Below are 55,944 nucleotides of genomic sequence, written 5' to 3' on the forward strand. Positions count from 1 at the left end.
ACGACAGCAGCACCTCGTAGGGCAGCACGGCCGTGCCGCCGCTGCAGGTGTACGACACCGGCCCGGCCACGGGGCCCATGACGCGGTTGTACTTGATGGTGAAGTCCATCAGGTCGGCATGCGTGGGGCTGCTCAGCAGCCCGTAGCCGTACATGCCGTAGGCCGTGAGGTGCATGCGGATGCCCGCGCGAAAGGCGATGCTGGGACCGGGCGCGAGACGCACCGCGTTGCGGAAGACCACGGCCGCCTGCTCGTAGGAAATCCGCGTCGCCGGTGCGCGCAGCTGGTCTTCCGTCAGGCCACTTCCGCTCAGGGTTTGTTCCGGTGCGATGCCTTCTTCGACCAGGGTGGCGACGATGGCTGCGACGCGCTGGGGTCCGTAGACGCGTGACGCGAAGTCGGGTGGCGAACGATGCACGACGATTCAATCCCTTCAGAACACATGCCTTCGATGGCGAGGCCGCCACTGGCCTCGCACTCCAAGGTCGTCGCAGGATATCGAAGCGTTCTGCACGCGCAGACTCGGAGTTTCCCGATAGCGCCAAATTGTCCCGAAGTCACTCCCGGTTGGTCTGAACGAACCTTTCTCGCGCTGGTGCCCCACGGAAAGATCGTCCACGAAACACCGTCCCGGCCGCAGGCCACAAAGCGCAACGCGCGACGGTTGCCTTTCGCTTCTCTTCCTTTCTCTCCCCTTCCTTTTCACCGCCACGCCCCATGCAACGCGACCCCTCTTCCCCTTCGTTCGCTTCGTCCAACGGCATCGAGCTGGCCTACGACTGCTTCGGCGATCCGGCGGCGCCACCGCTGCTGCTCATCATGGGCCTGGGCACGCAGATGATTGCGTGGGACGAAGCTTTTTGCGAGCGCCTGGCCGGTCGCGGCTACCGCGTCATCCGCTTCGACAACCGCGACATCGGACTGTCCACGCGCCTGAGCGCCGCGGGTATTCCCGACGTGACCAAGCTGCTCGGACAAGCGCTGGCCGGCGTGCCGGTGAGCGCGAGCCAGGTGCCGTACACGCTGGCCCACATGGCCGACGATGCGGTCGGCCTGCTCGACGCGCTGGGCATCGATCGTGCCCACATCGTCGGCGCCTCGATGGGCGGCGCCATCGGCCAGGAGATCGCGCTGCGCCATCCGGCGCGCGTGCGCACGCTGGTGTCGATCATGGCCACCAGCGGCGCGCCCGACCTGCCGCCGCCCCAGCCCCAGGCACTGCAGGTACTGCTCACGCCCACGCCGCTGGACCGCGACGGCTACATCGCGCGCCAGCAGCAGGTGATGAAGGTGCTGCGCGCAGGTTCGCATCCGGACGAAGAGGCGCTCGACGCCGCGCGCGCGGAACGCAGTTTCGAACGCGGCCTGCACCCGGCCGGCTACGCGCGCCAGCTCGCGGCCATCATCGCGTCAGGCAGCCGCAGGGAGCGGCTGGCGTCGCTGAAGGCGCCGACGCTGGTGATCCACGGCGATGTCGATCCGCTGGTGCCGATCGAATGCGGGAAGGACGTGGCGCGCCACGTGCCCGGCGCGCGGATGGTGACCATCGAGGGCATGGGGCACGCGCTGCCGAAGGTGACGTGGGCGCCGGTGATCGATGCGATTGCGGGGCACGCGGTCGTGGGCCGCTGATTTTTTTCGGGCCTCAGGCGGCCCGGCCCGTCAGCGCATGCGCGCCCGATGCGCCGCGCCGGCGCGCTCGACGAGGTCTAGGTCGAACGCCGTCAGCTCGGCGATGCGCACGTCGGCCAGAGCGAGCACGTCGGGACCGAGCGGGAACTCCGGCCCGGGCGCCGCGATGATGCCCATGCCGGCCGCATGCAGCGAGCGGATGCCGTTGCCGGAGTCCTCGACGCCGACGGCATGCTCGGGCTTCACGCCGATCTTCTGCAGCACGTCGAGGTAGATGTCGGGCGCGGGCTTGCCGTGCGCGACATCGTCGCCATACGTGGTGGCCAGGAAGACCTTGTCGAGGCCCGTCACCTTCATCACGTGCGCCGCCAGTTCGTTCGGCGAGCCGGAGGCCAGCGCGACCTTGTAGCGGGTCGCCGCCAGGCGCACCGCGGCGATAGCACCTTCGCGCTCGGGCAGGTGCACCTCGTACTTCGCCAGCAGGCGCGCCTTGATCTCGCGGGCGATCGCGGCCTCGTCCATGCCGAGTCTGGCGCGCAGGTCGAGCCGCTCGACCATGAGGCGCGACCACATGCGGGTGTTGCAGCCCATGGTGGATTCCTGGTCCTCGGCGCTCCAGGTCATGCCGTGGTCTGCGGCGAACTCCTCCCGGGCCTGGCGCCAGAGCACTTCCGAGTCGATCAGGATGCCGTCCATGTCGAAGATGACGGCTTGAATGGTGGTCATGAAAAAGGCTTTCCTTGCGTGTGACAGTCGAATTCAGGGGTCCAGCCGGCGCTGCAGCGAAGCCGCCAGCGTCTGCAGGATCAGGCAGCACGAGGTGGCGCCGGCGTCGAGCACGCCGATCGAGCGCGCACCCAGTCGCGCCGAACGGCCGATGCGGGCCTGCAGGGCCTTGGTGGCGTCGCGCCCCTGCTGCGCGGCAGCGCCCATGGCCTGCAGGCAGGCAGCGAAGCCTGCGCCGCTGGCGAGCGCGGCGGCGTAGGCCTCGCGCGCCGGCACGAGCGCGTCGATCAGCGTCTTGTCGCCGACCTGGGCATTGCCCATCGCCTGCACGTTGGCCACGGCCACGGCCAGCGCCTCGCCGAACAGCGCCGCATCGAGTTGTTCATGCGGCGCGAGGGTGTCGACGAAGCCGAGAAAGAAGCGGCCATAGAGCGGCCCCATCGAACCGCCGATGTCGTCCATCAGTGCCTGCGACAGCTGCTCGAACGCAGCGGGCAGCGACGCAGCGCGCGGGCCGAGCGCGTCCAGGCGCATGCCGCAGCCGGTGAAGCCCTTGGCCATGTTGATGCCGTGGTCGCCGTCGCCGATCAGGCCGTCGATCTCGCTCAGGTGCTGGCGGTTCGCGACGATGGCATCGATGAGGTCCCGCACGACGGGGCCCGCCTCCGAGAGGGCCAGCGTTGCGCCGCTCACCGTGCGTGCGCGCGCGCCGGCGCCCGAAGACGCGGCCGCCGTGGCCACGGCAGGGTTCATGCGGGCGCTTCCGCTGTAGGTGCGGCCCTGCGCGGCGTCGCCGGGCACGCTCAGCCCGACGCTGCGGCAGGGGTGCTTCAGGCAGGTCTCGAGTTCGTCGTCGAGCTTCATGAGGGTCAGCGTCACGCCCATCATCTCGAGCGAGGTGAAGAGGTTGCCGACCTGGTTGAACGCCACCGTGATGCCTTTGGCCAGCAGACGCTGAGCGATCTCTCCGTAGAGGATGTACTGCTCCATCACCGGCGTGGCGCCGAGCCCCGAGATCAGCACCGCGACCCGGTCGCCGGCGCTGAACGGCAGGTCGGGCAGCACGACGTCGAGCATGAGCTGCGCCATCTCGGCGGCGCTCGCCGTCGCCCGCACGTCGATGCCGGGTTCGCCGTGGTGGCCGATGCCGACTTCCATCGTGCCCGGCTCGATGTGGAAGTTGGCCTTGCCGACTGCGGGGATCACGCAGGCGGACAGGCCCACGCCGATGCTGCGCGTGTTCGCGATGGCCTTCTGCGCCGCGGCGATCACCTCGTCGAGGGAGGCGCCGAGCGCGGCCTTGGCGGCACCGACCTTCCACATGAAGATCTCCCCTGCAACGCCGCGCCGCCGCGCCTCGTCGCCCTTGGCGGCCGAGGGCACGTCGTCGTTGGCGACCACGGTCCTGACCACGATGCCCTCGCGCTCGGCCATCTGGCGGGCCATGCCGACGTTCATGTTGTCGCCGGCGTAGTTGCCGTAGAGGCAGGCCACGCCCGCGCCGCCGTCGGCCGTGCGGATCGCGTCCAGGAAGCTCTTGGCCGTGGGCGAGGAAAAGATCTCTCCGACGGCCACGGCATCGACCATGCCGTCTCCCACGTAGCCGAGGAATGCCGGCTCGTGCCCCGACCCGCCGCCGGTCACCACACCGACCTTGCCGCGCTCGGGCGCTCGGGCGCGCTTGACGACGCGCGGGTTGGCGGGCAATGCCTCGACGCTGTCGCCGTGGGCCAGCAACCAGCCCCCGAGCATGTCCTCGACGACGCGATCGGGGTGGTTGACGACACGGTTCATGGACATAAAGCAGGTCTCCTGGGTAAGGGCGGGGCCGGACGCGGCCCGCGGGGTGTGCGCGAAGGGATGGCTCTACAGGGCCGCGGCGAGCGTGGCAGGGGCAGCGGCAGACGACGCGGCCGGCGGCACGGCAACGCCGGGGCCCAGCGCCGCACGCTCCGCCGCGATGAGTTCGCGGTAGGCGGCAAGCTGCCGGCGGGTGTCGTCGCTCGACCAGCCCAGGTACGGTGCGATGCACCCGGCCACGAAAGGGGCCAGGGCCAGCCCGCCATCGGCGAGTTCGATCGACAGGTGGGTGCGGCGCGTCATCACGTCGGTCAGCGTGTGCGCACCCTCGGCGACGACGGCATGCACGAGTTCGGCGACCAGGTAGTGCGAGGCACCGGGCAGTGTCGCGCGCAGTGCGGGCCTGGCCCGCGCGAGCGCCCGCAGGTCGCGCACCCGGTCGCCGTGCCGCTGCAGCAGGCGGCCCGCATCGCCGATGCCCATGCCGAAATGCCGCGCCAGGTCGCCGGCGCTGTCGCGCACCGCGGCCCAGTCGCCGGCCCCGACCAGCGGCAGCGAGGCCGTGGACGATGGCGTGCCCACCCCCAGGGGCCGCACCGCGGCATCGACCGCGTCGGCCGCCATGCGGCGGTAGGTCGTGTACTTGCCGCCGACGACGGTGGTGAGGCCGGGCGGCCCGTCGATCACCGCGTGGTCGCGCAGCAGTGCCGACGTCGAATCGGTGGCGCCGACCGACTTCAGCAGCGGGCGCAGGCCGGCGAAGGTGCCGAGCACGTCGGCACGGCCGACCTTGCGTTCGAGGTAGGCGTTGAGGTTGTCGAGCAAGTAGTCGACATCGGCCGCTTCGGCGACCGGCTGCGACTTGTCGCCGTGCCACGGGGTGTCGGTGGTGCCGACGAGCCAGTAGCCGTACCAGCGGCGCGCGATGATGACGGAATCGGTGGCGCGGGCGAGGATGCCGGTGTCGGACTGCAGCGCCTCCGGCCGCAGCAGGATGTGCACGCCCTTCGCGGGTTGCACCCGGAAGCTGTTGGCGCCCGCGCGCTGCTGGATGTCGTCGGCCCAGATGCCGGTGGCGCTGATCACCGCGCGGGCGGCCAGGCGATGGCGTTCGCCGGTGAGGGTGTCTTGCACCACGACGCCCGCGACGCGCTCGCCGTCCTTGATGAACTCGACCATGGGCGCCCGCGTGATGACCTTGGCGCCGCGACCGGCCGCCGTGCGCACCACCGCGAGGGTGTGGCGCGCGTCGTCCATCAGCGCGTCGTGGAACTGAACGCCGCCGACCACGCGCCGTGCATCGATCGAGGGAATGTGCCGCTTGAGCGCCGCCCGGCCGAAGTGGCGCTGGCGCGGGACGGCACCGCCCTTCAGGCCGAAGAGGTCGTAGAGCAGCACGCCGGCCGCGACATAGGGCCGCTCCCACCAGGCGCGGGTGAGCGGATAGAGAAAAGACTCCGGACGGGCAATGTGCGGGCACAGGACCTTGACCATCAGGTCGCGCTCCTCGATCGCGTGCGCCACCAGCTTGAAGTTGAGCTGCTCGAGGTAGCGCAGGCCGCCGTGAAAGGTCTTGCCCGAACGCGACGAGGTGCCGGTGGCGATGTCGCCCGCTTCGACCAGCACCACCGAAAGCCCGCGCGCGACGGCATCGAGCGCGGCGCCCGCACCGGTCACGCCCGCGCCGATCACCAGCACGTCGGCCACGCTGCGCGAGGCTTCGGCCAGGTCGCGCCGCCGCTGCGCGGGATGGAGCCAGGTCGCGTCGGCCGGCTCGAAGGCCCGCGCCAGCACGGCGGGCGAGACGAAGTCGTTCATCGGATCTCCTGCGCGGCGGCATCGAGGTGGGCACGCCGGATGTCGGCCAGGGCCTGCCAGGGCGCCCTCGCCCGCTGTGCGGTTTCGCAGTACTGCCCGTAGATCTGGTCGTAGAGCGCGGTCTGGCCCGGGTCCGGCAAGGTGACCGCCTCGTCGAGGTAGGCATCGACCCACTGGGGCAGCATCTGGTGAAGGCTGGCGTGGCTGTCGATCGACAGGGCTGCAGTGATGGCCGCGCCTGCGGCGCCGCACTCCTCGCGGTTCGACACGCGCACCGGGCGCCCGGTGACCGACGCGATCATCTGCCGCAGCGCCAGGCTGCGTGCCGCGCCGCCGGACAGGCGGATCTCTTCGGGCAGCGTGCCGAGCGCGGTGTAGCAGTCGCGCGTGGCCATCGCGATGCCTTCGAAGACCGCGCGCGACAGGCCCGCCACGCCCAGCGTGGCACTGAAGCCGCTGAGCTGCGCACGGGCGCTCGCATCGACAAAGGGGCCGCGCTCGCCGCTTTGCGCGATATAGGGGTGGTAGACCGCCTGCGCGGGTGCGGTGGACAGCACCAGCGCATCGAGCCGCTCCAGCATCTGCGCATGCGGCAACGCCGCACCGCCAGCCAGTTCAGCCGCGCTGCCGAGCAGCCGGAGCAACCAGTCGATGTTCAGTGTCGCCGCCATGTGCGAGACCAGGCGGACCCGCAGGCCCGGCGCGGGCATCGCGATGGTGTAGCCGGCTTCGGCGCTCGGTTCGATGGCCGCCGTGTTGTCGGTGACCCAGCCGTGCATGCCGGTGCTGCCGAGCACCGAGCAGCCGACGTGCCGCAGCCCGCCCTGCGCATCGAAGGCCATGCCGCCGGCGCCGAGCACGCACAGCGGCACGTCCATGAGCGGCAGCACCACCGGCAGGCCTTCGGGTAGCCCCGTCTCGGTGGCGGCAGTGCGGGTCAGCGGCGCATGGCTGCGGGTGCCGTCGACGATCGGCGGCAGAAGGTGCTTGATGGCCTCCAGGCCGAGGAGCGCCAGGGTCTCGTCGTCGTAGGCCAGGCTCCTGAAGTTGCCGAAGGTGTAGACGCCTTCGCAGGGGCTGGTCGCACGCACGCCCGTGGCCTTGAAGAAGAGCCAGTCCTTGCAATGCATGGCCGATGCGGCCCGTGCCATGCGCTCGGGCTGGTGCGCCTGCAGCCACAGCAGCTGGCCGCTTTGCATCGACGGGTTGAGCGCGTTGCCGGTGCGCGCGGCGACGAGCCGCGAGGCCGGCGTCTCGCGCAGTGCCTGCACGTGCCGGCCGGCGCGCGCGTCGAGCCACAGCATCGCGGGCCCGACCGGGCGGCCGTCGGCATCGACGAGCCAGGTCCCGTCGCCCTGGCCGGTGGCGGCCAGGGCCACCACGCGCGCCGCCAGGCCGGGGACGCGCGCGGCCAGCGCGCGCAACGTGGCGGCCGTGTCGGTCCAGGTTCCGTCGAGGTCCTGCTCGGCCGCGCCGTCGGGGCCGAGCAGCACGCGGTTCGGCGTGCTGGCCACCGCCACCTGCCGGCCCTGCAGGTCGAAGGCCACGGCCTTGATGACCGAGGTTCCGGCGTCCACGCCGATGATGAGGTCGCGTGCCATGCGCGTCAGTGCCGGCCGCCGAACGAACGGGTTGCGTTCATGGGTGTTTCGCGTGGTACTTCTCGTCCAGCGCATCGATGGCGCGGACGTTGCGCGCCGACGTGCCGTGGGGGTCGAAGTGGGAGGACAGGTAGGCCTGCGCCACCGCCTTGGCCAGTTCGGCCCCGATCACCCGCGCCCCCATGGTGATGACCTGCGCGTTGTTGGAGAGCGCGGCGCGCTCCGCGGAGTAGGTGTCGTGCGTCTGCGCCGCGCGGATGCCGGGCACCTTGTTGGCCGAGAGGCAGACACCGATGCCGGTTCCGCAGACCAGGATCGCACGGTCGTAGAGGCCGCTGAGGATGCCCTGGCAGACCCGGTCGGAGAGATCGGCATAGAAGAAGTCGGCGTCCTCCTCGGGCAGGCCGATGTGGGTCACCTCGAGGCCCTCACGGCCAGTGAAGTGCCTGGCAAGAACCTCGGCAAGGGGCGCGCCCGCGGTGTCCGCGGCAATGGCGATCTTCATGTGCATTCCATTTCTTCGAATTGCTTCGAACCGGCTGCGCAACCGGCGGCGTCGCGTGGCGAGCGCCGCCGGAACCTTGCGGTGCCGGGGTGTCGTGACGTTCCGTGGGCTTACTTGTCCAGGACGAACGGCGAGGAGTACTTGGCGGCGTTGCCCTTGGTGATCAGCAGGCAGTCGAACAGCTGCTTCTCGGTCTTGGCACCGGTCTTGCCGGTTCGGATGAACGAGTCGGCCTGCTGCACGGCAGCGGCGGCGAACACCGCGACGGGTTGGAGCACCGTGTAGGCCAGCTCGCCGGCCTTGACCGAGGCCACCGAGTCCGGCGAACCGTCGAACCCGCCGACGACGACCCCGTTGAACTTGCCCGCCTTCTTGAGCGCGGCGATCGCGCCGAGGGCCATCTCGTCGTTGCCGCTGATGACGCCCTTGATGTCGGGGTGCGCCTGCATCAGCGACTGCATTTTGTTGTGCCCTTGCGTCCGGTTCCAGTTGGCGACTTCCGAGCCGGCCTTGGCCAGGTCAGGGTACTGGCTCAACACCGTCTTGAAGCCGTTCGACCGGGTCGCGGCGTTGTTGTCGGAAGGGGCGCCGACGAGCTCGACGTACTTGCCCTTGTTGCCCATCAGCTCGGCCCAGTGCTGGGCCCCGAGCGCGGCGCCCTGGGCGTTGTTCGACACGAGCTGCGCCTGCGCCAGGCCCTCCTTGTTGATCTCGGCATTGACGAGGATCACGGGGATCTTCGCGGCCACCGCCTTCTGCACGGCACCCACCGAGCCGCTCGCGTTCGCGGGGTCGAGGATGATGGCGACCGACTTGTTGGTGATGGCCGTGTCGATCAGACGGCTCTCGGTGTTGGTGTCGCCGGTGTGCGCGGCGACGACCGCGGTGTAGCCCAGTTTCTGCGCCGTGGCCTTGGCCACCTCGCCTTCGGTGAACCAGTAGGGGTTGGCGGGGTCGTTCACGATGATCGTGATCAGCCCCTTGCCCTTGCCTTGGGCCCATGCCGGGCTGGCCATCAGGGGCGTGAGCGAGAGTGCAGCAAGCAGCGTGCGGCGGGTGGTGTTCAACATGACTTCGTCTCCTTGGTGGTTTCTTCTGGACAGATGCCGCGGCTGCGGCGGACGGGAATCTTTCAGGCCGTGGGCCGTGGCTGGACGGGCACGGCCGGGGTCGCGGCACGCGCAGGCCGACGGCCGTACCGGATGGCGTTCAGCAGCACCGCGAGCACGATCACGGCGCCCGTGAAGACGGTCTGCCAGTAGGAGGACACGCCGATGATCACGAGCCCATCGGACAGGAAGCCGATGACGAAGGCGCCGAGCAGCGTGCCGCGCACGTTGCCGCGCCCTCCGGTGAGCGCCGCGCCGCCCACCACGACGGCGGCGATCGCGGTGAGCTCGTAGGTGCTGCCCGCCGTCGGGCCGGCCGAGGTCAGTTGCGACGACAGGACCAGCCCCGCAATGGCCGCGCAGACACCGGACAGCACGTAGACGGTGACGGTCGTGAATCGCACGGGCACGCCCGACAGTTCGGCCGCCCGTGCGTTGCCGCCGCTCGCATACACCCAGCGCCCGAAGGCCGTGCGGTTGAGCAGCACGGCCGCCACCACCGCGACCATGGCAAGCACCAGCACGCCGACCGGCATGCCGAGGATCTGGTCGAAGCCGAGCCAGTTGAAGCCCGTGTTGCCCAACTCGGGCCGGCCGCCGAGGTTGTTGAAGGTCAGCCCGTTGGTGATCAGCAGCGCCACGCCGCGCGCGACGTACAGCACGCCCAGCGTGGCCACGAAAGCCGGCACCTTGAAGAAAGCGATCAGCACGCCGTTGACGGCCCCGACGAAGGCACCCAGTGCGCAGGTCAGCACCACCACGACCCAGACCGGCGGGTAGAGCACCAGGCCGAGCGCGTCGATCGTCACGCCCTGCATCAGGTAGCCGGCGACGACCCCGCACAGGCCGAGGGTCGACCCGACCGACAGATCGATGCCACCGGTGAGGATCACGATCAGCATGCCGATGGCCAGCAGCCCGAAGATGGCGACGTGCGACGACATGATCAGGAAGTTGCCGGTCGAGAAGTACACGGGCGACAGCAACGAGAACACGGCCACGATCGCGATCAGCGCGAAGAAGGCGCGCCCTTCGAGCAGGAGGCGAACGATGTCGATGCCGCCGCCTCCGCCGTTGGCAGAGCGGGAAGGCAGGGCTGGGGATGGGGCTTCGCTCATGGTGATGTCCGCTCGAAGGGCTTCATTCAGGCAACCATGGCTTCGCCCGAGGCGGCCATGATCATTTCTTTGGTGACGTCGGCGCCGAACTGGGCCGAGATCCGCCCCCGTCGCATGACGACGATCCGGTGCGCGACACCCAGGCATTCGCTCACCTCCGAGGTCGAGAACACGACCGCGAGGCCCTGCCGCGCGCGCTCGGCGAGCAGGCGGAACACCTCGGCCTTGGCGCCGACGTCGATGCCCCGACTCGGCTCATCGAGCAGCAGGACCTTCGGGTGCGTGGCGAGCATCTTTCCGATGACCACCTTCTGCTGGTTGCCGCCCGACAGCGATCCGATGGCCGCCTGGCCGCCGCTGGTCTTGACGGTGACGCGCCGGATCGATTCGTCGACGCATGCACGTTCCCGGGCCGGCGATGTGAAGCACCCGCGAACGAAGGCGCCGATGCTGGCCAGCGAGAGGTTCTGGCCGACGCTCATCGTCTGCACGAGACCGTCGCGCTGGCGGTCTTCGGGCACCAGCGCGAGGCCCTTGGCGATGCGCTGCGCGATGCTCAGCCTCGACACGTCCTGGCCTTCGAGCAGCACGCGCCCGCCGTCGAGTGCGCAACGGCCAGCCACGGCCTCCAGCAGCTCGGTGCGCCCCGCGCCCATCAACCCGTAGATGCAGACGATTTCGCCCGCCCGCACGTCGAGCGACACATGGTCGACGACGTCGGCGCCGGAGCTTTCGGTGAGGACGGCGTCCTCGATGGCCAGCGCGACTTCGCCGAAGTCGTAGCCGCCAGGTGGACTGCCGAGATCGAAGTTCTCGCCGACCATGTGGCGCACGATCCATTCGAGATCGATCTCGGCGCGCGGCGCCTTGGCGGTCATGGCACCGTCGCGCAGCACCACCGCGTGGTCGGTGATCTGCAGTGCCTCTTCCAGGTGGTGCGAGATGTAGACGATCGACACCCCTCGCGCCGTGAGGTCGCGGATCACCTTGAACAGCGCCTCCACCTCCGTCGCCGAGAGCGCCGACGTGGGCTCGTCCATGATCAGGATGCGGCTGTTGACCGACAGCGCACGCGCGATCTCGACGATCTGCTGCTGCCCGAGGCGCAGGTCTTCGACCAAGGTCAGCGGATCGATCGCTTCCTCGAGCTCTGCCATCAGCGCCTGCGTGCGCCTCGCCTCTTCGGCAAAGTCGACGCCGGTGGCGCTGCGCAATTCGCGGCCCATGAAGACGTTGTCGCGCACCGAGAGGTTCGGTGCCAGGCTCAGCTCCTGGTGAATGATCGAAATGCCGCGCTCGCGTGCGTCGGCGGCCGACGCCAGGACGACCGGCACGCCGTCGAGCACGATGTCGCCCGACGTGGGCGTGACCACGCCCGAGAGGATCTTCATCAGCGTGGACTTGCCGGCGCCGTTTTCACCGAACAGCGTCGTGACCTGTCCGCGGTGGATGTCGAAGTTCACGCCCTTGAGCGCCTGCACGCTGCCGTACGACTTGGCGATGTTCCGCGCCGACAGCACGATCGCGCTGTCGGGATGACGGGCGATGCCAGCGGCGCTCATTGCACGCCCAGCCGCACGGGCGTGACGAGCCAGCTCGACGGATTGATGAGCTGGAACACACCGACGACGTCGACCTTCCTGCCGGTGAGCGTGTCGCGGTCGAGCGTGCCGAGCACCTGCGCCTTGACCTCGTTGTTCAGTGCCGAGCCCGCGTCCTGGTAGTCGATCTGGTTGGTGAACTGGCCGAAGGCCACGGTGCCCGTGGCGTCCCGCACCTCGGTGCCGTTGAGGGCCGGCCCGGTTTGCACGCGAAGCTGCAACCCTTGCGGCAGGCCATCGACCGCCACCGTGAAGATGCCCGCACGGCCCTCGCCGACCGTCCCGGTGAACCGGACCGGGAAGATCGGTCCGACGCTCCCGGGCTTGCCGTAGGTCTCGCCCGCGGCCGCCTTGTCCGCCGCGAGGGCCTGCGCCAGCACCGGGGCGTCGACGGCCGCCTTCTCGATCAGGGCCCGAATGGGTGCGAATGCCTTCTTTCCGTAGGCCTCGGCCGAGAACGCGTCGACCCGCGCGTCTTCGCTGGAGCCGATGCGGACCGCCTTGGTGTCCAGCACCATCGCCACGCACAGCAGCAGGAGCGCCGCCGTCCACACGCAGGCCGACGTCCGCAGACGGAACGGTCTGCGCGCGGAAATTTCGAGCTGGGCGCCCATGCGAACCTCCTCCCTGTTGATCTTCTTGAACCTGTCTGCTCCGGTCGACGTTGGCGCTCTACGGGCACCGACTCCGACGACCGGAAGATGGCGGCTCGGTCAGCCGCGCTGACCGGCCTGATGGCGCAGGCACAGCTGCGCGGTCGCCTCGTCGACGATCAGCTCGGTGATCAGGCCGGTGTTGAGCACCGCGCAGATCGCCTCCGCCTTGTACGTGCCACCGGCCACCGCGAGCACGTCGCGCCCGCGCAGGTCGTCCAGCGACGCACCAACCGCGCGTTCGTTCATCTCGCACTTCACCGGTTCGCCGTTCGACGCCACGAAACAGCCGGCGAGCTCGCCCACCGCCCCCGCCTTGCGCAGCGCCGCCAGCTCCTTGGCCGTGACCGACTGGGTGCGCAGCAGATGGGTGTCCGGCCCCAGGTCGCCGACACCGACGACGCAGAGCTGGCACTCGCGCACGAGCTCGAGCACGTGCTGCACGCCACGCTGGGCGCGCAGCACCTGCGCGTCGGCCCGGCTGTCGGCCAGGAACGGCACCGGCATGAAGTAGCACTCGCCGCCCGTGCGCTCGGCCAGCTTGGCAATCAGGTCGAACGGGTTGGCGGCGGAGCGGCGCGTGAGGCTGCCCAGGAGCGAGATGAAGCGCGTGTCCTTGCGATTCGCCGCGGGCATCCGCTCGACCATCGCGGCCAGCGTGCGACCGTGGCCCACACCGATGGTGCGCACCTCGCCGGCGTCGAGCACACGGGTCAGCTGGCGCGCGGCAGCCACTGCCAGCGCGGGGATCGCATCGGTCGCATCGTCCAGGTCGGCCTGGGTGGTCGGGACGACCACGCAGCGCTTCAGGCCGAAGGCTTCCACCAGCTTGTCTTCGAGCGCCATGCACTCGGCAGGCACACCTTCCACGAAGAACTTGATCAGCCCACTCTGCATGGCCGAGGCGATCAGCCGCTGCACCTTGACGCGCGACACGCCGAGCCGCTCGGCGATCTGCTCCTGCGTGTGGCCGCCCACATAGGCCAGCCATGCGGCGCGGATGGAAAGACTCAGTTCGGGGTCCATGTCGTGTATTTTGTGAACATTTGATCTTCAACTGCTCAATTGATCAGATGGATGAACTTTAGGGATTGCGACTGCCCCAGTCAACGAACGCGCCCTCGGTGTTTTCCCGCGCCATCACACACGCGGCGCCCTGACCGGGCGGGGCAATGGACGGGGAGGATGAGACCCGGCGCGAAGCGAGTCGCCCGGGGCTTTCAGCTACTCGCTCGAGACGCCAGTCCGCCTCCAGGCCTGCGCATGGCCCAGGAAAGCGCGAAGCTGCGAGGGCCGCACCGGCTTGACGAGCACCGGCAGGCCGGCCTCGCGTGCCGCCGTCAGCGAATCGCCGCCGACGTCGCCGGTCACGATCAACGCGGGCAGGTCGGCTTCGTTCAACGCAAGGCGCAGGTCGGCGATGGCCTGGAGGCCGCTCGCCTGCAGGCCGAGCCGCAGGTCCACCACCAGCGCATCGGGCCGGAAGCCCGCCTGCAGGCACGCCAGTGCGCCCGCCATGTCGCTCGCGGCGCGGACCTCCGCGCCCCAAGAGGCCAGCAGCCCTTGCAGCGCCTGCAACGAACTCTGGTCGTCGTCGAGCACGAGCACGCGCGCGGCCAACACGGCGGTCGGTGACGCGGCGAGCCGTTCGACGTCGTCCGCCCGATCGCTCTCGGCCGCATCGGCCAACGGCACCTGCACGTCGAACACGCTGCCCTGCCCCGGCTGCGAGCGCACGGTCACGCGCAGGTCGAGCAGTTCGCTCAGGCGCTTGACGGTCGCGAGGCCCAGGCCGTAGCCCAGGCGGCGGTCGCGCGCGGGGTTGTCGATTTGATAGAACTCGTCGAATACGTGCGGCAGGTGCTCGGGCGCGATGCCGATGCCCGTGTCTTCGATGGCCAGCCGCAGCCGGCCGTTCTCGACCCGGCCGCCGAGCCGCACCGTGCCCTGGTGCGTGTAGCGGATGGCGTTCGCCAGCAGGTTGGTGACGACGCGCGTGAGCAAGGCGCGGTCGCTGCGGACCGTAGCGGGGTCGATGGCCAGCTCGAACGTCAGCCCCTTGGCCGTGGCCACGGCCTGGTGCGGCCGGCAGCAGTCGCGCAGCAGCGCGTCGATGGCGAAGAGCGACCACTGCGGGCTGATCGATCCGGCGTCGGCGCGCGTGATGTCGAGCAGGTCGTCCACCACGTCGGTCATGCCGTCGGCGCAGGCCACCAGCTGCTCGGAGAGCGCCTGCACCTGCGGCTGCGTGCTGACCGTGTGCAGCGTCTGCGCCAGCAGCGCCATCGCGTTGAGCGGCTGGCGCAGGTCGTGGTTGGCCGAGGCGAAGAAGCGCATGCGCGCGGCCACGGCTTCTTCGGCGGTCTGTCGGGCCGAGCGGCTGCGCTCGTTTTCGGCGCTCAGCGCGGTCACCAGTTCGGCATTGCGCCGGCGCTGCGCCTGGATCTCGTGCAGCGCACGAGAGAGCTCGCGGGAACTCAGCAGCGTGTAGACGCCGATGAGCGTCACGATCATTGCCATGGCCAGGTGGTAGCTGCCGCCGAACCAGATGTCGCGCAGCACCAGCGGACCGAGGATGAGGCCCACATAGACGATGGCCGAGCGCTCCATCGTCGAGAGCCGGATCGCGCCACCGAGCGAGACGGTGACCATCGTGATGTGAAGGATGGCCTCGGCCTGCGCCGGTCCGTCTTTCTGCAGCAGGACGCACAGGACACCCCACGACAAGGCCAGGCTCTGGCTGCTGGCCATGAGAGGCAGTGCCATCGCCGCGAGGTTCGATCGAAGGCCGGGCCGCAGCGCCCATGCCACCCAGATACCGCCCCGCACGGCCACGAGGAAGCAGTAGACGGCGAACCACGCCTGCATGCGCGCACCGTCCGCGCCCGTCGCGTATTCGCGGTAGCACAGGTACCCGCCGAGCGCGGCCAGCATCCAAGCCCACGGCGTGGTGCGGATCATCTGCTCGACCTGCTGGAGCTGGAGGTCCGAGAAGCGCAGGCACGCGGCGATGAGGCCACGCACACCGAGGTCGCGCGGAGCTTTCAGCGGAGATGCGAGGGCGGCAGGCACCGAAGGCCTCATCGCGGCTCCAGCAGCAGCCCCGCGCGCCGCGCCTGGACCAGCAGGTGGGTGCGGTTGCGCGCGTCCATCGTGTCGAGCAGCGCCGTGATGTGGAGCTTGACCGTGCGCTCCGCGATCGCCAGCTCGGCGGCGATCTGCTTGTTCTGGCGGCCTTGCGCCACCAGCAGCAGCACTTCGAGCTGGCGCGGCGTGAGGCTCGCGACCGGCAGGCCGGTGCGCGAGGCCAGCACGTCGAAAGCCTCGCCACCGGCGGCCACCTCGTCCAGCGCCGCCGCGATGTGCGCTACCGAGCGCGACTTGCCGATGAAGCCGGCCGCACCCGCGGCGCGTGCGCGTGCGGCGAGTGCCGGCTCTTCGTCGCCCGAGATCATCAGGCGCGACACGAGGGGATGGCGGGCGCCGAAGAGGCGCAGGCCTTCGAGGCCGTCTTCACCGCCCAGGCGGTAGTCGATCAGCACGATGTCGGGCGCGCATTGCGAAGCGCGCGCCACGCCCTCGGCCAGCGAGAGCGCGGTCTGCACTTCGAAGTCGGGGCGGGCGTGCGTCAGCGCATGCGCAAAGCCGACACCGAACAGCGGGTGATCGTCGACAAGCAGGAGTTTCATGGTGCCGTGATCCTCGGGTGCGGGCCCGGCCCGCGCCCTCTCCTCGTAGGGCGCCATTGTTGTCCACGCCGGCGCGACGGTGCCGCGCCGGCTTTCGCGAAGCCTCAGTTGCAACGGCCGGCCGCGCGCAGCAGCGCATTGCACGCCGGTGCAGGGGCGGTCGCCGGCCGCGTGGCGGAGCGACGTGCGGACGCGGGTGCGTCGCTCTGGCGCATCTCCTGGCAGATGGCATCGCTGACCACTCGGCCTACGACCGACACCGAGCCCTCCACGTAGCAGCTGTAGACCCGTCCGCCGTCGGTGCGGGCCTGGAAGGTCGTCTGCACGCCGCTGTCGGCCCGGTTCGAGATCGTGAACGCCTGCGGCGGCAGGCCCAGCGCCCGCGAGGTGGTCGTGACGATGGCGTCGTCGGTCACGGCATGCGAAGCGCATCCGCCTGCCAGCGCAGCGGCCATGAGAAGCAAGGGCGAGCACAGGCGCGTTCGTGAAGAAGTCATGCAGCGAGCCTATCGGGACACCTTGCAACGGCCCATAGCACCTTCGGGCAGGTGCCCGAAGGTGCTATGGGCCGCACGCGCAGCCGTCCCTACGATCCGCCCCTCTTGAACGAACAAGCAAGCAACCACAGAAGGCGCCGGGCCCCGGCGCCAGCGGACGAGGAGGAACACGGACATGACGAAGACGAGCAGCTACGGACGGTGGATGGTGTGCGCAGGGGTGCTGGCCCTGCTGGCGGCCTGTGGCGGCGGTGGCGGGGGATCGGGCGGCGGCGCGCTGCCGCCCCTCGGCCTCTTTCCGCCAGCGCCCCCGCCGGCGGCAGTGACGCATCGCCTGGAGGTCGGCATCACCGGCAACGGTCGCGTCGGATCGCAGCCCGCGGGCATCGACTGCACCGATCGCTGCGGCGCCGATTTCAGCGCGGGCACTGAGGTCGTCCTCGCGGCCACGCCGGCCGCGGGACAGGTGCTCGGCAGTTGGGGCGGCGCCTGCAGCGGCAACGCCAGCACCTGCACCGTGCGGATGGATGCAGCGCTCGACGTGACGGCCACTTTCGTGGCCGCACCGCCCGTGATCGGCTGGGGCGATACGTCGGCGCTGTCCGCCGGCGGCGCCAGCCTGCCGAAGACCGCGATCGATGCGCAGGGGCGCGCGCTGGTCGTGTGGCGCCAGGTCGAAGGCAACCCGCAGGTGGACCGCCTGTGGGGCAGCCGCTACCTGCCCGGCAGCGGCTGGACCGCGCCGCAGCGCCTCGAGGCCAACGCCGGCGGCGTGCGCGACATCCGCATCGCCATCGACAAGCCCAGCGGCCGCGCCGTCGTGCTGTGGACCCAGCTGAGCTCCGTGACCGGCTACGACCTGTGGGCACTGCCCGTCGACCCCGCGGGCGGCTGGGGCAGCCCCGCGCTGCTGGAAACCGGCACCGGCATCGTCGGCAACGCCAGCGCGGGCATCGACGCCAACGGCAACGCCGTCGCCGTGTGGTCGCAGATCGGCCCGGCCACGCGCTTCAGCATCTACGCCAACCGCTACACCCCGGCTGGCGGCTGGGGCACCGCCGCGCTCATCGAGACCAACGAGGTCGTGGGCAGCGTCGACGGCGACCCGGCCGTCGTGGTCGCGGGGTCCGGCGAATCGGTCGCCGTGTGGAAGCGCTCCGACGGCAGCAGCGCCTCGCTCTGGACCAACCGCGCCAACGCAAGCGGCACCTGGGCCACGGCCACCGAACTCGTGCCCGACACCGGCACCGGCCACTCCATCGGCGCCCACGACCTGGCGATCGATGCCGCCGGCAACGCACTGCTCGCCTGGGGCCAGGCCGACCTGCCCGGCGGCAGCAACCAGTGGGAGAGCGCCGTGTGGTTCAAGCGCTTCTCGGCGGGCGCGTGGCAGGGCGGCACTGCACGGGTGGGCGCACCGTTCGTCGCCACGCAGGCGTTGTTGAGCACGCCCGTGCTGCGCATGAATGCGGGGGGTGCGGCGGTCGTGAGTTGGGGGCGGCTGGATAACGCGCTCATGGCGGCGACGGCGGCACCGGGGGCGGCGTTCGGCGCGGACCGTGCGGTGCGGGCGGCGGCTTCACAGGCGTTGGCGAGCTTGCCTGCTGTGGGATTGGACGATGCGACCAACGCAGTGGTGGCGTGGGCGCAGGGCAACGGGATGGGGACGAGCGATCTGTATGCGGCTCGGCACACGCTGGCGGATGGCTGGGGGACGCCGGTGGCTCAGGAGGGCACGGACGAAATTGCGGTTTCGCCGGATCTGGCGATGAATGAAGTGGGGAATGCGGTGCTGGCTTGGCAGCAGTTTGAGGCTGCGGCAGGGACGCGCATTTTGGTGCGGCGGTACGGGTCGGGGAGGTAGGTTGCGTGAAGGGGCAAATGGCTTGCCCCCGATCGCGAGCCCGCATGAACAGTGGGCTGATGGCGGAGAGTGTGAGATTCGAACTCACGGACGCTTTCACGTCGGCAGTTTTCAAGACTGCTGGTTTAAACCACTCACCCAACTCTCCGGAACCGTCGATTTTAAGCCGACAGCGCAGCCTTACTCGTCATCGGGCAGGAACAACGTCTGCAGGTCGCTCAGGAAGTCGAGTCCGCGCTCGGTGGGCCACACGCGGAACAGGTCGCGCGCGACGAGCCCCTTGCGCTCGGCCTCTTCCAGGCCGCGCTGAATCGACGTCATCGCCAGGCCCGTGCGTTCGCTGAACTGGGGCAGCGTGAAGCCCTGCTTCAGCCGCAGCGCGTTGAGCATGAACTCGAAGGGCAGGTCAGCCAGCGCCACTTCGTCGCTCTGCGACACGGCCATGCCGGCGCGCGCGTTCTCCATGTACAGGCGCGGTTCGCGATACCGCACCTGCCGCACGATGCGGTGCGCGAAACTCAGCTTGCTGTGCGCACCGGCGCCGATGCCAAGGTAGTCGCCGAACTGCCAGTAGTTGAGGTTGTGCGCACACTGGTGCCCGTCGCGCGCATAGGCCGAGACCTCGTAGCGCGACATGCCGCTCGCGCCCGTGCGCTCGGTGATGCGGTCGAGCATGGCGTAGGCGATGTCGTCCTCGGGCAGCGTGGGCGGGAACTTGGCGAACCAGGTGTTGGGCTCGATGGTGAGGTGGTAGATCGAGATGTGCGGCGGCGCCAGAGCCAAGGCCTGGGTCAGGTCGGCGTCGAGGCCTTCCATGGTCTGGCCCGGCAAGGCGTACATCAGGTCGAGGTTGAAGGTGTCGAAGGCGCTCGCGGCTTCTTCGACCGCGGCGATGGCCTGGGCACGATCGTGCACGCGGCCCAGCGCCGTCAGGTGCTCGTCGTTGAAGCTCTGCACGCCCACCGACAAGCGCGTGACGCCGGCCGCGCGGTAGGCGCGGAAGCGGTTGCGCTCGAAGGTGCCGGGGTTGGCCTCGAGCGTGATCTCGCACTCGGGCGCGAGCTTCAGGCGCGCGCGCACGTCGCCCAGCAACCGGTCGATGGCTTGCGGCGAGAACAGGCTGGGCGTGCCACCGCCGATGAAGATGGTGTGGACGGTGCGGCCCCAGATCAACGGCAGCGCGGCGTCGAGGTCGGCGATCAGCGCGTCGATGTAGGCGGCTTCGGGAAGGCCGTCGATGTCGGCCTCGCTGGTGGCGCGCCACTCGTGCGAGTTGAAGTCGCAGTAAGGGCACTTGCGCAGGCACCACGGCAGGTGGATGTACAGCGACAGCGGCGGCAGCGCAGCGAGTTGCAGCGGGCCGGGGCGCATCCAGTGCAGCACGTCATTGGCCTGGGGGGCGCCGCCGGCTTGGGCGGGCTGGATCGGGAAGACGGTGGCCATGGGTCAGAACCAGCGCTCGCGCATCAGGGCGAGCATGGCCTGCGCGGCGCGGCCGCGGTGGCTGTTGGCGTTCTTCACGTCGGGCGGCAGCTGGGCGAAGGTCTTGCCGAAGGTCGGCAAATACATGACGGGGTCGAAGCCGAAGCCGTTGTCGCCGATGGGCGCGGGCGCGATCTCGCCGACCACGCGGCCGACGGCAATGAGCGGCTCGGGGTCGTCGTGGCGGCGCAGCGCGACCAGCGTGCTGACGAGCGCGGCGCGGCGGTTGACCACGCCGTCGAGCTGTTCGAGCAGCGCCTTCACGTTGTTGGCGTCGCCCTTGGCGTAGCCGAACTGCGTGGCGTAGTAGGCGGTGTCGACACCCGGCAGGCCGCCGAAGGCATCGACGCACAGGCCGGCGTCGTCGGCAATGGCCGGCAGGCCTGTGGCGGCGCTGGCGTGGCGCGCCTTGGTGAGCGCGTTCTCGACGAAGGTGCGGAAGGGTTCTTCAGCCTCGCCCACGCCCAGTGCCGACTGCGGCAGCAGGGTGACGGACAGCTCGGCAAACAGCTGCTGGAGTTCGGCGAGCTTGCCCGCGTTGTTGGAAGCCAGAACCAGTTTCATGGAAAGTCAAAGATGGCTGTGGCGCCCGATGAATGAACGGGCGCCAGTAGCTAGTGGTTGTGGTCGTCGGTCGTTCAGTTCGAAAGCAGGGCCTGCTGCTGCAGGCTCACGAGTTCGCCGATGCCCTTCTCGGCCAGGCCGAGCAGCAGGTTCATTTCGTCGCGCGTGAAGGCCACGCCTTCGGCCGTGCCCTGCACTTCGACGAAGTGGCCGGCGCCGGTCATGACGACGTTCATGTCGGTGTCGCAGGCCGAGTCTTCGGTGTACTCGAGGTCGAGCAGCGGCGTGCCGTCGACGATGCCCACCGAGATGGCGGCCACGTGGCCCTTGATGGGCGAGGTCTTGAGCGCGCCGGAGGCCAGCAGCTTGTCGACGGCGTCCTGTGCGGCCACGAAGGCGCCGGTGATGGCCGCGGTGCGCGTGCCGCCGTCGGCCTGCAGCACGTCGCAGTCGAGGTGGATGGTGCGTTCGCCCAGAGCGGCAAGGTCGAACACGGCGCGCATCGAGCGGCCGATGAGGCGCTGGATTTCCTGCGTGCGACCGGTCTGCTTGCCCTTGGCGGCTTCGCGGCTGCTGCGGGTGTGGGTGGCGCGCGGCAGCATGCCGTATTCGGCCGTCACCCAACCTTCGCCGCTGCCCTTCTTGTGCGGCGGCACTTTTTCCTCGACCGAGGCGGTGCACAGCACGCGGGTCTGGCCGAACTCGATGAGCACGGAGCCTTCGGCGTGGATGGTGAAGCCGCGGGTGATGCGCACGGGGCGCAGCTGGTCGGCGGCGCGGCCGCCGCTTCGTGTGAAAGCAGTCATGTGTCTGGAGGAAACCGAAAAAGAAAAAGAAAAACCGCGAGACCCGATCAGGAGATCAGGTCTTGCGGGCGGCAGAGCGGCGAATGGCTTCGTTGATCTCGGCGATGGAGCGCTCGATGGCGTCTTCGTCGAGGTCGTCGATCTCGCTGTCGGACGGCATGCCGGCCTGGATGGTCGAGGCGAACACGCCGTCGTCGATGGTTTCGGTGGACACGCCCCGGTCGTCGCCGGGCGTCTCGGGCATTTCCCACTCGAGCGCGATGAGCGTCACGTTGTCGCTGTGGGCGCCGCCCTTGCGCAGCGCCATCTCGGCGAGGTCGGGCGCGGCGTCGGACACGGGCTTGCCGGACGACAGGGTGTGCACGATGACGGCGTCGTCGAGCACGCCCCAGACGCCGTCGGAGCACAGCATGAGGCGGTCGCCGCGCTGCAGCGGCAGTGGCGCCGACACGTCGAACAGCGGCGTGGTGGGCGAGCCCAGGCAGGTCAGCAGCAGGTTGCGGTTGACCGGTGCGTCGGTGGCGCCGTGGGGCTTGGGGCGCTCGGCATGCGAGTGGTCGCGCGTGCGGGTCAGCAGGCGGCCGTCGCGCACGACGTACAGGCGCGAGTCGCCGCAATGCAGCCAGGTGGCGGTGGCGTTCTGCAGCACGGCCGCGACCACGGTGGTGCGGGGCGTGTCGAGCATCGCCTTGTGGCTCGCGTAGCGCATGATCTGCTGGTGCGCCGACATGGCCGATTCGGCCAGGAAGGCCTTCACGTCCTTCACGGTGGGGCGGGCCTCGCGCTGGTACAGCGCGGCGATGGTCTGCAGCGCCAGCTGGGCCGCCACTTCGCCTTCAGGATGGCCGCCCATGCCGTCGGCGAGCACGAACAGACCCGACTCCCGCGTGTAGCAGTAGCCCATGCGGTCTTCGTTCTTGAGACGGCCACCCTTGCGGCTGACCTGGAACACGGAGAACTTCATGTCGCTCAGGCCGGTCGGGTGGTGGGCGCGGCGGCGCGCGGCAGGCTCTTCTTGTCGAAGGAGCGGATGTTGTCGATCGACAGGCGCACCTTTTCGCCGACCGTGAGCTTGGTGTAGCGGCGCTCGCCTTCGCGGCTGAGTTCCTTCTGCAACGCAAACACCGACTGCGGGCGCGAGAGCGGGTCGAGCGACATGCACCACTCGACCACCTCGATGAGGTTGTCGGAGTACACGCCGCGCAGGCGCGAGAGCGACAGGCTCAGGCGGTCTTTCTCGATGCGCCGGGGTGCATCGTTGGGCGGGTAGCCCTGCATACAGGCGTAGATGCAGGCGCCGATGGCGTAGATGTCGGTCCAGGGGCCCATCGACGAATCGCGCCGGTACATCTCGGGGGCGGCGAAGCCGGGCGTGTACATGGGGCGGATGAAGATGCCTTCCTTGCTGAGCACTTCGCGCGCGGCGCCGAAGTCGATCAGCACGGCGCGGTCGTCGTCGGTGACGAAGATGTTGGCGGGCTTGATGTCCAGGTGCAGCATCTTGTACTGGTGGACGATGCGCAGGCCGCGCAGGATTTCGTCGAACAGCGAACGGATGGTCGATTCGCGGAACACCTTCTGCCGCTTCAGGTCGCGTGCCGTGACCACGAAATCCTGCAGGGTCGCGCCCTCCAGGTAGTTCATGACCATGTAGACGGTCTCGTTTTCGCGGAAGAAATTGAGCACGCTGACCACCGACGCATGCGAAATCTGCGCGAGCGAGCGGCCTTCTTCGAAGAAACTCTTGAGCCCCAGGCGGTACAGCGACAGCTTCTCGGGCGGCACCTGCGGCGCCAGTTCGCCGGGGCCCCGCGTGGCGAGCGACGAAGGCAGGTATTCCTTGACGGCGACCTGCTGGCCGTTCGGGTCGATCGCGAGGTAGACCACGCCGAAACCGCCCGCGGAAAGCCGGCGAACAACGCGATATCCGCCAATGACCGTATCGGGCAACAGGGGCGTAGGCTTGACCTTTGACATAATCCGGGAGTTTCGCCCGAAGGCGATGGTGCGGCAAGCGAACGCTGTACCGACGCCTCGGTGCTTGCAAGCAAAACCACAGTGAGGCGCAATGCCAGTTTACAGCATGACCGGCTACGCCAGCGGCCAAAACGGCCCCGCAGGCAGCCACTCCGAAGCCGATGCACGGCCCTCCGTCGCGGGCCGGCTCGGGGTCGAAATCCGCTCGGTCAACAGCCGCTTTCTCGACCTCACCTTCAAGCTCCCCGAGGAGCTGCGCCAGCATGAGACCGCGCTGCGCGAGCTGCTCACGGGCAAGCTCAAGCGCGGCAAGGTCGAGGTGCGCGCGGCCATCGAGAACACGTCCCAGGCGGGCGTGGTCGAGCCCTCCGTCAAGCTGCTTCAGCGGCTGAACGGCGTGCAGGACGGCATCCGCGCCTGGCTGCCCGGCGCCCGCGAACTCAGCGTGGCCGACGTGCTGCGGCTGGCCGGCGGCGACGGTGCCACGCGCGGCGACTGGGGCCCCGACCTGCTCGACGTGGCAGGCAAGGCGCTTGAGGCGCTGATGTCGGCCCGCCAGCGCGAAGGCGCCCGGCTGGCCAAGATGCTCGAGGCCCACCTGGCCCAGCTGCGCACCCTGGTGCAGCAGGCTGGCCCGCTGGTGCCCCAGCTGGTCGAACAGCAGCGCAACCGCTTCCTGGAACGCTGGCAGGAGGCCATGGGCCTGACCGCCGGCACGGGCGGCACGCTGCCCGAAGCCGCCCAGGACCGCGCCCTGACCGAAGCGACCGCCTTCGCGATCCGCATCGACGTGGCGGAAGAGCTCACGCGGCTGAACTCACACCTCGACGAGATCGAGCGGCTGCTCAAGAAGGGCGGCGAGATCGGCAAGCGGCTGGATTTCCTGATCCAGGAACTGCACCGCGAAGCCAACACCCTGGGCTCCAAGTCGGCGGCCCTGGAACTCACGCGCATCGGCGTGGACATGAAGGTCCTCATCGAGCAGATGCGCGAGCAGGTGCAAAACATCGAATGACGACGAGCCTTCCCATGGACTACCCCGGCAATATCTTCGTGGTCGCCGCGCCCAGCGGCGCTGGCAAATCGAGCCTGGTCAAGGCGCTCATGGAGCTCGACTCGGCCGTTCAGCCCTCGGTCTCCCACACCACGCGCCCCCCGCGCGGACAGGAAAAGCACGGTCGGGAGTACTTTTTCGCCTCCCCGAGCGAGTTCGACGCCCTGATCGCGGCCGACGGCTTCGTCGAATGGGCCCATGTGCACGGGCACCGCTACGGCACGTCGAAGAAGGCGGTCGAGGAGCGGGTGGCCCTGGGCACCGACGTGATCCTCGAAATCGACTTCCAGGGCGCGCTGCAGATCCGCAAGACCTTTGCGAACGCGGTCATGATCTTCATCCTCCCGCCCAGCTGGGAAGAGTTGCGCTCCCGCCTCGAGCGGCGCGGCGAGGACAGCGCGGCGGTGATCGAATTGCGCCTGAAGAATGCGGCCGAAGAGATGGCCCAGACCGGAAAATTCGATTTCGTTATAATCAACGAGTTATTTGAGCGCGCACTTTTCGATCTCAAGGCGATCGTCCACGCGCAGCGGCTCCGGTATTCCGCACAGCGCAGAGCCCGTGCCGATACGTTCGCCGCACTGAACATCCCTTGAAATCCCCGCTCACCGACCGAAAGAATTCATCATGGCCCGCATCACCGTCGAAGATTGTCTCGTTCAGATCCCGAACCGTTTCCAGCTCGTTCTCGCCGCCACGTACCGTGCGCGCATGCTGAGCCAAGGCCACGCCCCCAAGATCGAGAGCAAGAACAAGCCCGCCGTCACGGCCCTGCGCGAAATCGCCGAAGGCAAGATCGGCATCGAAATGCTCAAGAAAGTGCCGGGCTGATCTTCTGACGCAGCCCTGCAACGAAAAGGCACCGCATTGCGGTGCTTTTTTTACGTCTGGACGCGCCCACAGAGCGGTCACGCTAAAGTGGTAGCCATGAGCGCGGTCGCCAAACCTACGTCCCCCACGCCGAAACCGAGTCCGGCGGCGCTGAACGCGGCCGCCGCGAGTTTTGCCGCGCTGACGGCCCGCCTCGACTATCTGAGCCCCGAAGACACCGAACTGGTGCGCCGGGCCTACCGCTTCGCCGACGAAGCCCACCTCGGGCAGCTGCGCAACAGTGGCGAGCCGTACATCACCCACCCCATCGCCGTGGCGGCGCAGTGCGCCGAATGGAAGCTCGATGCCCAGGCGCTCATGGCCGCGCTGCTGCACGATGCCATCGAAGATTGCGGCGTCACCAAGCCGGAACTCATCGAGCGCTTCGGCGCACCTGTTGCCGAGCTGGTCGACGGGCTCACCAAGCTCGACAAGCTGCAATTCAACACGCGCGAAGAGAATCAGGCCGAGTCCTTCCGCAAGATGCTGCTGGCCATGGCGCGCGATGTGCGCGTCATCCTGGTCAAGCTGGCCGACCGCACGCACAACATGCGCACGCTGGCCGATGCGCCGCGCGAAAAGTGGGCCCGCATCTCGCGTGAAACGCTCGAGATCTACGCCCCCATCGCGCACCGGCTGGGCCTGAACCAGACCTACCGCGAGTTGCAGGACCTGTCGTTCCGCCACCTCAAGCCCTGGCGCTACGCCACGCTGGCCAAGGCCGTTGCCAAGGCGCGTGGACGACGACGCGACCTGATCCAGAAGGTGCAGAAAGAGGTCGAGACGGCCTTCTCCGCCGCCGGCATGACGCTGCGCATCGCGGGCCGCGAGAAAACGCTCTATTCCATCTACCGCAAGATGGAAGAAAAACACCTGAGCTTCGCGCAGGTCACCGACATCTACGGCTTCCGGCTCATCGTGCCGAACGTGATCGCCTGCTACACCGGCCTGGGCATCCTGCACCAGATGTACAAGCCGCTGCCGGGCAAGTTCAAGGACCACATCGCGATCGCCAAGCTCAACGGCTACCAGTCGCTGCACACCACGCTGGTGGGCCCTGCGGGCGTGAGCGTGGAGTTCCAGCTGCGCACCGAGGCCATGCACGTCGTGGCCGAATCGGGCGTGGCGGCGCACTGGCTCTACAAGGCCGCCGAGCCCAATGCCGCGAGCAACGACCGGCTGGGCACCAAGTGGCTGCAGTCGCTGCTCGACATCCAGGACGAGACGCGCGACGCCGCCGAGTTCTGGGACCACGTCAAGGTCGACCTGTTCCCCGACGCCGTCTACGTCTTCACGCCCAAGAGCCAGATCATGGCGCTGCCGCGTGGCGCCACGGTGGTCGACTTCGCGTATGCCATCCACAGCAACATCGGCGACCACACCTCGGCCGCGCGCATCAACGGCGACCAGGTCCCGCTGCGCACCGAGCTGAAGAACGGCGACGTGGTCGAGGTGATCACCGCGCCCGTGTCCACACCCAACCCCGCGTGGCTGGGCTTCGTGCGCACCGGCCGGGCACGCTCCAAGATCCGCCACTACCTGAAGACCTTGGCGCATGCCGAGTCCGAAGGCCTGGGCGAGAAACTGCTGGCGCAGGCGCTGCGCGCCGAAGGCCTGGGCAAGCTGCCCGAGGAAGACGACGAACACCAGGCGCTGTGGGAGAAGCTGCTGCGCTTCACCGGCAACCGCACCCGCGCCGAACTGCTGACCGACATCGGCCTGGGCAAGCGCATCGCGAGCATCGTCGCCAAGCGGCTCATGGCGCTGCTGGCCGAGATCGGCGAGCGCCCCGACGCCCTCCTCCTGAGCCGCGAGCGCTTCACCTCGCACGAGGCTGTGTCGCAAGGCGCCGTCACGCTCGACGGCAGCGAGAACTCTTCCGTGCGCTTTGCGCAATGCTGCCGGCCCATTCCCGGCGACCAGATCGTCGGCTACCTCGGGCACGGCGAAGGGCTGGTGGTGCACACCGACGACTGCGGCGTGGGCCAACGCCTGCGCAACAAAGACAGCGAGCGCTTCTTCGCGGTCGAATGGGCCGACGAGCCCACGCGCGCCTTCGAGACCGGCGTGGTCATCACCGTGCGCAACGACAAGGGCGTTCTGGCCCGCGTGGCGGCCACGCTGGCCGACGCCGAGGCCGACATCACGCACGTGGAAATGGCCGACGAGACCCCGCAGGACTCGACCGACCTGCGCTTCGTGATCGCGGTGCGCGACCGCACGCACCTCGATGCCGTGCTGCGCGCCGCGCGCCGGACAGCGTCGGTGCTGACCGCGGCGCGGACGATTCCGGCGCCCTGACCTTCTTCGTCAGTTCGCCGGCGTGCGCGGCGCCGGATAGCTCACCGACAGGATCTCCACCTCGTGCGCCCCGCCGGGCGTCACGAGCTTCACCACGTCGCCTTCGCGCGCTTTCAGCAGCGCACGCGCGATCGGTGAAATCCAGCTGACCTCCGACTTGGCGCTCTCGGCCTCGTCGATGCCGAGGATCGTGACGCTGCGCTCCTCGCCGGTCTCGTCGACATAGCGGACGGTGGCGCCGAAGAAGACCTGGTCGCGGCCATGGTGCACCGACGGGTCGGTGATCTCCGCGATCTCGAGCCGCTTGCCGAGGAAACGGATGCGCCGGTCGATCTCGCGCAGGCGCTTCTTGCCGTAGAGGTAGTCGCCGTTCTCGGAGCGGTCACCGTTCTTCGCGGCCCAGTGCACGGCCTCGACGACCTTGGGGCGCTCCTCGTCCATCAGCTGCAGCAGTTCGTCGCGCAGCCGCGCGTAGCCCTCGGGCGTGATGTAGTTCTTGCTGCCGGCCGGCAGCGGGGGCGCGACGCCACCTGCGCCGTCATCGTCGTCGTCCGCATCGGCGTCCGACTCCTTGGTGAATGCCTTGTTCAATGCAGAGCCCTTCAAATCGGAAATACTGGGCGCCCTTGCCGCGCCCTACAAGCCGGTGAGTTTGCCGCAACCGCCATGCCCAGGAGACAGGAGCCCCCGTGATCGCCACCGGACATTTCCCATGCCGTCGCCATGCCTCGGCGGGGCTTCATTTGTACGCTCTCACGGCCCTTGCTGCCGTACTGGGCTTTCTTCCCTTCGACACCCACGCCAGGACGCAGACCTGCTTCGTCGTGAGCATCCGCAGCGGCGACACCCTCACCGCCCGCTGCGGCGACGCAGCCAGCGCCAGTGCGTGGCGCCGCGTGCGCCTGCAAGGCATCGAGGCGCCGAAGCCCGGGCAGCCCTTTGCCGAGCAGGCCCGGCAGAAGATGCACGACATGGTTCGCCTGAAGCCGGCGGACGTCGACTGCGACGATCCCACATCGCACGCTCGCGAACGCGTCTGCCGTGTCATGGTGACGCCGGACTCAGCGCCCAACGGCCCGAGGACGCTCGACGCAGGCTTGGCATTGCTGACCGTCGGATTGGCACGCTGGCAGCCCGCGCAGGCGCAACGGCTGTCGCCCCAGGAGCGCGGTCAGTACGAATTCGCGGAGGAAGAAGCCAGAGCCAAGCGGGCTGGTCTCTGGAAGGACGCGCGACCGGCGCGTCCTTGATGCGAGCACCGCGCAATGACCAGCCAAAGAAAAAGGGTTAGCTCGAAAAACGAGCTAACCCTTGAAGAGTGGTGCGGCTGGCAGGAATTGAACCCACGACCCCTTGGTTCGTAGCCAAGTACTCTATCCAACTGAGCTACAGCCGCACAGCTTTCGATTATAGCGTGTTTTTTCGCCCGCCCCAACCTTTGTGATCGAAAGCTGAAAATACGGACGACAGCAGCCTGCAATGGGGCTTGTTGCAACGCATCCGGCCCGTGCCGTTCCAAAGAGGCCCTTCCGACCCGGTACACTCCGCCCCGCCCGGAATAAGCCTGGGCCGCCGTAGGCAACACGGCGCCATACCATCCAAGGAATACTGAATGAACCGCATCGAACTGGTCGAGAAGATCGCCACCACCCACAACCTGAGCAAGGCCGAGGCCGCACGCGTCCTCGAAACGATCACCAGCAGCGTCGTCGCTGCCGTGAAGAAGGGCGATTCGGTCCAGCTGGTCGGCTTCGGTACTTTCAAGCAAGTCGCACGCGCCGCACGCTCGGGCTTCAACCCCCAGGCCGGCACCAAGATCAAGATCGCCGCCACCAAGGTGCCGAAGTTCGTCGCCGGCGCTGCCTTCAAGGCCGCCATCGACCCCAAGGCCGCCAAGCGCAAGGCTGAAAAGGCCGCTGCTGCACCCGCTGCCAAGAAGGCCGCCGCTCCCAAGAAGGCCGCTGTCACCAAGGCTGCTGTCACGAAGGCAGTCGTCGCCAAGGCTCCCGCCAAGAAGGCCGTCGCCAAGAAGAAGTAAGACGCCTGGTGCGACGCTGCACAGGCCTGGCCTGGCAGTTGTCCGTATCGACGTCAAAAAGCCGCCCTCGGGCGGCTTTTTTTGTGGGCGCCTGCCGCGCAGCGAGTGCGGGCAGCGAACCCCTCTTTGCGAGGCGCCCAAACGAAAATAGCCTGGAAGAGAAACTCTTCCAGGCTATTCGAGAGATGGTGCGGCTGGCAGGAATTGAACCCACGACCCCTTGGTTCGTAGCCAAGTACTCTATCCAACTGAGCTACAGCCGCGCAGCCTTGAATTCTACCCCGCCGAAAGCGCTGTTCCGGCGAGGCCTTCAAAAAAGCTTCACCGCCTTGTGATGCGACGGCCTCAGGCCACCTGTTCGCCGCCCGCCTTGCGCCCCATCAGCCGTGCGGCCACGCGCTTCACCAGCAGGTAGAACAGCGGCACGAAGAAGATGCCCAGTGCTGTCGCCGCGAGCACGCCGCCGAACACGCCGGTGCCGATCGCGACCTGGCTGCCCGAGCCCGCGCCAGTGGCCACCGCCAGCGGGATCACGCCCGCCAGGAAGGCCAGCGAGGTCATCAGGATCGGCCGCAGCCGCAGGCGCGCGCCTTCGGCCACCGCTTCGAGCAGCGGCACGCCACGGCGCAGCGCGGCCTCTGCGAACTCGATGATCAGGATCGCGTTCTTGGCCGACAGGCCGATGGTCGCGAGCAGGCCGACCTGGAAGTAGATGTCGTTCGACAACCCGCGCAGCGCCGCCGCGATCACCGCGCCGAGCACGCCCAGCGGAATCACCAGCATCACCGACACCGGCACCGACCAGCTCTCGTACAGCGCCGCCAGGCACAGGAAGACCACGAGGATCGACAGCGCGAACAGCAGCGGCGCCTGCCCGCCCGACAGCCGCTCCTGGTACGACAGGCCGCTCCAGGCCTGGCCCGTGCCGCTCTGCTTCTTCGCGAGGGTCTCGATGGCCGCCATGGCCGTGCCCGAGCTCGTGCCCTGCGCGGCCGCGCCCTGGATCTGCACCGCGGGCAGGCCGTTGTAGCGCTCCAGCTGCGACGCGCCCTGCGACCAGCGCGTGGTGGCAAAGGCCGAGAACGGCGTCATCGCGCCCGTGCTGCCGCGCACGAACCACTGGCCGATGTCGTCCGGCGCCGAGCGATACGGCGCATCGGCCTGCACGTACACGCGCTTCACGCGGCCGCGGTCGATGAAGTCGTTGACGTAGCTGCCGCCCCAGGCAATGCCCAGCGTGGTGTTCACGTCGTCCAGCGACAGCCGCAGCGCCGAGGCCTTCAGCTGGTCGATGTCGACCTGCAGCTGCGGCGTGCCGGCCACGCTGTTGGCGCGCACCGACTGCAGGCGCGGGTCCTTGTTGGCCTCGCGCACCAGCTTTTCGCGCGCCTGCAACAGCCGCTCGGCGCCCATGCCCGAGGTGTCCTGCAGCCAGAACTCGAAGCCGTTCGATTCACCCAGCCCTTCGATGGGCGGCGGCACCATGCCGAAGACCTCGGCGTCGCGCTGCTGCTTGGCCAGCGCCTTGCCGGCACGCTCGACGATGGCGTGCGCGCGCTTGTCGGCGCTGGCGCGTTCGGACCAGTCCTTCAGCGAGACAAACGCCATGCCCATGTTCTGCCCCGAGCCGCTGTAGCTCCAGCCGGTGAGCGTGAAGATGGTGTCGGTCGTGTCCTTCTCGGTCTCGAGAAAATGCTTTTCGATGGCGCGGTTCACTTCGTCGGTGCGGCCCGAGGTGGCGCCGGCCGGCAGCGTCGCGATCACCATCACGCTGCCCTGGTCCTCTTCCGGCAGGAAGCCGCCGGGCAAGCTGAGGTACAGCAGGCCCATGCCGGCCACGATGGCGACGTACACGGCCGTGAAGCGCAGCGGCTTGCGCAGGATGCGGCCCAGCACGCCCACGTAGCGACCCTGCGCGGCGTCGAAGCGGCGGTTGAAGGCGCCCAGGAAGCCGCGCGTGCGCGGCGGCACGCCGGCCTTCAGGAAGCGCGCGCACAGCGCCGGGATGAGCACGATGGCCACCACCACCGACAGCACCATCGACGCGATGATGGTCACCGAGAACTGCCGGTAGATCACGCCCACCGAGCCGCCGAAGAAGGCCATGGGCAGGAACACCGCCGACACCACCACCGCGATGCCGACCAGCGCGCCGGTGATCTCCTTCATCGATTTGATCGTGGCGGCCTTCGCATCGAGCCCCTCTTCGTGCATGACGCGCTCGACGTTCTCCACCACCACGATCGCGTCGTCCACCAGCAGGCCGATGGCCAGCACCATGCCGAACAGCGTGAGCACGTTGATCGAATAGCCGAAGGCCGCCAGCACGCCGAAGGTGCCCAGCAGCACCACCGGCACGGTGATCGCGGGGATCACCGTGGCGCGCCAGTTCTGCAGGAAGAGGAACATCACGACCACCACCAGCGCGATGGCCTCCAGCAGCGTCCGGATGACCGACTGGATCGAGATCTTGACGAAGCGGGTCGTGTCTTCCGCGTAGGCCACGCGCAGGCCCGCAGGCAGCGAGCGCTCGAGCTCGGCGATGCGCGCCTTCACCGCGCGGGCGGTGGTCAGCGCGTTGGCGCCGGGCGCCAGCATCACGGCCGAGCCCGCGGCCGGGTGCCCGTTCAGGCGTGTGGTCTCGGCATACGATTCGCTGCCGATCTCCACGCGTGCCACGTCGCCCAGCCGTACCACGGCGCCGTCGGCCTGCGTCTTGAGCACGATGGCCTTGAACTGGTCGGGCGTCTGCAGCCGCGACATCGCGGTGACGGTGGCGTTCAGGTGCTGCGTCGGCGCCGACGGCCGCGCGCCGATCTCGCCCACCGACACCTGCGTGTTCTGCGCGGTGATGGCGGCCGTGACGCCGGACGGCATCAGCTGGTAGCTGGCCAGCCGGTGCGGGTCGAGCCAGATGCGCATGGCGTACGCCGCGCCGAAGGCCTGCACCGAACCCACGCCGTCGACGCGGCTGATGGGGTCGCGCAGGTTGCTGGCCATCCAGTCGGCGATGTCGGTGTCGGTGCGCTGGCCGGTCTCGTCGTAGAGCGCCACGATCAGCAGGAAGTTGTTCTGCGATTTGGCGACCGTCACGCCCTGCTGCTGCACCGCCTGCGGCAGCCGGCTGGTGGCCTGGCTGACCTTGTTCTGCACCTGCACCTGCGCGGTGTCGGGGTCGATGCCCTGGCGGAAAGTGACGTTGATCTCGGCCCAGCCGGCGGCGCTGCTGGTCGACTTGAAATACATCAGCCCGTCGATGCCCTTGAGCTGCTGCTCGAGCACCTGCGTGACGCTGTTTTCCACCGCCTGCGCCGAGGCGCCGGGGTAGTTGGCCGACACGACCACGGTCGGCGGCGCGATGTCCGGGTACTGCGACACCGGCAGCGTGCGAATGGCCACGCCGCCGGCCAGCATGATGAGGATGGCAATGACCCAGGCGAAGACGGGCCGCTGGATGAAGAAATGAGCGATCACGGGAGGTTGTCGCTTCTCATTAGTCGGCCGGAGAAGGCGCAGCAGCGGACGATGCGCCCGCCGTGGACACCGGCACCGGCTTCACTTTTTCGCCGGGGCGCGCGCGCTGCAGGCCGTCGACCACCAGGCGGTCGCCCTCGCGCAGGCCCCGGGTCACGACCCAGTGCTCGCCCTCGGTGCTGCGCACTTCGAGCGCGCGCAGCTCGACCTTGTTGTCGGCCGCCACCACCAGCGCGGTCGGCTCGCCCTTCTCGTTGCGGGCCACGCCGCGCTGCGGCGCCAGGATGGCCTGGCGCTCCACGCCGGACTCGACCTGCGCGCGCACGTACATGCCGGGCAGCAGCAGCCCTTGCGGGTTCGGGAATTCCGCGCGCAGCGTGACCGAGCCGGTGGCCTCGTCGACGGCCACTTCGGAGAACTTCAGCGTGCCGGCATGCGAGTAAGGCAAGCCGTCTTCCATGCGCAGGCGAACCTGGGTGCTGGCCGGCGCCATGTCGCCCGAGATGAAGCGGCGCTTGAGCTTCGTCAACGCCAGGCTCGACTGCACCACGTCGACGTAGATCGGGTCGAGCCGCTGGATCGTGGCCAGCGCCATCGCCTGGCCCGGCGCCACAAGCGCGCCTTCGGTCACGGCGGAACGGCCGATGCGTCCCGCGATGGGCGCGGTGATGCGCGTGAAGTCGAGGTTGATGCGCGCCGCCTTCACGGCCGCCTGCGCGGCCTTCACGCCGGCTTGCGCCTGCACCAGCGCGGCCTGCGCCTCTTCGTGCTCCTGCCTGCTCACGGCATTGGCTTTGACCAGTTCACCGAAGCGATCGGCCTTGCCGCGCAGGCTGGCGATGGTGGCCTGCGAGGTGGCCAACGCGGCCTGCGCCTGCTCGTGCGCGGCCTCGAACGGGCCGGGCTCGATCTCGTACAGCACTTGGCCCGCGCGGACCATGCCGCCCTCTTCGAACAGCCGCTTGCGCACGATGCCGTTGACCTGGGGCCGCACCTCGGAGACGCGGTAGGCGGCCGTGCGACCCGCGAGCTCGGTGTGCACGGCCACGTCGCTGGCGTGCAGCGCCACCACGCCGACTTCGGGCGGCGCGTCATCGGTGGTGGAAGCCTGCTTGGCGCCGCATGCAGCGAGCGCGAGCAGGGACATCGGAAGCAGGAGCTTGAAAAGCGGGGTCATGGCCATCGGGAATCGCAGTGCGGCGCGCGCAGGGATCACCCGGCTCGTTACATTTGCACTCAAATGGTGCATTCTGCCTTCGATGTTGCATTGCAACCTGAAGGAATCCTGTGTTTGCCGTAGGTGAAATCGGCGGCGGCCGCAGGCCTTGCTCGCGCCCTCGCAGCTGCAAAGAAAAAGGTCGCGCAATGCGGCCTTCGTCGGAGTGTCTACAGAGGGGGAATGTGTGGTGGTAGGCCGTGAGTGGCTTGAACACTCGACCAACGGATTATGAGTCCGCTGCTCTAACCAACTGAGCTAACGGCCCACGCGGGCCCGATTCTATGCGCCGCGCGCGGCCACTTACTTGCGGTGGCTCAGCGCGTTGCTCACCAGCCGCGACGTGATGTCGACGATCTGGATCATGCGGTCGTACGGCATGCGGGTCGGGCCGATCACGCCCAGCGTGCCGACCACCTGGCCGTCGACCTCGTAATTGGCGCTGACGATCGACAGCTCCTCGAAGGGCACGACCTGGCTTTCGCCGCCGATGAAGATGCGCACGCCCTCGGCCTTGCTCGACACGTCGAGCAGCCGCATCAGCTGCGCCTTCTCTTCAAAAAGATCGAAGGCACGCCGCAGCTGCCCCATGTCGCTGGAGAAATCGGTCACCGACAGCAGGTTGCGCTCGCCCGAAATCACGACGTCATCGGCCTGCGCATCGGTGAGCACTTCGGAGCTGACCTGCACCGCGGCCTGCATCAACGCGGCGATTTCCCCGCGCAGCTTCTCGACCTCGGACTGGAGGCGGTCGCGCACCTGCTCGATCGTCAGGCCCGCGAAGTGCGCGTTGATGTAGTTCGAGGCCTCGACCAGCTGCGACTGCGAGTAGTCGGTCTCGGGGAAGATCACGCGGTTCTGCACGTCGCCATCGGGCGACACGATGATCACCAGCAGCCGCCGCTCCGACAGGCGCAAGAATTCGATCTGCTTGAACACCGAGACGCGCCGCGGCGCCATCACGACGCCCACGAACTGCGACAGGTTCGACAGCAGGTGCGCGGCGTTGGCGATCACCTTCTGCGGCTGGTCGGCCGCCAGGCTCGGCGTGCTCATCTGCTCGCGCTGCGCGGTCAGCATGGTGTCGACGAAGAGCCGGTAGCCGCGCGTGGTCGGCACGCGTCCGGCCGAGGTGTGGGGGCTGGCAATGAGCCCCAGCGCCTCGAGGTCGGACATGACGTTGCGGATGGTCGCGGGGGAGAGATCCAGCCCTGCCGAACGCGAGAGCGTGCGCGATCCGACGGGTTGCCCATCGGCGATGTAACGCTCGACCAGCGTCTTCAACAGCAACTTGGCACGGTCGTCCAGCATTGCAAGATTTTAGTGTTGTAATTTGTGAGCTATGACCTCACGCTTTCGTCACGTCGCCCTGATCGGCAAATACCAGGCTTCCGGCGCCCGGGCGCAAGCCGATGCGCGCGACGGCGTGATGGAGGGCATCGGCGCCTTCCTTGAATCACAGGGTTGCACGGTGTTCGTGGAGCGTTCGTCCTGCGAGGACACCGACGCACCGCCCCACCCGCGCTACCAGGCGCTGTCGGTCGAGGAAATCGGCCAGCGCTGCGACCTCGGCCTCGTGGTCGGCGGTGACGGCACCATGCTCGGCATCGGCCGGCAGCTCGCGTGCTACGGCATCCCACTCATCGGCATCAACCGCGGGCGGCTGGGCTTCATCACCGACATCCCGCTGGACAACTACCAGGCCACGCTGATCCCGATGCTGGCCGGCGAATACGAAGAAGACCACCGCAGCCTGATGCACGCGCAGGTGATCCGCGATGAGGCCCTGGTGTTCGACGCGCTCGCGATGAACGACGTGGTGGTCAACCGCGGCGCCACCTCGGGCATGGTCGAGATGCGCGTGTCGGTGGGCCGCCATTTCGTGGCCAACCAGCGCGCCGACGGGCTGATCATCGCGTCGCCCACGGGCTCTACGGCCTACGCGCTGTCGGCCGGCGGGCCGCTGCTGCATCCGGCGGTGCCGGGTTGGGTGATGGTGCCGATTGCGCCGCACACGCTGTCGAACCGCCCCGTGCTGCTGCCCGACGCCGACGAGATCGTGATCGAGCTGGTGAGCGGGCGCGACGCCAGCGCCAATTTCGACATGCAGTCGCTCGCCTCGCTCGCCATCGGCGACCGCGTGGTGGTGCGCCGCTCCGACTTCCGGGTGCGCTTCCTGCACCCGCGCGGCTGGAGCTACTTCGACACGCTGCGGAAAAAACTCCATTGGAACGAAGGGGGCTCCTGAATGAAGGACCACGCCCCTAGCTTGAGGACGAACTGAGATGGCTTTGCGACGCATCGCACTGCGCGACTTCGTGATCGTGCGGTCCCTTGAACTCGACCTGTCCGCCGGCTTCACGGTGCTGACCGGGGAAACCGGCGCCGGCAAGTCCATCCTGATCGACGCGCTGCAGCTGGCGCTGGGCAACCGCGCCGACGCCGGTGCCGTGCGCGAAGGCGCCGAGCGGCTCGACGTGAGCGCCGAATTCGACGCCGACCCGGCCCTGGCCGGCTGGCTCGACGAAGGCGGCTTCGAGGCCGGCGACGGCCTGCTGCTGCGCCGCACGGTCGACCTGCAGGGACGCAGCCGCGGCTGGATCAACGGCAGCCCCGCCACCGCCACGCAGCTGCGCGAACTCGGCGACCGCCTGCTCGACATCCACGGCCAGCACGCCTGGCAGAGCCTGACCCGCCCCGAGGCCGTGCGCGGCCTGCTCGACGCCTACGCCGGCGCGCGCACCGACGCGCTCGACGCCGCCTGGCAGAGTTGGCGCCAGGCGCTCTCGGCGCTCGAACACGCACGCTCGGCGCAAGACTCGCTGCAACGTGAGCGCGAGCGGCTGCAATGGCAGATTTCCGAAGTCGCCAAGCTGGCGCCGGGTGCCGACGAGTGGGATGAGCTCTCCGCCCATCACTCGCGCATCTCGAACGCGCAGGCGCTCATCGACGCCGCCCAGGGCGCGAGCCAGGCGCTCGAAGACGACGACAACGGCGCGCTCGCCGCCCTCACGCGCGCCGCGACGCTGCTGCAGAACTGCGAACACATCGAGCCCGAATTCCGCACGCTGGGCGAGGTGCTGGCCTCCTGCGTCGCACAGGCCTCGGACGCGGCCCACTCGCTGCACGGCTACCTGCGCGACACCGACACCGATCCCAAGACCCTCGCCGAGCTCGACGAACGCATGGGCCTGTGGATGTCGCTCGCGCGCCGCTACAAGCGCACGCCCGCCGAGCTGCCCGCGCTGCTGGCCGGCTGGCAGGCGGAGCTGCAGGCGCTCGACGCGCAAAGCGACCTCGAAGGCCTGGAACGCGCCGAGCAGAACACGCAACAGGCCTACATGAAGGAAGCCAAGGCCCTCGGCAAGATCCGCAAGCAGGCCGCGCCGCGCCTGGCCCAGGCCGTCACGCAGGCGATGCAGGGCCTGGGCATGCAGGGCGGGCGCTTCGACGTCGAGCTGCAGCCGCTGGCTCAGCCCGGCCGCGCCGGCCTCGAAGAAATCTCGTTCCTGGTGGCCGGCCACGCCGGCAGCACGCCGCGCGCCATCGGCAAGGTGGCCTCGGGCGGCGAACTCTCGCGCATCGCACTGGCCATCGCCGTGACGACCAGCGAACTGGGCGCCGCGCAGACGCTGATCTTCGACGAGGTCGATGCAGGCGTCGGCGGCGCCGTCGCCGAGACCGTGGGCCGCCTCATGAAGCAGCTCGGCCGCGACCGCCAGGTGCTCGCCGTGACCCATCTTCCCCAAGTGGCGGCCTGCGCCGACCACCACCTCGTGGTCGCCAAGCGCCAGACGACAGCGGCCGGCACGGACGGCCCGCGCACCGAAAGCGGCGTGTCGCGCCTCGCCGCCGACGACCGCGCCCGCGAAATCGCCCGCATGCTCGGCGGCGAAAAGGTGTCGGCCACCTCGCTGGCCCATGCGCGCGAAATGCTGGGCCACAAGACGCCGGCGACCGCCCCATGAACATGAATCTCGACCTCGTCCTCATCACCGGCATGTCGGGCTCCGGCAAGTCGGTGGCGCTGCACGCGCTGGAAGACGCCGGCTACTACTGCGTCGACAACCTGCCGCCTGAGCTGCTCACCGCCTTCATCGCGCTGCAGCACGAACAGCAGGCCACGCGCGTGGCGATCGCGATGGACGTGCGCAGCGGCGTGTCGCTGCCGATCGTGCCGCAGCAGCTGGAGGCGCTGCGCGCCGACGGCGTCTCGCTGCGCTCGCTGTTCCTCGACGCGACCACCGATGCGCTGCTGCGTCGCTATTCCGAAACGCGCCGGCGCCACCCGCTCTCGCGCCAGGAAAGCCGCACCGACGTGCCCGAGCAGCACCGCGTGCTGGTGCAGGCCATCGAACTCGAACGCGAATTGCTGGCCGACCTGCGCGATGGCGCCGACGTGATCGACACCAGCCTCATCCGCCCCGCGCAGCTGCAGAGCTACATCAAGGGGCTGATCTCGGCGCCGCAGAACGCGCTGACGCTGGTGTTCGAATCGTTCGCCTTCAAGCGCGGCGTGCCGCTCGATGCCGACTACGTGTTCGACGTGCGCATGCTGCCCAATCCGCACTACGTGCCAGCGCTGCGCGCGCTGACAGGGCGCGACGAGCCGGTGATCGAATGGCTGCGCGAGCACGACGACGTGGCGCGCATGTTCGACGACATCGAGCAGTTCCTGACGCACTGGCTCGACGCGCTGGCGCGCGACCACCGCAGCTACGTGACGGTGGCCATCGGCTGCACGGGCGGGCAGCACCGGTCGGTGTTCCTGGTCGAGCAACTGGCACGCGCCTTCGGTGCGCGCTGGGGTGCGCTCAAGCGCCACCGCGAACTCGACGCCTGACGACGACGTAGGCCGTTCAGGCCTCGGCGGCTTCCAGCAGCTTGCGCATCGGGGCGGGCAGCCCCAGCCGGCTCCATTCCTGCGCCTCGACCCAGCGCGCGCCCTCGCCTTGCGGCTGGACGCTCTGCAACAGCACCGGATGCAGGTGCAGGTCTTTGTGGGTCAGCACGTGCACGAAGGGCGGCAGCTCTTGCATGTCATGCGCGGCGCCCGATGGCAGGGCCGCGAGCAGATCGTCGTGGCTGTCGAACACCGGCAGGCAATGCAGCCCCGCCCAGATGCCCTTGGCGGGCCGCTTCTCCAGCCACACGCGCCCGTGCGCGTCGCGCGCCAGCAGCACCCACAGCGACTGGGCGCTGCGCTTGAGCTTGCGCGTCTTCACCGGGTAGCGTTCGGGCGCACCCTGGCGCAGGCCCACGCAACTCGCGTTCACCGGGCAGATCATGCAGCTGGGCTTGCGCGGCAGGCAGACCGTGGCGCCCAGGTCCATCAGGCCCTGCGTGTAGTGCGCCACCGCCTCGCGCTGGCCGTCTGGCGGCAACAGCTGCGTGGCGAGGTCCCACAGCGCACGCTCCTGCGCCGCCGACGACATGTCGCCGTCGAAGCCGAGCACGCGCGTCAGCACGCGCTTCACGTTGCCGTCGAGGATCGCCACGCGCTCGCCGAAACAGAAGGCCGCAATCGCGGCCGCCGTCGAACGACCGATGCCGGGCAGGGTCACGAGTTCGGCGGCGGTGTGCGGAAAGGCGCCGCCGAAGCGCGCGACCACCTCCTGCGCGCAGCGGTGCATGTTGCGCGCGCGGCTGTAGTAGCCGAGGCCACTCCACAGGCCGAACACCTCGTCCTCGGTGCCGGCGGCCAGCGCCGCCACGTCGGGGAAACGTTCGAGAAAACGTGCGAAGTAGCCCAGCACGGTCGTGACCTGGGTCTGCTGGAGCATCACCTCCGAGAGCCAGACACGGTACGGGTCGCGCGTGTTCTGCCACGGCAGTTCGCTGCGCCCGTGGCTGCGCTGCCAGCGCACGACCTGCACCGCGAAATCGGGGGGCAGCGACAGAGAGGGAGAGACGGCCGCCCGCGCGGCGTTGCGCTCAGGCCGCACGCAGTTGCTCGCCTGCGATGGCGGCGGCCGCGGCAGGCGGCTGGCTGCCGTGCTGCGCGATCAGCGAAGTGAACTCGTGCAGCCGCTCCTGCAGCGCGGCCAGGTGGCTTTCTTGCGCGGCGATCTCGGCCAGCCGGTCGTCAAGGCTGCCCGCAGCGTTCTGGATGCGTTCGATCGCCTCGATGCGCTTGCTGAAATTGCGGCGGCGCTCCTTGAGCTGCGCATCGATCTGCGCGCTGGCGCCCTTGCTCCAGCGCTCGACCTCGGTCATGGCGGCTTCGTTGACAAGCCGCAACCGGCTGGCCAGCGCACGCACCAGCTTGTCGCAGAAGTCGGCCTGCGCGAGCTTGATCAGGTTGCCCACGCCCAGGTAGTGGATGTGGCTGCGCTCGATCTGACCCAGCTCCTGCTCGAAGCCGCTCAGGTCGGGTTCGGCCGGCGCCTGCAGCGTGAAGCCCTGCTCGGCATTGAGCTGGCGGAAGGTGGCGTGCAGCATCGACTGGATCTCGGCCGTCGTCGCCTGCACTTCGCGCAGGTTGTTGCGCAGCGCATCGAAGGTTTCGCCGTACACCTTGCGCACGTTGAACTTGACGCCGGGGCGCTTGAGCGCCGCGGCCAGCTTGACCATGTCGGCCTTGAGCGCCGTGCGCCCGAGCACCGCGTACACCTCGCGCAGCAGCTTGCCCTGTACCGAGCGCAGCGCCAGGATGCGGGTGTTGCTGCCCTCGAATTCAGCATGTTCCTGGTCGATGCGCGCACGCATGTGGCGGATCACCGACACGTTCTTGCCGCGCAGGCCCTGCAGTTCGAGCGCCTGCTCCGACAGATCGCGCTGGCGCACCTTCAGCAGGCGCTCGGCCTCGGTGCGCAGCGCGGTCATGCCGGCATCGACGGCGAGCCGCAGCATGGTTTCGCGCTTGCCGAGCACGCCTTCGCCGAGCAGCGCCTCGAGCGCCGGCAGCCGGCTGGCGTCGAGCAGGGCCGCGTCATGACCGATCTTGGCCTGCAGGCCCTTCTGCGCCGACACCGGCAGCACCTGCGCCAACGGCACCTCGAGCAGCCGGGCCGCGCCTTCGCGCTGGCGCTCGATCTGTTGCGCGATCTGCGCCGGGGTGCTCAGCGTGTCCCACAGCGTGTCGATCTTGTTGAGCACCACGAAGCGCGTGTCGTGGCTGTCGTCGCCGGTGATCAGGTGCTCGCGCCAGATCGACAGGTCGGAGCGGGTCACGCCAGTTTCGGCGCCCAGGATGAAGACGACGGCATGCGCCTGCGGGATCAGGCTCACGGTGAGTTCGGGCTCGGCGCCGATCGCGTTCAGGCCGGGCGTGTCGAGGATCACGAGGCCCTGCTCGAGCAGCGGATGCGGCATGTTGAGCACCGCATGGCGCCAGCGCGGAATCTCGACGCGGCCTTCGGCGTCCTGCACCGGGTTGTCGTCGGGCGTCTCGGGGTTCCAGAAGCCGAGCGCGCGGGCTTCGTCCTTGCTCACCCAGCGGACTTCGGCCACCTTGCCCATGGCGCGGGCCAGTTGCTCGGCGTCGCCCACCTCGATGGGCAATTCGGTCCAGCGCGTGGGCCGCTCGCGCCAGTGGGCGAGCGAATGCGGCTCCAGGCGGGTTTCGATGGGCAGCAGGCGCAGCTTGGGCGCCAGTGCGGCGTCGTAGCCCAGCTCGGTCGGGCACATCGTGGTGCGCCCGGCGCTGGCCGGCATGATCCGCCGGCCGTAGCCGGCAAAGAAGATCGCGTTGATCAGTTCCGACTTGCCGCGCGAGAACTCGGCCACGAAGGCCACCATGACCTTGCTGGTGCGAATCTGGTCTTCGAGTGCGCGCAGCCGTTCGGCCACGGCCTGGTCGAGCAGCTCGTTGTCGGTCAGCCAACGGGACAGCCACTGAAGGCGGCGGGCGAAGTTGCTCCGCCAGGCGCCGTGCTGATCGAGCTGTTGGTTGAAAGAGCGGCTCAAGGGGAAGATGTAAGTAAGAATTTACAAATATAACATCGCCACATGGCGAACGGGGTACCGGCAGGAGTTTGCCCCGAAGCAGCCGCCACGGGGCCCACCGTCCCTAGGATTTCTGGCAATGGGGGCAGTAATAAGTAGAGCGCTGCCCCTGTTTCAGCTGCCGGATCGGCGTGCCGCACACACGGCACGGCTCGCCCGTGCGCCCGTAGACGGTCGCTTCGAGCTGGAAGTAGCCGCTTTGCCCATCCACGTTCGAGAAGTCGCGCAAGGTGCTGCCGCCCTTCTCCACCGCCCGCGCCAGGATGTCGCGCACCGCCGCGTGCAGTTTCGCGGCGCGCGGCCGGCTGATGCGCGCCGCCGACAGGGTCGGGCGGATGCCGGCCATGAACAGCGCCTCCGACGCGTAGATGTTGCCGACACCCACCACCACGTCGCCCGCGAGCAGCACCTGCTTGATGGCCGTGCGGCGCTTCTTCAGCCCGGCATGGAAGGCGTCGAGGTCGAAGGCATCGCCCAACGGCTCCATGCCCAGTCCGCCGAGCAGCTTGAGGGCCCAGGGCGCCTCTTCATCGTCCACGTAGACCACGGCGCCGAAGCGGCGCGGGTCGTTCAGCCGCAGCGTGCCAAGCTCGGTGACAAGGTCGAAGTGGTCGTGCACGCCGGGCTCCGGCAGGTGGATGTCGAAACGCAGGCTGCCCGACATGCCCAGGTGCAGCAGCAGCAACCCGCGGTCCAGGTCGATCAGCAGGTACTTGCCGCGACGGCGCACCTCGCGCACGCGGCGCCCGACCAGCGCCTGCGGCACCACCATCAGCGCCCAGCGCAGCGGCTTGCCGATGCGCACGGACTCGATGCGCGCGCCGGCGATGCGGTCGGCAAAGCCGCGCCGGGTGACTTCGACTTCGGGTAGTTCAGGCATGAAAAGTAAAACTCCGGCAGCGACGAAGCCCCATGCGGCGCTCGTTCAAATGGCTGGATTATTATGGTCAGATGAACCCATCGCCCCGCCGTCACCGCCTTGCGGCGGCCGCGTCTCTCGTGCTGCTTGCCTACACAACGCACGCACAGTCCCTTGAACCCACCGCCGCCGGCAACCCGCCTCCCGCCATCGAGCGCACGGCACCGCCGAAGCCACCGGTGCGCCCCCGGACGACCCCTGCGGCAGCCAAGCCGGCCGCCGAAGCCGCGCAGCCGTCGGCGCTGACGGCCGACCTGTTCTATGAAATTCTCATGGGCGAGATCACCGCCCGCTCCGGCGACCCCGGCTCCGGCTACTCGCTGGTGCTCGACGCCGCCCGGCGCCTGCGCGACGGCAAGCTGTTCCAGCGCGCGGTCGAGATCGCGCTGCAGTCGCGCTCCGGCGACGCCGCGATCTCCGCGGCGCGCGCCTGGCAGGAAGCACTGCCCAATTCGCGCGATGCCCGGCGCATCGAGCTGCAGATCCTGATCGCGCTGAACCGCATCAGCGAAACCGTCGAACCGCTGCGCGCCGAAGTGGCGGCCACCTCGCAGATCGAGCGCCCCCTGCTGATGGCGGTGATCGCGCGCACCTACGGCCGCGCCGCCGACAAGAAGCTGGCCGCCTCGGTGGTCGAGCAGGCGCTGGTCGATGAACTCAAGAGCCCGACCACCGGCGGACTGGCCTGGGCCACCGTGGGCCGACTGCGCCTGAACGCCGGCGACCCCTCGGGGGCGCTGGACGCCGCGCGCAAGGGGCAGGCCATCGACCCGTCGTCCGAGGCACCCTCGGCGCTGGCGCTCGAGCTCATCGATCCGGGCCAGCCGCTGGCCGAGCCGATCGTCACGCGCTACCTCGCGAACAACCCCAAGGCCTCGCCCGACCTGCGCATCGCGTACGCACGCACGCTGGTCGAGAACCGCCGCTTCAGCGACGCCAGCACGCAGCTGCAGGCCCTGACCGCCGCGCGCCCCGAGCTGGCGGAGCCCTGGTTGCTGCTCGGCAGCCTGCAGATGCAGGCCCGCCAGGAAGCGGCGGCCGAAACCTCGCTCAAGCGCTACGTCGACCTGATGACGGCGCCGGGCCAGAGCCAGGACGCCGGTGACGTCGCCGACCGCAAGCGCGGGCTGACGCAGGCGTACCTCGTGCTGTCACAGCTGGCCGAGCGGCGCAAGGATTTCCAGGCGGCCGACCGCTGGATCACGCGCATCGACAGCACTGACAACCAGAGCGCCATCCAGGGCCGCCGCGCCAGCCTGCTCGCCAAGCAGGGCAAGCTGCCCCAGGCCCGCGAGCTGCTGCGCGCGCTGCCCGAGCGCACGGCGGAGGAACGCAAGCAGAAACTGCTGGCCGAAACCCAGCTGCTGCGCGAAGCCAAGCAATACCAGGCCGCCTACGACCTGCTGGCCCAGGCCTCGGCCGCCGCGCCGGACGACGGCGACCTCGTCTACGACCAGGCCATGATGGCCGAAAAGCTCAACCGCCTGGACGACATGGAGCGGCTGCTGCGCCGCCTCATGACGCTCAAGCCCGAGAGCCAGAACGCCTACAACGCGCTGGGCTACTCCTTTGCCGATCGCAAGATCCGGCTCGACGAGGCCCGAACGCTCATCCAGAAGGCCGTGCAGCTCGCGCCCGAAGACCCGTTCATTGCCGACAGCCTGGGCTGGGTCGAGTTCCGGCTCGGCAACACGGCGGAGGCGATCCGCATCCTCGAGGCGGCCTACAAGACGCGGCCCGACCCCGAGATCGGCGCGCATTTCGGCGAAGTCCTGTGGTCGGTCGGCCAGAAGGACCGCGCGGTCGCGATCTGGAAAGAATCGCTGCTGACGGACGCCGAAAACGAGACGCTGCAGGAAACCCTCAAGCGCCTGCGCGTCAAACCCTGAATGGCATCGATCACGCACACGGCTCCCGCGCGGGGCGATGAGTCCCTCACCCGCCGCGCGGCGCTGGGCGCGGGCGGCGGTGCACTGCTGCTGTGGCTCTCGGGCTGCGCCCAACTCTCGGGCGGCACCGCTGCCGCGCCCGGACGTTCGGCCAGCTGGAGCGGGCGCATGTCGCTGCGCATCGACAGCGAACCGGTCCAGACCTTTGCCGCCCTGTTCGAGCTGCGCGGCTCGGCCGAGACCGGCGACCTGACACTGACCACGCCCATCGGCAGCACGCTGGCGCAACTGCACTGGGCGCCGGGTGAAGCCCTGCTGAGGAACGGCAGCGAGACCCGCCGCTACGACTCCGTCGACGCACTGATCGAAGCCGCCACGGGCGCCGCCATTCCGGTGGGCGCGCTGTTCGGCTGGCTCGATGGCCGCGCCGACCCCGTCCCCGGCTGGCGCGCCGACCTGGGCCAGCTGTCGAACGGCCGCCTGCAGGCCACCCGCGAATCCCCGGCACCACGGGCCGACCTGCGCATCGTGTTCGAACGCTCATGAAGGCGATCTACGACCTTCCCGCGCCGGCCAAGCTGAATTTGTTTCTGCACATCACCGGGCGGCGCGACGACGGCTACCACCTGCTGCAGTCGGTCTTCATGCTGATCGACTGGTGCGACACGCTGCACGTCGAGCTGCGCAACGACGGCCAGCTCAGCCGCGAAGACCTCACCACGCCGCTGCCGGCCGACGACCTCGTGCTGCGCGCTGCCCGCGCGCTGCAGGCGCACGCCGCGCCGGGCCAGGGCGCGCACATCGGCATTGCCAAGCACGTGCCGGCGCAGGCGGGCATGGGCGGAGGGTCGTCGGACGCGGCCACCTGCCTGCTCGCGCTCAACCGCCTCTGGAACCTGAACCTGCCGCTGTCGCGCCTGACGCAGATCGGGTTGAAGCTGGGCGCGGACGTGCCTTTCTTCCTCGGCGGACGCAACGCCTGGGTCGAGGGCATCGGCGAGGAAATCACCCCCGTGAACCTGCCGCCGGCACGCTTCGTGGTGGCCAAGCCACCCGAGGGACTCGATACCCGATTAATTTTTTCTGCGGATGATTTGGAACGGGCAACTCCTGTTGCTATAATCTCAGGCTTTGCTGCAGATAGCGAACAGCTAGAAGCCACAAACCTCGGCAACGGGGTTTACGACTTCGGTCACAACGACCTGCAGCCGGTTGCCCAACGGCTTTGCCCCGCAGTCACCGACGCCATCGAATGGCTCGGACTGCAAGGATTGAAGGCCCGGATGACCGGCTCCGGAAGTTCGGTGTTCGCGAAGATGCCGCAATTGCCGCAGGAAGCGGAACTGCTCGAAGCCCCCCGGGGATGGCAGGTTCGACAATGCGACAATCTGGCAGTTCATCCACTCTGGGGATGGGTAGCCTGAAGAGATAATCGGAACGCTCTGCGGTTCGATGCGACATATATCGGTGGGTGGTGCAAACCATCAACCTGTGTAGGGGAGTCGCCAAGCTGGTTAAGGCACTGGATTTTGATTCCAGCATGCAAAGGTTCGAATCCTTTCTCCCCTGCCAAATCTCTCAAACTGCGGCCTGATGGCCGCAGTGCTTCTTTTGCAGTCCACCGGCTGCAATAATCGGCGGCCCACACAGGCCGCCACGACTCGAAACCTTTGGCGGCTTTCCCGCAAGCCCATTTGCACTGCCCGGACGCGCTCATGCAGGCCAATCACCCTGATTTCTTGGTTTTCACCGGCAACGCCAACCCCGGCCTTGCTGCAGAAATCGCGCACAACCTCGGCACCTCGCTGGGCGCCGCACGCGTCGGTCGCTTCTCCGACGGCGAAGTCACCGTCGAGATCAACCAGAACGTCCGTGCCCGTGACGTGTTCGTGGTGCAGTCGACCTGCGCGCCGACCAACGAAAACCTGATGGAACTGCTGATCATGGTCGACGCGCTCAAGCGCGCCTCGGCCGAGCGGATCAGCGCCGTGATTCCCTACTTCGGCTACGCCCGCCAGGACCGCCGCCCGCGTTCGAGCCGCGTGCCGATCTCGGCCAAGGTGGTCGCCAACCTGCTGGAAACCGTGGGCGTCGAGCGCGTGCTCACCATGGACCTGCACGCCGACCAGATCCAGGGCTTCTTCGACATTCCGGTCGACAACATCTACGCCTCGCCCGTGCTGCTGGGCGACCTGCGCCAGAAGAACTACGAAGACCTGATCGTGGTCTCGCCCGACGTCGGCGGCGTGGTGCGCGCCCGTGCGCTGGCCAAGCAACTGAACTGCGACCTCGCCATCATCGACAAGCGCCGCCCGAAGGCCAATGTCAGCGAAGTCATGAACGTGATCGGCGAGATCGACGGCCGCAACTGCGTGATCATGGACGACATGATCGACACGGCCGGCACGCTGGTCAAAGCGGCCGAAGTGCTGAAGGAGCGCGGCGCCAAGAGCGTGTACGCCTACTGCACGCACCCGATCTTCTCGGGCCCGGCCATCGAACGCCTCTCCAAGGGCACGGCCCTGGACGAAGTGGTCGTCACCAACACCATCCCTCTTTCCGACGCGGCCGTCGCGTGCGGAAAGATCCGCCAGCTCTCCGTGGCACCGCTGATCGCCGAAACGATCCAGCGCATTGCCAAGGGCGAGTCGGTGATGAGTTTGTTCTCGGACCAGGACAACCTGTTCTGAGCTGAGAGCGAAAAAGCAGGCCTCCTTCGGAGGCCTTTTTGAACCGGAGTTGCACTGGTCGCGGTGGACTCTCACAGGAGCTAGTTATGAAATTCGTCGCTTATGAGCGCGCAAAGCAGGGCACGGGTGCGAGCCGCCGTCTCCGCATCACGGGCAAGACCCCGGGCATCGTCTACGGTGGTGACACCCAGCCGCAACTGATCGAAATCGATCACAACGCGCTGTGGCACGCCCTGAAGAAGGAAGCCTTCCACTCGTCGATCCTCGAAATGGACCTCGCCGGCGCCGTCACCAAGGTGCTGCTGCGCGACGTGCAATACCACCCGTTCCGCCAGCTGGTGCAACACATCGACTTCCAACGCGTCGATGCCAAGACCCGCATGAACATGAAGGTGCCGCTTCACTTCAAGGGTGAAGAAGAGTCCGACGCCGTCAAGCTGGATCACAACCTCGTGAACCACGTGATGACCGAACTGGAAATCAACTGCCTGCCGAGCGATCTGCCTGAATTCATCGAGATCGATCTCTCGGGCCTGAAGAAGAACGCCACGCTGCACGTCAACGACATCAAGCTGCCCAAGGGCGTGAAGTTCGTGAGCCACGGCAAGACCAACCCCGTCATCGTGTCGGCCGTGCCGCCGCTGGTTTCGGAAGAGCCGGCACCTGCCGCCGAAGGCGCTGCTGCCGAAGGCGCTGCTGCCGCCGCTGGCAAGCCCGCCGCCAAGACGGCCAAGAAGAAGTAATCCTCTTTCTTTCCGTCCGCGAACAGAAGGCCCGCCCCGTGCGGGCCTTTTGCTTTGGGGGGCGGCGAGATAATTCCCGCCATGATCAAGCTGTTTGTCGGCCTCGGAAACCCGGGCCCTGAGTACGAAGCCACGCGCCACAACGCCGGCTTCTGGTGGATCGATGCGCTCGCGCGCGACTGGAAGCTCAACCTCGTGCCCGAGCGCGGTTACCACGGCCTTGCGGCACGCGCGAACATCGGCGGCCAGAGCATCTGGCTGCTGGAGCCGCAGACCTTCATGAACCTGTCGGGCAAGTCGGTGGCCTCGCTGGCGCGCTTCTTCAAGATCGCGCCCGAAGAAATCCTCGTGGTGCACGACGAGCTCGACGTGGTGCCCGGCCAGGCCAAGCTCAAGTTCGGCGGCAGCCATGCAGGCCACAACGGCCTGCGCGACATCCACGCCCAGCTCGGCACCGGCGACTACTGGCGCCTGCGGCTGGGCATCGGCCATCCCGGCGTGAAGTCGGAGGTCGTCAACTGGGTGCTCAAGAAGCCGCTCAAGGAGCAGCGCGAAGCGATCGAAGACGCCATCGTGCGCACCCTGCATGCCGCCCCCGCGCTGGTGGCCGGCGAGATGGAAAAAGCCACGCTGATGATTCACACGAGCAAACCGCCGCGGCCCAAGCCGCCGAGGCGGGAGCCCGGCGACGGAGGCACGACGCCTGCCGCCACCTAGCCGGCCACGGGAGTGCAGGGAGGGAGAGCAAACAAAAAATGAGAAAAAGAAGAACGACGACGAAGAACAAGAAGACCGCAGGAACAGCGGCAATCGCTATGTTTTCAATAGCACTGTCCGCCGCCTCCATGGGCGCTTCGGCCCAGACCTGGCGATGCGGCAACACCTACTCCGACCAGCCCTGCGAAGGCGGGCGGACCGTGAAGGTGGACGACCGGCGCAGCGATGCGGACCGCAGGGCGTCGGAAGACGCCACGCGCCGCAACGAACACAGCGCGGGCCGGCTGGCACGCAGCCGCGAGTCGCAGGAGCGGGAGGCGCTCGGCCGGCGCAGTCCCACGACCTTCGATGTGGGGCGCTTCGCCACGAGCGCGCAACCGCTCACGCCCGCCGAACAGGCCGCCCAGGCCCGCCAGCGCAAGCACACGGCCGAGCCCCGCCCGACGAGCGCGCGCTTCAACAGTCCTTCGACCGGCGACGAGGCGCCGAAGGACACAGGCAAGAAGAAAAAGAAGAAGAAGAAGAAGCCCGGCTCAGAGGGCGCCGGCTGACGACGACGGCGAGGCGGCATCCGAAGACGGCGCTGCCGCCTTGTCTGCCGTGAGGCGCACGTACTTCTGCATCAGCGTCTCGCGGGTTTCCACATGGCCCGGGTTCACCGGGATGCAGGCCACCGGGCAGATCTGCACGCACTGCGGCTCGTCGAAGTGGCCGACGCACTCGGTGCACTTGTGCGGATCGATCTCGTAGAACTCGGCGCCCATGTAGATCGCATCGTTCGGGCACTCGGGCTCGCAGACATCGCAATTGATGCATTCGTCGGTGATCATGAGGGCCATCCCCGGATTATCGGCGGACCGGGCGAAGGCCTCCCAGCAGACCCTGCGGAGCCCCCGCCAGCGTCAGGGCGGTCCGGCGAGGAGCGACAAAGGTCACAGTCGAGGCACGGTTGTTGCACCAGTCAGTTATGCTGCGGCCCGCCCCATGAGTCTGTTTCTATTCAAGCGCATCGCCACGCTGATCGGCACCCTGATCGGCGCCTCGGTCATCGTTTTCCTCGTCCTCGAGATCCTGCCCGGCAACGCCGCGCAGATGCTCATGGGCCCCGACGCCTCGCCCGACGCCGTCGCCGCCCTGGCCACCAAGCTCGGCCTCGACCAACCCGCCTGGACCCGCTACTGGCACTGGATCGGCGGCCTGCTCACCGGCAACCTGGGCGACAGCTACGCCTACAGCTCGCCCGTCATCGACCTGATCCTGGAGCGCCTGGCGCTCACCGTGCCACTGGCCGTGATGGCCATGGCCCTCACCGTCGTCATCGCCCTGCTCGTGGGCGTGACGGCTGCCGCGCGCCACAACAAGCTCGGCGACGTCGGCCTCATGGGCATGGCCCAGGTCGGCATCGCCATTCCCAACTTCTGGTTCGCGATCCTGCTGATCCTCGTGTTCTCGGTGCAGCTGCAGTGGTTCTCCGCCGGCGGCTTCGAGGGTTGGGGTGAAGGCATCTTCGCGGGGCTCAAGTCCCTGCTGCTGCCCGCGCTGTCGCTCGCAGTGGTGCAGGCCGCGATCCTCGCTCGCATCACGCGCTCCGCCGTGCTCGAGGTCATGCGCGAAGACTTCGTGCGCACCGCGCGCGCCAAGGGCGTGTCGCAGCGCATGGTGCTGTGGACCCACGTGCTGCGCAACGCGATGATCCCCGTCATCACCGTCATGGGCATGCAGTTCTCCGAGCTGCTGGCCGGCACCATCGTGGTGGAGAACGTGTTCTACCTGCCCGGGCTGGGCCGGCTGATCTTCCAGGCCATCAGCAACCGCGACCTGATCGTGGTGCGCAACTGCGTGATGCTGCTCGCGGCCATGGTGGTCATCGTGAACTTCGTGGTCGACGTGCTCTACGCCGTCATCGACCCGCGCATCAAGGCGAGCGACGTATGAGCACGACCACCGTTCCCAGCGCCGTCGCGCTCAAGGTGCCGGGCTTCTGGCGCCGCGCCCTGCACCACCGCAGCTTCGCGATCGGCGGCGTGCTGAGCCTGCTGCTGCTGATCGCTGCCGTGCTCTCCCTGGTCTGGACGCCGTGGTCGCCCTACGCGATGGACATGGCGAACAAGATGCAGGGGCCCTCGGCCACGCACTGGCTCGGCACCGACGCGTTCGGGCGCGACGTGGCTTCGCTGCTGCTCGTGGGCGCACGCGCGTCCATCCTTGTGGGCGTGATCGCCGTGGGCATCGGCCTCGTGGTCGGCACGGCGCTGGGCCTGCTCGCTGCTGCGAGACGCGGCTGGGTCGAGGAAGCGGTGATGCGCCTGTCGGACTTCACGCTCGCCTTCCCCGCGATCCTCTCGGCCATCATGATGACGGCCGTGTTCGGCGCCGGCATCGTCAACGCCATCATCGCGATCGGCATCTACAACATCCCGACCTTCGCGCGCATCACGCGCGCCTCAGCCAACGCGATCTGGTCGCGCGAGTACGTCGCCGCCGCACGCGCCTGCGGCAAGGGCAGCTTCGCGATCACGATGCAGCACGTGCTGCCCAACATCTCGGCCGTGCTGATCGTGCAGATCACCATCCGCTTCGCTATCGCGATCCTGGCCGAAGCTGCGCTGTCGTACCTCGGCCTCGGCACGCAGCCACCGCAACCATCGTGGGGCCGCATGCTCAGCGAAGCCCAGACCCTCATGTTCCAGCAGCCGCTGCTCGCGGTGTTCCCCGGCATGGCCATCGCCCTGGCGGTGCTCGGCCTGAACCTGATGGGCGACGGCCTGCGCGACCTGCTCGATCCGCGCCTGGCGCGCGCGAGGTAAGCAAGCACGTCATGGCGCTTCTCGAAGTCAACGACCTCCACATCGGCCTGCAGACCCAGCGCGGGCCGGCCGAAGCCGTGCGCGGCATTTCCTTCTCGCTGGAGCGCGGCGAAACGCTGGGCATCGTCGGCGAATCGGGCTGCGGCAAGTCGATCACCGTCATGTCGCTCATGGGCCTGCTGCCCGCGACCGCGAAGGTCACGGGCAGCATCCGCTTCGACGGCACCGAGCTGGTCGGGCGCGACGAAAAGGACATGTGCCAGATCCGCGGCAATCGCATCGGCATGATCTTCCAGGAGCCGATGACGGCGCTGAACCCGGTGCACACCATCGCGCGCCAGGTCGGCGAGCCGCTGCGGCTGCACCGCGGGCTGTCGAAGGCCGAGGCGCGCAAGGAAGTGCTCGCGCTGCTCGACCGCGTCGGCATTCCCGACGCCGCCTCGCGCCTCGATGCGTATCCGCACCAGTTCTCCGGCGGACAGCGCCAGCGCATCGGCATCGCGATGGCGCTGGCCTGCGGCCCCGACCTGCTGATCGCCGACGAGCCCACCACCGCGCTCGACGTGACGATCCAGAAGCAGATCCTCGAGCTCATCCAGGGACTCGTGGCCGAGCGCGGCATGGCGCTCATCCTGATCTCGCACGACCTCGGCGTGATCTCGCAGACGGTCTCGAAGATGCTCGTGATGTACGGCGGCAGCGTGGTCGAGAGCGGCCCCACCGACGCCGTGTTCGCCAAGCGCGCCCACCCCTACACGCAAGGCCTGTTCGCCGCGCGCCCCGCCATCGGTGCACCGCGCGGCCTGCGCCTGGCCACCATCCGCGGCAGCGTGCCCGAGCTGGTCGACCTGCCACCGGGCTGCCCGTTCGCGGGCCGCTGCGCCTACACAGTCGACGCCTGCCACACCACGCGGCCGTCCGCCACGGTGCTGCCGCCGGACCACGCGGTGCGCTGCATGCGTCTCGAAGAAATTGCAGCCGCGCAGGCTGTTGCGCCATGAATCCATCGACCCCGTTGTTGCAGGTGACCGACCTCGTACGGCATTACGCCTTGCCGCGCGAAAAGCTCTTCGGCCCGCCGCCCACCGTGAAGGCGCTCAATGGCGTGAGCTTCAGCGTGCAGGCCGGCAAGAGCGTGGGCATCGTCGGCGAATCGGGATCGGGCAAGTCGACCATCGCGCGCCTCGTGATGGCACTGGACACGCCCACCTCCGGCAGCGTCGCGCTCGAAGGCCGCAACCTGCACGCGCTCTCGAAGGCCGAGCTGCGCACCGCGCGGCGCGACTTCCAGATGGTCTTTCAGGACCCGTACGGCTCGCTCGACCCGCGCCAGACCGTCGCGCGCATCGTCGCCGAGCCGCTCGAAGCGCTGGCCGAAACGCGCCGCGCCGAGCAGCGCGAGCGCGCCGCCGAAGCGCTCGCGGCCGTCGGCCTGCGCACCACCGATCTCGACAAGTACCCGCACGAGTTCTCCGGCGGCCAGCGCCAGCGCATCGCCATCGCACGCGCGCTCATCACGCGCCCCAAGCTCATCGTGGCCGACGAGCCCGTGAGCGCACTCGACGTGTCCGTGCAGGCCCAGGTGCTCAACCTCATGCAGGACCTGCAGCAGCAGTTCGGCATCAGCTACCTGCTCATCAGCCACGACCTCGCCGTGGTCAACCACCTGTGCGACGAGGTGTGCGTGGTGTTCAAAGGCCAGATCGTGGAGCAGGGGCCGCCGGCCGAGCTGTTCCATCACGCGCAGCATCCGTACACCCGCACCCTGCTGTCGGCGGTGCTGCACACGCCGCCCGGCGGCACACTGCGCGCCGCCTGAAGTCCCCGGGGCGCGGCCTCGGACACATCGGTCATGAGCATCTGGTGGCGCAAGCGGTGGGCTTCGCGCAAGATCGCTCGCCCATCCGGGAACGTCCCGAGGAAATACCGCCCGCGCCGGCGCGCACCGGAGGGCCTGCTGCGAGAGAATGATTCGCTGCACGTGGCATCTTTCGTGCTGTGTGTCTTTCTTTCGTGGCGCTGCGCTTCCCCCTGGGGCACGGTGCGCGCCGAAGCAGTCATTCGACACTGACCGTTTTCCGGAGATCACCCCGTATGTTGAACCGTCGCACCCTCCTTACCACCGCCGGCGCCACCGTCGCCCTGGCCACCCCGCTGGCCGGCATGGCGCAGGGCCGCAAGGACGCCATCGTGATCGGCATGGCCCTGGAGCCGCCGGGCCTGGACCCGACCACCGGCGCCGCCGCCGCCATCGCCGAGGTCGTGCAGTACAACATCCTGGAAACGCTGACCAAGATCAACGTCGACGGCAGCGTCACGCCGCTGCTGGCCGAGAGCTGGGAAATCTCGCCCGACCTGAAGACCTACACCTTCAAGCTGCGCAAGGGCGTGAAGTTCCAGAATGGCGAGCCCTTCAACGCGTCCACCGTCAAGTTCGCGTTCGACCGCGCCGGCGGCGAAAAGAGCACCAACAAGGACAAGCGCACCTTCGCCAACCTCGCCACGCAGGTGGTCGACGAACACACGGTCGTGGTCATCAACAAGGAGATCGACCCCGACCTGCCCTTCGTGCTGGGCCAGGCCACGGCCGCCATCGTCGAGCCCAAGAGCGCCGAGGGCAACGCCACCAAGCCGATCGGCACCGGCCCCTACAAGCTGGACAACTGGGCCAAGGGCTCGTCGATCACGCTGAGCAAGTGGGAGGGCTTCCGCGCCCCCGCAGTCGCGAAGATCAACAAGGTCACCTTCCGCTTCATCTCGGACACCGCCGCGCAGGCCGCCGCCGTGCTCTCGGGCGATGTGGACGTGTTCACGCGCATCGGCACGCGCGCCGTGCCGCAGTTCCGCAACAACCCGCAGTTCCAGACCATCCTGGCCGGTTCGCGCGCCAAGACCATCCTCTCGATCAACAACAAGAAGAAGCCGCTGGACGACGTGCGCGTGCGCCGCGCCATCCTCGCAGCCATCGACCGCAAGGCCTTCATCGAGGGCGCGGCCGACGGCTTGGGCGTGCCGATCGGCAGCCACTATGTGCCGGGCGCCGCGGGCTATGTCGACACCACGGGCATCAACCCCTTCGACATCGAGAAGGCCAAGAAGCTGCTCGCCGAAGCCGGCGTGAAGACCCCGCTCGAACTGCGCATGACCCTGCCCCCGCCGCCGTACGCGCGCCAGGGCGGCGAAGTCATCGTGGCCCAGCTCGCCAAGATCGGCATCAACGTGAAGATCCAGAACGTCGAGTGGGCGCAGTGGCTCAGCGGCACCTACGGCAACAAGGACTACGACCTGTCGATCATTTCGCACGTCGAGCCCTTCGACCTGGGCAACTACGCCAAGCCTGACTACTACTGGGGCTACCAGTCAAAGGCCTTCGACACGCTGTTCGACAAGATCAAGTCCACCGGCAACGCGGCCGAGCGCAACAAGCTGCTGGGCGAGGCGCAGAAGCTGCTGGCCACAGACGCGGCCAACGGCTTCCTCTACCAGCCGCAGTTCCCGACCGTGGCCAAGAAGAACGTCAAGGGCCTCTGGAAAGAGAACCCGATCTTCGTGAACGACCTGTCGGCCCTGTCGTGGGGATGAGCCCCGCAGTGCCTGACGCTTCCCTGCCTTCATTGAGCGACCTGTCGGCGCAGGAGCTCTCTGCGGCCTACCGCGAAAAGCGCCTGTCGCCGGTCGAGGTGACGCGCGCCGTCATCGCGCGCATCGAGCACTGCGAGCCCCGGCTGCAGGCCACGTGGCTGTTTCGGCCCGAGGCCGCGCTGGAGCAGGCGCGCGCCTCGGAGCAGCGCTGGCAGCGCGGCGACGCGCGCGGCCCGCTCGACGGCGTGCCGACCA

General features: G+C 68.5%; 51 protein-coding genes and 5 tRNA genes (2 of these 56 cut by a window edge). 25 read left to right on the top strand and 31 right to left on the bottom strand.

Features of this window, described 5'->3' with window-relative positions:
• Positions 1–418, bottom strand: partial view of an AraC family transcriptional regulator gene (locus AC1RGU_RS19480; protein ID WP_159275467.1) — the 5' portion only. The gene continues 623 nt to the left of window position 1, outside the view; 418 of the gene's 1,041 nt are visible here — the first part of the coding sequence; the start codon lies at positions 416–418; its stop codon lies off the left edge, out of view.
• 299 nt (positions 419–717) lie between these two features.
• Here AC1RGU_RS19480 and AC1RGU_RS19485 point away from each other — a divergent pair, with 299 nt between their 5' ends.
• The gene (locus AC1RGU_RS19485; protein ID WP_492697451.1) at positions 718–1,632 is read left to right on the top strand and encodes an alpha/beta fold hydrolase; all 915 of its coding nucleotides are present in this window, start codon (positions 718–720) and stop codon (positions 1,630–1,632) included.
• Positions 1,633–1,662: 30 nt separating this feature from the next.
• Here AC1RGU_RS19485 and AC1RGU_RS19490 read toward each other — a convergent pair whose 3' ends face one another.
• The 13 genes from AC1RGU_RS19490 to AC1RGU_RS19550 all read right to left on the bottom strand — a co-directional run bounded on the left by AC1RGU_RS19490 (position 1,663) and on the right by AC1RGU_RS19550 (position 16,749).
• On the bottom strand, positions 1,663–2,358 hold the full coding sequence (locus tag AC1RGU_RS19490; protein ID WP_492697453.1) for an HAD family hydrolase: 696 nt from the start codon (positions 2,356–2,358) through the stop codon (positions 1,663–1,665).
• Between the two features lie 33 nt (positions 2,359–2,391).
• Positions 2,392–4,158: a dihydroxyacetone kinase subunit DhaL gene (gene dhaL, locus AC1RGU_RS19495; RefSeq protein ID WP_492697455.1), complete on the bottom strand. Its 1,767-nt coding sequence runs from the start codon at positions 4,156–4,158 to the stop codon at positions 2,392–2,394.
• 66 nt (positions 4,159–4,224) lie between these two features.
• Entirely contained in the window at positions 4,225–5,976 is a 1,752-nt protein-coding gene (locus AC1RGU_RS19500) for a glycerol-3-phosphate dehydrogenase/oxidase (protein ID WP_492697457.1), read from the bottom strand.
• On the bottom strand, positions 5,973–7,577 hold the full coding sequence (locus AC1RGU_RS19505; protein ID WP_492697459.1) for an FGGY family carbohydrate kinase: 1,605 nt from the start codon (positions 7,575–7,577) through the stop codon (positions 5,973–5,975). The genes AC1RGU_RS19500 and AC1RGU_RS19505 overlap by 4 nt, the downstream gene beginning before the upstream one ends.
• A 37-nt stretch (positions 7,578–7,614) precedes the next feature.
• Complete coding sequence (derI, locus tag AC1RGU_RS19510; protein WP_492697461.1) at positions 7,615–8,082, bottom strand: D-erythrulose-4-phosphate isomerase; 468 nt, start codon at positions 8,080–8,082, stop codon at positions 7,615–7,617.
• 110 nt (positions 8,083–8,192) lie between these two features.
• Positions 8,193–9,152: a D-ribose ABC transporter substrate-binding protein gene (locus tag AC1RGU_RS19515; protein WP_070062044.1), complete on the bottom strand. Its 960-nt coding sequence runs from the start codon at positions 9,150–9,152 to the stop codon at positions 8,193–8,195.
• A 62-nt stretch (positions 9,153–9,214) separates the two neighbouring features.
• Positions 9,215–10,309, bottom strand: coding sequence for an ABC transporter permease (locus tag AC1RGU_RS19520; RefSeq protein ID WP_492697463.1), 1,095 nt, complete (start codon positions 10,307–10,309; stop codon positions 9,215–9,217).
• 26 nt (positions 10,310–10,335) lie between these two features.
• On the bottom strand, positions 10,336–11,871 hold the full coding sequence (locus tag AC1RGU_RS19525; RefSeq protein WP_492697465.1) for a sugar ABC transporter ATP-binding protein: 1,536 nt from the start codon (positions 11,869–11,871) through the stop codon (positions 10,336–10,338).
• A complete protein-coding gene (locus AC1RGU_RS19530; protein WP_492697467.1) occupies positions 11,868–12,524 on the bottom strand; it encodes a DUF2291 family protein in 657 nt (218 codons plus the stop codon). Before AC1RGU_RS19530 ends, AC1RGU_RS19525 begins: the two co-directional genes overlap by 4 nt.
• Positions 12,525–12,623: 99 nt before the next feature.
• Positions 12,624–13,589, bottom strand: a complete 966-nt coding sequence (locus AC1RGU_RS19535) for a sugar-binding transcriptional regulator (protein ID WP_492697469.1) — start codon at positions 13,587–13,589, stop codon at positions 12,624–12,626.
• A 198-nt stretch (positions 13,590–13,787) separates the two neighbouring features.
• Positions 13,788–15,635: a sensor histidine kinase gene (locus AC1RGU_RS19540; RefSeq protein WP_492697471.1), complete on the bottom strand. Its 1,848-nt coding sequence runs from the start codon at positions 15,633–15,635 to the stop codon at positions 13,788–13,790.
• Positions 15,636–15,643: 8 nt separating this feature from the next.
• Complete coding sequence (locus tag AC1RGU_RS19545; protein ID WP_492697473.1) at positions 15,644–16,252, bottom strand: response regulator transcription factor; 609 nt, start codon at positions 16,250–16,252, stop codon at positions 15,644–15,646.
• 104 nt (positions 16,253–16,356) lie between these two features.
• Positions 16,357–16,749, bottom strand: coding sequence for a hypothetical protein (locus AC1RGU_RS19550; protein ID WP_492697475.1), 393 nt, complete (start codon positions 16,747–16,749; stop codon positions 16,357–16,359).
• Between the two features lie 205 nt (positions 16,750–16,954).
• On the opposite strand from AC1RGU_RS19550, the gene AC1RGU_RS19555 reads away from it, so the two are divergent.
• Positions 16,955–18,613 (top strand): InlB B-repeat-containing protein, encoded by a 1,659-nt coding sequence (locus AC1RGU_RS19555; protein WP_492697477.1) that lies wholly within the window; start codon positions 16,955–16,957, stop codon positions 18,611–18,613.
• Between the two features lie 60 nt (positions 18,614–18,673).
• On the opposite strand, the gene AC1RGU_RS19560 is transcribed toward AC1RGU_RS19555, so the two are convergent.
• From AC1RGU_RS19560 to AC1RGU_RS19585, 6 genes are all read right to left on the bottom strand, one after another.
• Positions 18,674–18,761 (bottom strand) — tRNA-Ser (locus AC1RGU_RS19560).
• A 32-nt stretch (positions 18,762–18,793) separates the two neighbouring features.
• The gene (gene hemW, locus AC1RGU_RS19565; RefSeq protein ID WP_062476321.1) at positions 18,794–20,056 is read right to left on the bottom strand and encodes a radical SAM family heme chaperone HemW; all 1,263 of its coding nucleotides are present in this window, start codon (positions 20,054–20,056) and stop codon (positions 18,794–18,796) included.
• A 3-nt stretch (positions 20,057–20,059) separates the two neighbouring features.
• The gene (locus AC1RGU_RS19570; RefSeq protein WP_492697479.1) at positions 20,060–20,659 is read right to left on the bottom strand and encodes a non-canonical purine NTP pyrophosphatase; all 600 of its coding nucleotides are present in this window, start codon (positions 20,657–20,659) and stop codon (positions 20,060–20,062) included.
• Between the two features lie 74 nt (positions 20,660–20,733).
• Positions 20,734–21,465, bottom strand: a complete 732-nt coding sequence (gene rph, locus AC1RGU_RS19575; protein ID WP_492697481.1) for a ribonuclease PH — start codon at positions 21,463–21,465, stop codon at positions 20,734–20,736.
• 55 nt (positions 21,466–21,520) lie between these two features.
• Complete coding sequence (locus AC1RGU_RS19580; RefSeq protein WP_062476311.1) at positions 21,521–22,429, bottom strand: PP2C family protein-serine/threonine phosphatase; 909 nt, start codon at positions 22,427–22,429, stop codon at positions 21,521–21,523.
• 5 nt (positions 22,430–22,434) lie between these two features.
• Positions 22,435–23,442 (bottom strand): serine/threonine protein kinase, encoded by a 1,008-nt coding sequence (locus AC1RGU_RS19585; protein WP_056573330.1) that lies wholly within the window; start codon positions 23,440–23,442, stop codon positions 22,435–22,437.
• Positions 23,443–23,533: 91 nt separating this feature from the next.
• Between AC1RGU_RS19585 and AC1RGU_RS19590 the strand changes: the two genes are divergently transcribed.
• From AC1RGU_RS19590 to AC1RGU_RS19605, 4 genes are all read left to right on the top strand, one after another.
• Positions 23,534–24,457: a YicC/YloC family endoribonuclease gene (locus AC1RGU_RS19590; RefSeq protein ID WP_492697483.1), complete on the top strand. Its 924-nt coding sequence runs from the start codon at positions 23,534–23,536 to the stop codon at positions 24,455–24,457.
• A 14-nt stretch (positions 24,458–24,471) separates the two neighbouring features.
• Positions 24,472–25,092: a guanylate kinase gene (gene gmk / locus AC1RGU_RS19595; RefSeq protein WP_492697485.1), complete on the top strand. Its 621-nt coding sequence runs from the start codon at positions 24,472–24,474 to the stop codon at positions 25,090–25,092.
• 31 nt (positions 25,093–25,123) lie between these two features.
• Positions 25,124–25,327 carry a DNA-directed RNA polymerase subunit omega gene (gene rpoZ / locus AC1RGU_RS19600; RefSeq protein WP_013543330.1) on the top strand — a complete coding sequence of 68 codons (204 nt, stop codon included), beginning with the start codon at positions 25,124–25,126 and terminating at the stop codon, positions 25,325–25,327.
• 96 nt (positions 25,328–25,423) lie between these two features.
• Entirely contained in the window at positions 25,424–27,667 is a 2,244-nt protein-coding gene (locus AC1RGU_RS19605) for a RelA/SpoT family protein (RefSeq protein ID WP_070062005.1), read from the top strand.
• Between the two features lie 9 nt (positions 27,668–27,676).
• On the opposite strand, the gene greB is transcribed toward AC1RGU_RS19605, so the two are convergent.
• The gene (greB, locus tag AC1RGU_RS19610; RefSeq protein ID WP_492697487.1) at positions 27,677–28,258 is read right to left on the bottom strand and encodes a transcription elongation factor GreB; all 582 of its coding nucleotides are present in this window, start codon (positions 28,256–28,258) and stop codon (positions 27,677–27,679) included.
• Between the two features lie 98 nt (positions 28,259–28,356).
• Here greB and AC1RGU_RS19615 point away from each other — a divergent pair, with 98 nt between their 5' ends.
• Positions 28,357–28,917 (top strand): thermonuclease family protein, encoded by a 561-nt coding sequence (locus AC1RGU_RS19615; protein WP_492697489.1) that lies wholly within the window; start codon positions 28,357–28,359, stop codon positions 28,915–28,917.
• A gap of 69 nt (positions 28,918–28,986) precedes the next feature.
• On the opposite strand, the gene AC1RGU_RS19620 is transcribed toward AC1RGU_RS19615, so the two are convergent.
• Positions 28,987–29,063, bottom strand: a tRNA-Arg gene (locus AC1RGU_RS19620).
• A gap of 216 nt (positions 29,064–29,279) precedes the next feature.
• Here AC1RGU_RS19620 and AC1RGU_RS19625 point away from each other — a divergent pair.
• Entirely contained in the window at positions 29,280–29,705 is a 426-nt protein-coding gene (locus tag AC1RGU_RS19625) for an HU family DNA-binding protein (protein WP_062476298.1), read from the top strand.
• A gap of 186 nt (positions 29,706–29,891) precedes the next feature.
• On the opposite strand, the gene AC1RGU_RS19630 is transcribed toward AC1RGU_RS19625, so the two are convergent.
• From AC1RGU_RS19630 to hrcA, 5 genes are all read right to left on the bottom strand, one after another.
• A tRNA-Arg gene (locus tag AC1RGU_RS19630) sits at positions 29,892–29,968 on the bottom strand.
• A gap of 82 nt (positions 29,969–30,050) precedes the next feature.
• On the bottom strand, positions 30,051–33,179 hold the full coding sequence (locus AC1RGU_RS19635) for an efflux RND transporter permease subunit (RefSeq protein WP_492697491.1): 3,129 nt from the start codon (positions 33,177–33,179) through the stop codon (positions 30,051–30,053).
• Positions 33,180–33,198: 19 nt separating this feature from the next.
• Entirely contained in the window at positions 33,199–34,356 is a 1,158-nt protein-coding gene (locus AC1RGU_RS19640; protein WP_492697493.1) for an efflux RND transporter periplasmic adaptor subunit, read from the bottom strand.
• Between the two features lie 230 nt (positions 34,357–34,586).
• Positions 34,587–34,663 (bottom strand) — tRNA-Ile (locus tag AC1RGU_RS19645).
• Between the two features lie 35 nt (positions 34,664–34,698).
• Positions 34,699–35,706, bottom strand: coding sequence for a heat-inducible transcriptional repressor HrcA (gene hrcA / locus AC1RGU_RS19650; protein WP_095746652.1), 1,008 nt, complete (start codon positions 35,704–35,706; stop codon positions 34,699–34,701).
• Positions 35,707–35,737: 31 nt separating this feature from the next.
• On the opposite strand from hrcA, the gene AC1RGU_RS19655 reads away from it, so the two are divergent.
• From AC1RGU_RS19655 to rapZ, 3 genes are read left to right on the top strand one after another with little or no spacing between them, the layout of a single operon-like run.
• Positions 35,738–36,643 (top strand): NAD kinase, encoded by a 906-nt coding sequence (locus AC1RGU_RS19655; protein ID WP_070062001.1) that lies wholly within the window; start codon positions 35,738–35,740, stop codon positions 36,641–36,643.
• Between the two features lie 37 nt (positions 36,644–36,680).
• Positions 36,681–38,363 (top strand): DNA repair protein RecN, encoded by a 1,683-nt coding sequence (gene recN / locus AC1RGU_RS19660; protein WP_139702595.1) that lies wholly within the window; start codon positions 36,681–36,683, stop codon positions 38,361–38,363.
• Positions 38,364–38,365: 2 nt separating this feature from the next.
• Positions 38,366–39,238 (top strand): RNase adapter RapZ, encoded by an 873-nt coding sequence (gene rapZ, locus AC1RGU_RS19665; RefSeq protein ID WP_062476353.1) that lies wholly within the window; start codon positions 38,366–38,368, stop codon positions 39,236–39,238.
• A gap of 16 nt (positions 39,239–39,254) precedes the next feature.
• On the opposite strand, the gene mutY is transcribed toward rapZ, so the two are convergent.
• From mutY to mutM, 3 genes are all read right to left on the bottom strand, one after another.
• Positions 39,255–40,289 carry an A/G-specific adenine glycosylase gene (gene mutY, locus AC1RGU_RS19670; RefSeq protein ID WP_492697738.1) on the bottom strand — a complete coding sequence of 345 codons (1,035 nt, stop codon included), beginning with the start codon at positions 40,287–40,289 and terminating at the stop codon, positions 39,255–39,257.
• 40 nt (positions 40,290–40,329) lie between these two features.
• Positions 40,330–42,303, bottom strand: a complete 1,974-nt coding sequence (locus AC1RGU_RS19675) for a dynamin family protein (protein WP_070061999.1) — start codon at positions 42,301–42,303, stop codon at positions 40,330–40,332.
• Between the two features lie 103 nt (positions 42,304–42,406).
• The gene (mutM, locus tag AC1RGU_RS19680; RefSeq protein WP_492697496.1) at positions 42,407–43,222 is read right to left on the bottom strand and encodes a bifunctional DNA-formamidopyrimidine glycosylase/DNA-(apurinic or apyrimidinic site) lyase; all 816 of its coding nucleotides are present in this window, start codon (positions 43,220–43,222) and stop codon (positions 42,407–42,409) included.
• Between the two features lie 71 nt (positions 43,223–43,293).
• On the opposite strand from mutM, the gene AC1RGU_RS19685 reads away from it, so the two are divergent.
• The 8 genes from AC1RGU_RS19685 (at position 43,294) to AC1RGU_RS19720 (ending at position 49,851) form a co-directional block, all read left to right on the top strand.
• Positions 43,294–45,150, top strand: coding sequence for a tetratricopeptide repeat protein (locus AC1RGU_RS19685; protein WP_492697498.1), 1,857 nt, complete (start codon positions 43,294–43,296; stop codon positions 45,148–45,150).
• On the top strand, positions 45,151–45,696 hold the full coding sequence (locus tag AC1RGU_RS19690) for a lipoprotein insertase outer membrane protein LolB (RefSeq protein ID WP_492697500.1): 546 nt from the start codon (positions 45,151–45,153) through the stop codon (positions 45,694–45,696). It begins immediately after the preceding gene.
• Positions 45,693–46,574 (top strand): 4-(cytidine 5'-diphospho)-2-C-methyl-D-erythritol kinase, encoded by an 882-nt coding sequence (gene ispE / locus AC1RGU_RS19695; RefSeq protein WP_492697501.1) that lies wholly within the window; start codon positions 45,693–45,695, stop codon positions 46,572–46,574. Before AC1RGU_RS19690 ends, ispE begins: the two co-directional genes overlap by 4 nt.
• Positions 46,575–46,645: 71 nt before the next feature.
• Positions 46,646–46,722, top strand: a tRNA-Gln gene (locus AC1RGU_RS19700).
• A gap of 143 nt (positions 46,723–46,865) precedes the next feature.
• Positions 46,866–47,840, top strand: a complete 975-nt coding sequence (locus AC1RGU_RS19705; RefSeq protein ID WP_062476346.1) for a ribose-phosphate pyrophosphokinase — start codon at positions 46,866–46,868, stop codon at positions 47,838–47,840.
• Positions 47,841–47,926: 86 nt separating this feature from the next.
• Positions 47,927–48,583, top strand: a complete 657-nt coding sequence (locus AC1RGU_RS19710; protein ID WP_062476274.1) for a 50S ribosomal protein L25/general stress protein Ctc — start codon at positions 47,927–47,929, stop codon at positions 48,581–48,583.
• Positions 48,584–48,664: 81 nt separating this feature from the next.
• Positions 48,665–49,300: an aminoacyl-tRNA hydrolase gene (gene pth / locus AC1RGU_RS19715; protein ID WP_101488766.1), complete on the top strand. Its 636-nt coding sequence runs from the start codon at positions 48,665–48,667 to the stop codon at positions 49,298–49,300.
• 128 nt (positions 49,301–49,428) lie between these two features.
• On the top strand, positions 49,429–49,851 hold the full coding sequence (locus AC1RGU_RS19720; RefSeq protein ID WP_492697503.1) for a hypothetical protein: 423 nt from the start codon (positions 49,429–49,431) through the stop codon (positions 49,849–49,851).
• Here AC1RGU_RS19720 and AC1RGU_RS19725 read toward each other — a convergent pair.
• The gene (locus AC1RGU_RS19725; RefSeq protein ID WP_492697505.1) at positions 49,834–50,139 is read right to left on the bottom strand and encodes a YfhL family 4Fe-4S dicluster ferredoxin; all 306 of its coding nucleotides are present in this window, start codon (positions 50,137–50,139) and stop codon (positions 49,834–49,836) included. The genes AC1RGU_RS19720 and AC1RGU_RS19725 overlap by 18 nt on opposite strands.
• Before the next feature lie 145 nt (positions 50,140–50,284).
• Here AC1RGU_RS19725 and AC1RGU_RS19730 point away from each other — a divergent pair, with 145 nt between their 5' ends.
• The 6 genes from AC1RGU_RS19730 to AC1RGU_RS19755 all read left to right on the top strand — a co-directional run.
• A complete protein-coding gene (locus AC1RGU_RS19730; protein ID WP_095746670.1) occupies positions 50,285–51,235 on the top strand; it encodes an ABC transporter permease in 951 nt (316 codons plus the stop codon).
• Complete coding sequence (locus AC1RGU_RS19735; RefSeq protein ID WP_062481348.1) at positions 51,232–52,107, top strand: ABC transporter permease; 876 nt, start codon at positions 51,232–51,234, stop codon at positions 52,105–52,107. Before AC1RGU_RS19730 ends, AC1RGU_RS19735 begins: the two co-directional genes overlap by 4 nt.
• 11 nt (positions 52,108–52,118) lie before the next feature.
• A complete protein-coding gene (locus AC1RGU_RS19740; RefSeq protein WP_062481347.1) occupies positions 52,119–53,108 on the top strand; it encodes an ABC transporter ATP-binding protein in 990 nt (329 codons plus the stop codon).
• On the top strand, positions 53,105–53,926 hold the full coding sequence (locus AC1RGU_RS19745) for an ATP-binding cassette domain-containing protein (RefSeq protein ID WP_062481345.1): 822 nt from the start codon (positions 53,105–53,107) through the stop codon (positions 53,924–53,926). The genes AC1RGU_RS19740 and AC1RGU_RS19745 overlap by 4 nt, the downstream gene beginning before the upstream one ends.
• Positions 53,927–54,201: 275 nt before the next feature.
• On the top strand, positions 54,202–55,689 hold the full coding sequence (locus AC1RGU_RS19750) for an ABC transporter substrate-binding protein (protein ID WP_139706421.1): 1,488 nt from the start codon (positions 54,202–54,204) through the stop codon (positions 55,687–55,689).
• An 8-nt stretch (positions 55,690–55,697) separates the two neighbouring features.
• Positions 55,698–55,944 carry the 5' portion of an amidase gene (locus AC1RGU_RS19755; protein ID WP_492697507.1) on the top strand. The gene runs 1,163 nt beyond the window's last position, so only the first 247 of its 1,410 coding nucleotides appear in the window; its start codon is at positions 55,698–55,700; its stop codon lies off the right edge, out of view.

The sequence above is a fragment of the Variovorax sp. GW823-FHT02B07 genome (assembly GCF_058797695.1).

Bases quoted from the DNA above. Each gene is read 5' to 3' on its own strand.
- AC1RGU_RS19485 (WP_492697451.1), top strand. From the start codon at position 718: ATGCAACGCGACCCCTCTTCCCCTTCGTTCGCTTCGTCCAACGGCATC.
- AC1RGU_RS19490 (WP_492697453.1), bottom strand. From the start codon at position 2,358: ATGACCACCATTCAAGCCGTCATCTTCGACATGGACGGCATCCTGATC.
- dhaL (WP_492697455.1), bottom strand. From the start codon at position 4,158: ATGTCCATGAACCGTGTCGTCAACCACCCCGATCGCGTCGTCGAGGAC.
- AC1RGU_RS19500 (WP_492697457.1), bottom strand. From the start codon at position 5,976: ATGAACGACTTCGTCTCGCCCGCCGTGCTGGCGCGGGCCTTCGAGCCG.
- AC1RGU_RS19505 (WP_492697459.1), bottom strand. From the start codon at position 7,577: ATGGCACGCGACCTCATCATCGGCGTGGACGCCGGAACCTCGGTCATC.
- derI (WP_492697461.1), bottom strand. From the start codon at position 8,082: ATGAAGATCGCCATTGCCGCGGACACCGCGGGCGCGCCCCTTGCCGAG.
- AC1RGU_RS19515 (WP_070062044.1), bottom strand. From the start codon at position 9,152: ATGTTGAACACCACCCGCCGCACGCTGCTTGCTGCACTCTCGCTCACG.
- AC1RGU_RS19520 (WP_492697463.1), bottom strand. From the start codon at position 10,309: ATGAGCGAAGCCCCATCCCCAGCCCTGCCTTCCCGCTCTGCCAACGGC.
- AC1RGU_RS19525 (WP_492697465.1), bottom strand. From the start codon at position 11,871: ATGAGCGCCGCTGGCATCGCCCGTCATCCCGACAGCGCGATCGTGCTG.
- AC1RGU_RS19530 (WP_492697467.1), bottom strand. From the start codon at position 12,524: ATGGGCGCCCAGCTCGAAATTTCCGCGCGCAGACCGTTCCGTCTGCGG.
- AC1RGU_RS19535 (WP_492697469.1), bottom strand. From the start codon at position 13,589: ATGGACCCCGAACTGAGTCTTTCCATCCGCGCCGCATGGCTGGCCTAT.
- AC1RGU_RS19545 (WP_492697473.1), bottom strand. From the start codon at position 16,252: ATGAAACTCCTGCTTGTCGACGATCACCCGCTGTTCGGTGTCGGCTTT.
- AC1RGU_RS19550 (WP_492697475.1), bottom strand. From the start codon at position 16,749: ATGACTTCTTCACGAACGCGCCTGTGCTCGCCCTTGCTTCTCATGGCC.
- AC1RGU_RS19555 (WP_492697477.1), top strand. From the start codon at position 16,955: ATGGTGTGCGCAGGGGTGCTGGCCCTGCTGGCGGCCTGTGGCGGCGGT.
- hemW (WP_062476321.1), bottom strand. From the start codon at position 20,056: ATGGCCACCGTCTTCCCGATCCAGCCCGCCCAAGCCGGCGGCGCCCCC.
- AC1RGU_RS19570 (WP_492697479.1), bottom strand. From the start codon at position 20,659: ATGAAACTGGTTCTGGCTTCCAACAACGCGGGCAAGCTCGCCGAACTC.
- rph (WP_492697481.1), bottom strand. From the start codon at position 21,465: ATGACTGCTTTCACACGAAGCGGCGGCCGCGCCGCCGACCAGCTGCGC.
- AC1RGU_RS19580 (WP_062476311.1), bottom strand. From the start codon at position 22,429: ATGAAGTTCTCCGTGTTCCAGGTCAGCCGCAAGGGTGGCCGTCTCAAG.
- AC1RGU_RS19585 (WP_056573330.1), bottom strand. From the start codon at position 23,442: ATGTCAAAGGTCAAGCCTACGCCCCTGTTGCCCGATACGGTCATTGGC.
- AC1RGU_RS19590 (WP_492697483.1), top strand. From the start codon at position 23,534: ATGCCAGTTTACAGCATGACCGGCTACGCCAGCGGCCAAAACGGCCCC.
- gmk (WP_492697485.1), top strand. From the start codon at position 24,472: ATGGACTACCCCGGCAATATCTTCGTGGTCGCCGCGCCCAGCGGCGCT.
- rpoZ (WP_013543330.1), top strand. From the start codon at position 25,124: ATGGCCCGCATCACCGTCGAAGATTGTCTCGTTCAGATCCCGAACCGT.
- AC1RGU_RS19605 (WP_070062005.1), top strand. From the start codon at position 25,424: ATGAGCGCGGTCGCCAAACCTACGTCCCCCACGCCGAAACCGAGTCCG.
- AC1RGU_RS19625 (WP_062476298.1), top strand. From the start codon at position 29,280: ATGAACCGCATCGAACTGGTCGAGAAGATCGCCACCACCCACAACCTG.
- AC1RGU_RS19640 (WP_492697493.1), bottom strand. From the start codon at position 34,356: ATGACCCCGCTTTTCAAGCTCCTGCTTCCGATGTCCCTGCTCGCGCTC.
- hrcA (WP_095746652.1), bottom strand. From the start codon at position 35,706: ATGCTGGACGACCGTGCCAAGTTGCTGTTGAAGACGCTGGTCGAGCGT.
- AC1RGU_RS19655 (WP_070062001.1), top strand. From the start codon at position 35,738: ATGACCTCACGCTTTCGTCACGTCGCCCTGATCGGCAAATACCAGGCT.
- recN (WP_139702595.1), top strand. From the start codon at position 36,681: ATGGCTTTGCGACGCATCGCACTGCGCGACTTCGTGATCGTGCGGTCC.
- rapZ (WP_062476353.1), top strand. From the start codon at position 38,366: ATGAATCTCGACCTCGTCCTCATCACCGGCATGTCGGGCTCCGGCAAG.
- mutM (WP_492697496.1), bottom strand. From the start codon at position 43,222: ATGCCTGAACTACCCGAAGTCGAAGTCACCCGGCGCGGCTTTGCCGAC.
- AC1RGU_RS19685 (WP_492697498.1), top strand. From the start codon at position 43,294: ATGAACCCATCGCCCCGCCGTCACCGCCTTGCGGCGGCCGCGTCTCTC.
- AC1RGU_RS19690 (WP_492697500.1), top strand. From the start codon at position 45,151: ATGGCATCGATCACGCACACGGCTCCCGCGCGGGGCGATGAGTCCCTC.
- ispE (WP_492697501.1), top strand. From the start codon at position 45,693: ATGAAGGCGATCTACGACCTTCCCGCGCCGGCCAAGCTGAATTTGTTT.
- AC1RGU_RS19705 (WP_062476346.1), top strand. From the start codon at position 46,866: ATGCAGGCCAATCACCCTGATTTCTTGGTTTTCACCGGCAACGCCAAC.
- AC1RGU_RS19710 (WP_062476274.1), top strand. From the start codon at position 47,927: ATGAAATTCGTCGCTTATGAGCGCGCAAAGCAGGGCACGGGTGCGAGC.
- pth (WP_101488766.1), top strand. From the start codon at position 48,665: ATGATCAAGCTGTTTGTCGGCCTCGGAAACCCGGGCCCTGAGTACGAA.
- AC1RGU_RS19720 (WP_492697503.1), top strand. From the start codon at position 49,429: ATGGGCGCTTCGGCCCAGACCTGGCGATGCGGCAACACCTACTCCGAC.
- AC1RGU_RS19725 (WP_492697505.1), bottom strand. From the start codon at position 50,139: ATGGCCCTCATGATCACCGACGAATGCATCAATTGCGATGTCTGCGAG.
- AC1RGU_RS19730 (WP_095746670.1), top strand. From the start codon at position 50,285: ATGAGTCTGTTTCTATTCAAGCGCATCGCCACGCTGATCGGCACCCTG.
- AC1RGU_RS19735 (WP_062481348.1), top strand. From the start codon at position 51,232: ATGAGCACGACCACCGTTCCCAGCGCCGTCGCGCTCAAGGTGCCGGGC.
- AC1RGU_RS19740 (WP_062481347.1), top strand. From the start codon at position 52,119: ATGGCGCTTCTCGAAGTCAACGACCTCCACATCGGCCTGCAGACCCAG.
- AC1RGU_RS19745 (WP_062481345.1), top strand. From the start codon at position 53,105: ATGAATCCATCGACCCCGTTGTTGCAGGTGACCGACCTCGTACGGCAT.
- AC1RGU_RS19750 (WP_139706421.1), top strand. From the start codon at position 54,202: ATGTTGAACCGTCGCACCCTCCTTACCACCGCCGGCGCCACCGTCGCC.